General features: G+C 39.6%; 46 protein-coding genes and 2 pseudogenes (1 of these 48 running past the window's edge). 24 read left to right on the plus strand and 24 right to left on the minus strand.

The window, feature by feature from the left end; all coding sequences use genetic code 11:
- Both PSI06_RS09285 and PSI06_RS09290 read left to right on the plus strand, forming a co-directional pair.
- Positions 1 to 324: hypothetical protein (locus PSI06_RS09285; RefSeq protein ID WP_273603610.1), on the plus strand; the 324-nt coding region annotated here is incomplete at its 5' end.
- Positions 325 to 400: 76 nt separating this feature from the next.
- Positions 401 to 535 (plus strand): annotated as a pseudogene (locus PSI06_RS09290) (response regulator transcription factor); the annotation flags it as partial.
- A 601-nt stretch (positions 536 to 1,136) separates the two neighbouring features.
- Here PSI06_RS09290 and fucP read toward each other — a convergent pair.
- Complete coding sequence (fucP, locus tag PSI06_RS09295; RefSeq protein ID WP_039972546.1) at positions 1,137 to 2,444, minus strand: L-fucose:H+ symporter permease; 1,308 nt, start codon at positions 2,442 to 2,444, stop codon at positions 1,137 to 1,139.
- Positions 2,445 to 2,732: 288 nt separating this feature from the next.
- Between fucP and PSI06_RS09300 the strand changes: the two genes are divergently transcribed.
- From PSI06_RS09300 to PSI06_RS09310, 3 genes are all read left to right on the plus strand, one after another.
- Positions 2,733 to 3,890, plus strand: a complete 1,158-nt coding sequence (locus PSI06_RS09300; protein WP_273603648.1) for an ROK family transcriptional regulator — start codon at positions 2,733 to 2,735, stop codon at positions 3,888 to 3,890.
- A 237-nt stretch (positions 3,891 to 4,127) separates the two neighbouring features.
- The gene (locus PSI06_RS09305; protein WP_273603611.1) at positions 4,128 to 6,725 is read left to right on the plus strand and encodes a TonB-dependent receptor; all 2,598 of its coding nucleotides are present in this window, start codon (positions 4,128 to 4,130) and stop codon (positions 6,723 to 6,725) included.
- 32 nt (positions 6,726 to 6,757) lie between these two features.
- Positions 6,758 to 7,777, plus strand: coding sequence for a carbohydrate kinase family protein (locus PSI06_RS09310; RefSeq protein WP_273603612.1), 1,020 nt, complete (start codon positions 6,758 to 6,760; stop codon positions 7,775 to 7,777).
- A 657-nt stretch (positions 7,778 to 8,434) separates the two neighbouring features.
- Here PSI06_RS09310 and PSI06_RS09315 read toward each other — a convergent pair.
- The 3 genes from PSI06_RS09315 to PSI06_RS09325 all read right to left on the minus strand — a co-directional run bounded on the left by PSI06_RS09315 (position 8,435) and on the right by PSI06_RS09325 (position 11,064).
- Positions 8,435 to 8,953: a DUF6436 domain-containing protein gene (locus tag PSI06_RS09315; protein ID WP_121638395.1), complete on the minus strand. Its 519-nt coding sequence runs from the start codon at positions 8,951 to 8,953 to the stop codon at positions 8,435 to 8,437.
- Positions 8,937 to 10,403, minus strand: coding sequence for a methyl-accepting chemotaxis protein (locus PSI06_RS09320; protein WP_273603613.1), 1,467 nt, complete (start codon positions 10,401 to 10,403; stop codon positions 8,937 to 8,939). Before PSI06_RS09320 ends, PSI06_RS09315 begins: the two co-directional genes overlap by 17 nt.
- 106 nt (positions 10,404 to 10,509) lie before the next feature.
- Positions 10,510 to 11,064, minus strand: a complete 555-nt coding sequence (locus PSI06_RS09325; RefSeq protein WP_273603614.1) for a hydrolase — start codon at positions 11,062 to 11,064, stop codon at positions 10,510 to 10,512.
- Positions 11,065 to 11,229: 165 nt separating this feature from the next.
- On the opposite strand from PSI06_RS09325, the gene PSI06_RS09330 reads away from it, so the two are divergent.
- Complete coding sequence (locus tag PSI06_RS09330) at positions 11,230 to 15,732, plus strand: EAL domain-containing protein (protein WP_407073074.1); 4,503 nt, start codon at positions 11,230 to 11,232, stop codon at positions 15,730 to 15,732.
- Here PSI06_RS09330 and PSI06_RS09335 read toward each other — a convergent pair.
- Positions 15,729 to 16,625: a cation diffusion facilitator family transporter gene (locus PSI06_RS09335; protein WP_273603616.1), complete on the minus strand. Its 897-nt coding sequence runs from the start codon at positions 16,623 to 16,625 to the stop codon at positions 15,729 to 15,731. The genes PSI06_RS09330 and PSI06_RS09335 overlap by 4 nt on opposite strands.
- 198 nt (positions 16,626 to 16,823) lie before the next feature.
- Between PSI06_RS09335 and PSI06_RS21470 the strand changes: the two genes are divergently transcribed.
- The gene (locus PSI06_RS21470; RefSeq protein WP_337944059.1) at positions 16,824 to 17,369 is read left to right on the plus strand and encodes a hypothetical protein; all 546 of its coding nucleotides are present in this window, start codon (positions 16,824 to 16,826) and stop codon (positions 17,367 to 17,369) included.
- A gap of 78 nt (positions 17,370 to 17,447) precedes the next feature.
- Complete coding sequence (locus PSI06_RS21475) at positions 17,448 to 18,266, plus strand: diguanylate cyclase domain-containing protein (RefSeq protein WP_337944060.1); 819 nt, start codon at positions 17,448 to 17,450, stop codon at positions 18,264 to 18,266.
- 9 nt (positions 18,267 to 18,275) lie between these two features.
- On the opposite strand, the gene PSI06_RS09345 is transcribed toward PSI06_RS21475, so the two are convergent.
- The gene (locus PSI06_RS09345) at positions 18,276 to 19,148 is read right to left on the minus strand and encodes an SMP-30/gluconolactonase/LRE family protein (RefSeq protein ID WP_273603617.1); all 873 of its coding nucleotides are present in this window, start codon (positions 19,146 to 19,148) and stop codon (positions 18,276 to 18,278) included.
- Positions 19,149 to 19,502: 354 nt separating this feature from the next.
- On the opposite strand from PSI06_RS09345, the gene PSI06_RS09350 reads away from it, so the two are divergent.
- Entirely contained in the window at positions 19,503 to 20,339 is an 837-nt protein-coding gene (locus PSI06_RS09350; RefSeq protein WP_273603618.1) for a patatin-like phospholipase family protein, read from the plus strand.
- On the opposite strand, the gene PSI06_RS09355 is transcribed toward PSI06_RS09350, so the two are convergent.
- From PSI06_RS09355 to PSI06_RS09365, 3 genes are read right to left on the minus strand one after another with little or no spacing between them, the layout of a single operon-like run.
- The gene (locus PSI06_RS09355; RefSeq protein ID WP_273603619.1) at positions 20,336 to 20,572 is read right to left on the minus strand and encodes a hypothetical protein; all 237 of its coding nucleotides are present in this window, start codon (positions 20,570 to 20,572) and stop codon (positions 20,336 to 20,338) included. The two genes, PSI06_RS09350 and PSI06_RS09355, sit on opposite strands and share 4 nt — an antisense overlap.
- Positions 20,569 to 22,164, minus strand: coding sequence for a PepSY-associated TM helix domain-containing protein (locus PSI06_RS09360; protein ID WP_273603620.1), 1,596 nt, complete (start codon positions 22,162 to 22,164; stop codon positions 20,569 to 20,571). Before PSI06_RS09360 ends, PSI06_RS09355 begins: the two co-directional genes overlap by 4 nt.
- Positions 22,161 to 22,448, minus strand: coding sequence for a hypothetical protein (locus PSI06_RS09365; protein WP_031289698.1), 288 nt, complete (start codon positions 22,446 to 22,448; stop codon positions 22,161 to 22,163). Before PSI06_RS09365 ends, PSI06_RS09360 begins: the two co-directional genes overlap by 4 nt.
- Before the next feature lie 448 nt (positions 22,449 to 22,896).
- On the opposite strand from PSI06_RS09365, the gene PSI06_RS09370 reads away from it, so the two are divergent.
- Together PSI06_RS09370 and PSI06_RS09375 are read left to right on the plus strand one after the other, a co-directional pair.
- On the plus strand, positions 22,897 to 23,118 hold the full coding sequence (locus PSI06_RS09370; RefSeq protein WP_273603621.1) for a penicillin-binding protein: 222 nt from the start codon (positions 22,897 to 22,899) through the stop codon (positions 23,116 to 23,118).
- A gap of 180 nt (positions 23,119 to 23,298) precedes the next feature.
- The gene (locus PSI06_RS09375) at positions 23,299 to 25,320 is read left to right on the plus strand and encodes a hybrid sensor histidine kinase/response regulator (RefSeq protein WP_273603622.1); all 2,022 of its coding nucleotides are present in this window, start codon (positions 23,299 to 23,301) and stop codon (positions 25,318 to 25,320) included.
- Between the two features lie 209 nt (positions 25,321 to 25,529).
- On the opposite strand, the gene ahpF is transcribed toward PSI06_RS09375, so the two are convergent.
- Both ahpF and ahpC read right to left on the minus strand, forming a co-directional pair.
- Positions 25,530 to 27,113, minus strand: coding sequence for an alkyl hydroperoxide reductase subunit F (ahpF, locus tag PSI06_RS09380; protein WP_054981773.1), 1,584 nt, complete (start codon positions 27,111 to 27,113; stop codon positions 25,530 to 25,532).
- Between the two features lie 156 nt (positions 27,114 to 27,269).
- Positions 27,270 to 27,839 carry an alkyl hydroperoxide reductase subunit C gene (gene ahpC / locus PSI06_RS09385; RefSeq protein ID WP_004587118.1) on the minus strand — a complete coding sequence of 190 codons (570 nt, stop codon included), beginning with the start codon at positions 27,837 to 27,839 and terminating at the stop codon, positions 27,270 to 27,272.
- Positions 27,840 to 28,092: 253 nt separating this feature from the next.
- Between ahpC and PSI06_RS09390 the strand changes: the two genes are divergently transcribed.
- From PSI06_RS09390 to PSI06_RS09400, 3 genes are all read left to right on the plus strand, one after another.
- Entirely contained in the window at positions 28,093 to 28,512 is a 420-nt protein-coding gene (locus PSI06_RS09390; RefSeq protein ID WP_054981772.1) for a DUF3429 domain-containing protein, read from the plus strand.
- A gap of 67 nt (positions 28,513 to 28,579) precedes the next feature.
- Positions 28,580 to 28,978 carry a hypothetical protein gene (locus PSI06_RS09395; RefSeq protein WP_029774450.1) on the plus strand — a complete coding sequence of 133 codons (399 nt, stop codon included), beginning with the start codon at positions 28,580 to 28,582 and terminating at the stop codon, positions 28,976 to 28,978.
- Between the two features lie 3 nt (positions 28,979 to 28,981).
- Positions 28,982 to 29,806, plus strand: coding sequence for a class I SAM-dependent methyltransferase (locus PSI06_RS09400; protein WP_273603623.1), 825 nt, complete (start codon positions 28,982 to 28,984; stop codon positions 29,804 to 29,806).
- Here PSI06_RS09400 and PSI06_RS09405 read toward each other — a convergent pair.
- Entirely contained in the window at positions 29,801 to 31,411 is a 1,611-nt protein-coding gene (locus PSI06_RS09405; RefSeq protein ID WP_273603624.1) for a GMC family oxidoreductase, read from the minus strand. The genes PSI06_RS09400 and PSI06_RS09405 overlap by 6 nt on opposite strands.
- Before the next feature lie 176 nt (positions 31,412 to 31,587).
- Here PSI06_RS09405 and PSI06_RS09410 point away from each other — a divergent pair, with 176 nt between their 5' ends.
- From PSI06_RS09410 to PSI06_RS09425, 4 genes are all read left to right on the plus strand, one after another.
- Positions 31,588 to 32,595, plus strand: a complete 1,008-nt coding sequence (locus PSI06_RS09410; protein ID WP_273603625.1) for an AraC family transcriptional regulator — start codon at positions 31,588 to 31,590, stop codon at positions 32,593 to 32,595.
- A gap of 31 nt (positions 32,596 to 32,626) precedes the next feature.
- The gene (locus PSI06_RS09415) at positions 32,627 to 33,628 is read left to right on the plus strand and encodes a Gfo/Idh/MocA family protein (RefSeq protein ID WP_273603626.1); all 1,002 of its coding nucleotides are present in this window, start codon (positions 32,627 to 32,629) and stop codon (positions 33,626 to 33,628) included.
- Between the two features lie 501 nt (positions 33,629 to 34,129).
- Complete coding sequence (locus tag PSI06_RS09420; RefSeq protein ID WP_273603627.1) at positions 34,130 to 34,879, plus strand: FadR/GntR family transcriptional regulator; 750 nt, start codon at positions 34,130 to 34,132, stop codon at positions 34,877 to 34,879.
- Between the two features lie 219 nt (positions 34,880 to 35,098).
- Entirely contained in the window at positions 35,099 to 35,956 is an 858-nt protein-coding gene (locus PSI06_RS09425; protein ID WP_273603628.1) for an EamA family transporter, read from the plus strand.
- 75 nt (positions 35,957 to 36,031) lie between these two features.
- Here the strand turns inward: PSI06_RS09425 and PSI06_RS09430 are convergent, their stop codons facing one another.
- Together PSI06_RS09430 and PSI06_RS09435 are read right to left on the minus strand one after the other, a co-directional pair.
- Positions 36,032 to 37,210, minus strand: a complete 1,179-nt coding sequence (locus PSI06_RS09430; protein WP_024032731.1) for an MFS transporter — start codon at positions 37,208 to 37,210, stop codon at positions 36,032 to 36,034.
- Between the two features lie 79 nt (positions 37,211 to 37,289).
- Entirely contained in the window at positions 37,290 to 38,384 is a 1,095-nt protein-coding gene (locus PSI06_RS09435; RefSeq protein ID WP_273603629.1) for an NADH:flavin oxidoreductase/NADH oxidase, read from the minus strand.
- 406 nt (positions 38,385 to 38,790) lie between these two features.
- Here PSI06_RS09435 and PSI06_RS09440 point away from each other — a divergent pair, with 406 nt between their 5' ends.
- Both PSI06_RS09440 and PSI06_RS09445 read left to right on the plus strand, forming a co-directional pair.
- Complete coding sequence (locus PSI06_RS09440; RefSeq protein ID WP_273603630.1) at positions 38,791 to 41,208, plus strand: TonB-dependent receptor; 2,418 nt, start codon at positions 38,791 to 38,793, stop codon at positions 41,206 to 41,208.
- Between the two features lie 85 nt (positions 41,209 to 41,293).
- Positions 41,294 to 42,874 (plus strand): tetratricopeptide repeat-containing sulfotransferase family protein, encoded by a 1,581-nt coding sequence (locus PSI06_RS09445; RefSeq protein WP_273603631.1) that lies wholly within the window; start codon positions 41,294 to 41,296, stop codon positions 42,872 to 42,874.
- A gap of 351 nt (positions 42,875 to 43,225) precedes the next feature.
- Here the strand turns inward: PSI06_RS09445 and PSI06_RS21675 are convergent.
- The 8 genes and pseudogenes from PSI06_RS21675 to PSI06_RS09480 form a co-directional block, all read right to left on the minus strand.
- Positions 43,226 to 43,441: pseudogene (locus PSI06_RS21675) on the minus strand (IS30 family transposase); the annotation flags it as partial.
- A 213-nt stretch (positions 43,442 to 43,654) separates the two neighbouring features.
- Complete coding sequence (locus tag PSI06_RS09450; RefSeq protein WP_273603632.1) at positions 43,655 to 44,161, minus strand: YqhA family protein; 507 nt, start codon at positions 44,159 to 44,161, stop codon at positions 43,655 to 43,657.
- Between the two features lie 15 nt (positions 44,162 to 44,176).
- Positions 44,177 to 45,163 (minus strand): DHH family phosphoesterase, encoded by a 987-nt coding sequence (locus tag PSI06_RS09455; RefSeq protein ID WP_273603633.1) that lies wholly within the window; start codon positions 45,161 to 45,163, stop codon positions 44,177 to 44,179.
- A 31-nt stretch (positions 45,164 to 45,194) separates the two neighbouring features.
- A complete protein-coding gene (locus PSI06_RS09460; protein WP_273603634.1) occupies positions 45,195 to 46,208 on the minus strand; it encodes a hypothetical protein in 1,014 nt (337 codons plus the stop codon).
- A 17-nt stretch (positions 46,209 to 46,225) separates the two neighbouring features.
- Complete coding sequence (locus PSI06_RS09465; RefSeq protein WP_273603635.1) at positions 46,226 to 47,143, minus strand: LPP20 family lipoprotein; 918 nt, start codon at positions 47,141 to 47,143, stop codon at positions 46,226 to 46,228.
- A 9-nt stretch (positions 47,144 to 47,152) separates the two neighbouring features.
- Positions 47,153 to 48,490: a transglycosylase SLT domain-containing protein gene (locus tag PSI06_RS09470; protein WP_273603636.1), complete on the minus strand. Its 1,338-nt coding sequence runs from the start codon at positions 48,488 to 48,490 to the stop codon at positions 47,153 to 47,155.
- A gap of 14 nt (positions 48,491 to 48,504) precedes the next feature.
- On the minus strand, positions 48,505 to 49,278 hold the full coding sequence (locus PSI06_RS09475; RefSeq protein WP_273603637.1) for an ETEC_3214 domain-containing protein: 774 nt from the start codon (positions 49,276 to 49,278) through the stop codon (positions 48,505 to 48,507).
- 17 nt (positions 49,279 to 49,295) lie between these two features.
- A complete protein-coding gene (locus tag PSI06_RS09480; RefSeq protein WP_273603638.1) occupies positions 49,296 to 49,847 on the minus strand; it encodes a hypothetical protein in 552 nt (183 codons plus the stop codon).
- 808 nt (positions 49,848 to 50,655) lie between these two features.
- On the opposite strand from PSI06_RS09480, the gene PSI06_RS09485 reads away from it, so the two are divergent.
- The 3 genes from PSI06_RS09485 to PSI06_RS09495 are packed head-to-tail and all read left to right on the plus strand — an operon-like array spanning position 50,656 to position 54,362.
- Complete coding sequence (locus tag PSI06_RS09485) at positions 50,656 to 52,509, plus strand: CIA30 family protein (protein ID WP_273605012.1); 1,854 nt, start codon at positions 50,656 to 50,658, stop codon at positions 52,507 to 52,509.
- Between the two features lie 27 nt (positions 52,510 to 52,536).
- Positions 52,537 to 53,577 (plus strand): sensor histidine kinase, encoded by a 1,041-nt coding sequence (locus PSI06_RS09490; RefSeq protein WP_337944061.1) that lies wholly within the window; start codon positions 52,537 to 52,539, stop codon positions 53,575 to 53,577.
- The gene (locus PSI06_RS09495; RefSeq protein WP_138684743.1) at positions 53,574 to 54,362 is read left to right on the plus strand and encodes a LytR/AlgR family response regulator transcription factor; all 789 of its coding nucleotides are present in this window, start codon (positions 53,574 to 53,576) and stop codon (positions 54,360 to 54,362) included. The genes PSI06_RS09490 and PSI06_RS09495 overlap by 4 nt, the downstream gene beginning before the upstream one ends.
- Before the next feature lie 16 nt (positions 54,363 to 54,378).
- Here the strand turns inward: PSI06_RS09495 and PSI06_RS09500 are convergent, their stop codons facing one another.
- Positions 54,379 to 54,789, minus strand: coding sequence for a hypothetical protein (locus tag PSI06_RS09500; protein ID WP_054981758.1), 411 nt, complete (start codon positions 54,787 to 54,789; stop codon positions 54,379 to 54,381).
- Positions 54,790 to 54,980: 191 nt separating this feature from the next.
- On the opposite strand from PSI06_RS09500, the gene uvrA reads away from it, so the two are divergent.
- Positions 54,981 to 57,548 carry an excinuclease ABC subunit UvrA gene (uvrA, locus tag PSI06_RS09505; protein WP_273605013.1) on the plus strand — a complete coding sequence of 856 codons (2,568 nt, stop codon included), beginning with the start codon at positions 54,981 to 54,983 and terminating at the stop codon, positions 57,546 to 57,548.
- Positions 57,549 to 57,581: 33 nt separating this feature from the next.
- Here uvrA and PSI06_RS09510 read toward each other — a convergent pair whose 3' ends face one another.
- Positions 57,582 to 57,671, minus strand: partial view of a DUF2798 domain-containing protein gene (locus tag PSI06_RS09510; RefSeq protein ID WP_273603642.1) — the final stretch only. The gene runs 402 nt beyond the window's last position; 90 of the gene's 492 nt are visible here — the last part of the coding sequence; its start codon lies off the right edge, out of view; the stop codon is at positions 57,582 to 57,584.

A 57,671-nucleotide genomic window follows, 5' to 3' on the forward strand; every position in this document is an offset into this window, starting at 1 on the left:
GAGCGTGCAATTACATGCAGCATCAATATCAGCACTCCAATAGTTGCTAAGTATCCAACGCTACTTAAGTCTATTTTGATAGCACCTGAAATGACTGGCCAAATATCACCATCATTTAATCTTGAATGTTGCCATATCAATAGCCCAATTCGGGAAGTTATAAAGATTGATAACAATATAAGTGTAAAACGTAACAAGGGTTTTAAAACGGAAGTATTTGCTGACATAGTTGTACTCGTCTTTAAAAATTGCAGCAATACTAAAAATCGAAACTTAAGAAATCCTGATGATAAACTTAATAATGGCTATACTATAAAAACTTAAGGAAGCCTTAAGTAAAACTTAAGTTATATAGCGTAACCTAGTGATTAAGATGTATTTTCAGGTGAACAAATAGAACATGAAGCTATTAATAATTGAAGATTCAGGGTCACTGCGACGTAGTTTACGGGTTGGCTTAACAAATTTGGGCTTTGCGGTGGATGAAACCGGTGATGGCTCACAAGGGTTGAGTATGGCAATGACAGGTGAATATGTAGTGGCATAGTTAATTTGGCCACCCATTAAGAAAGAAATGTTATGCTAATAAGCATACAAATTTGGGTAAAAATCACAAAATTAAAACGCGAAACTTATTCCGCAGTAATCAAATAAGAAACTACTCAATTAGCTTAATTTAGGTTTAACGACAATTGACTCTAAGATTAAATATAAAGAACCTTAAATTGTGGCCAATATAATTGGCCACTACATTTCGAGAATCCCTCCACAAATATACATCTCAATTGTTGGATGTACTGCCACTACAATGGTGAGTACTTTGCTGAGGTTCTGACAAAAGCATTATTCATATTAAGCTTAATAGGAGCGTTATAAGGTTGCTCGATTTAAACTAAAAATGTCTTTCGTTTTAGTAAACTCACCTCCACCCAGTTTAACCTCGCTCTTTAATGCAATGGGCGCGGACTAATACCACCCACTAAATACGAGTAAATATTGCGTTGCTTGTATTGAGCTAATACTAAAAAACATAAGGCTTAATAAACTTTTAATTATCAATGCCTCAACTTACCAGTATTTAGCTAGCAGAGAAAATATAATAAAAAAAAGCCGAGCTCTTAACTCGGCTCAAGTTATTAACAAGGAGAGGTTTTGTTAAACGTTCTTACTTTGGCCTTTAAATCAAATGCAGCATAAGCGGCTACAACAATAAAGCAACCTGCAGGCACCATATATGAAAATGCAACGCTGTAAGTATCAATAAATACAGCTTGAATTACAGGTACTATTGCCCCACCAAGAATCGCCATAACTAAACCTGCTGCGCCTAGCTTAGCATCGTCACCTAACCCGTGTAGCGCAATTGCATATATAGTAGGAAACATTAATGACAAACAAGCAGAAATACATACTAGTGCCCAAACACCACTTATATTAGGCATTTGCACCATGTAAATACATAACATCATTGCTATAAGAGATGTAGCCATCAGTAACTTTGCAGGACGGATAAATCCCATAAGCCACGTCATTACAAAACGAGACACTAAAAATGTAATCATACTGTACTGTAAAATTGTACCGCCACTGACCTCATTTGTATTCAACGCTTCCATTACATATTGAATCGTAAAGGTCCATACACATGTCTGTGCAGCAACATTAAAAAATTGGGCTATTACACCAAAACGATAATGGGTATTTTTAAATAAGCGTTTAAAGGCTGGCTTAAAATCAACATGTTTTGAGACCTGCTTCTTTTTACAAAAATCCGGCGTTTTAGTGAACGCGATGGCAAGCCAAATAAAAACAAGCACACATGCCATACCCACATATGGCACCATTACGGCATCCAATTCGGCGCTTATTATATTTTTGAGCTGCGAAGTAGTCATGCTCGAACGCTCATCGGAAGTAGCGGTATTCAAGCTTGGTAAAATAAGAGTAGCAGCCAAAAACACCCCTATGTTTGTCCCTACCGGATTAAATGATTGCGCTAAATTCAACCTTCGAGTTGCACTTTGCTCATTCCCCATCCCCATAACATAAGGGTTTGCAGATGTTTCTAAAATAGATAGGCCACCTGCAAGTATAAATAAAGCCGCTAAAAAAAAGCCATAGGTCATTGCTTGACTAGCAGGGTAAAACATAAATGCGCCCATTGCAGCCATGCCTAGCCCAGTTAATACGCCAACTTTATAAGAAAACCGTTTGTTAATATAGGCAGCAGGAATAGCTAAGCAAAAATATGCGCCATAATAACTAAACTGCACCAATGCGGATTGCACTGAAGACATAGTAAAAATTTTACTAAAAACTTTTACTAACGGATCGGTCATATTTGCAGCTGCACCCCAAGCTGCAAAACATAATACGAGTAAAATAAAAGGCACGACCATCTCTTTTGAGACCAGAGGTGCTTTCGTGTGTGTGTGTGTGGTCATTTCAGTGTCTCAGTTGTTAACTTTAAGTAAAGCATTTAAACAGGTATATATCTGCACGTCAATAAATCAACTATAGTTATTTATTGTGCTTTTAGCATTATAATCTCAATATATTATTCAACAAAGTAGCAAAGCAGCTCCCATTTATACAGGTTGCTGTATCGCCAAACGGGATCTTGCGGTGTACAATAAATTAAGTTATTCAAGACAATAACCAACTAGGTAGGAATAATTATTAAAGCTAAAAACCCTCGACTTACATCACAAGAAGGCAGAAGCCAATCAGGCCTGCGTGCTTATAATGAACGTCGAATTATGACGCTGATCCGTCAGCAAGGTAGCGCTCCAAAAGCTGAAATTGCGCTGAAAACAGGGCTTTCTGCGCAAGCGGTTACAGTTATTATTAATAGCTTAGAAGCCGACTCCCTGTTAATAAGAAAAGAGCCACAACGAGGCCGTGTGGGGCAACCCACAATCCCCTTTGCACTAAACCCTGATGGCGCATTTGGTATAGGTCTAAAAGTAGGTCGCCGTAGTTTTGATTTAACACTTATTGATTTGATGGGAAATATTCGTGCTACGCTTCATGAAAATTGCGCTTACCCAACAGTAAATAGCCTACTAACCTTTTTAAAAAAAGGTATAAGCGTACTAAAAATGAGCCTTAATAAAGACCTAGCAGATAGGATTTTAGGCATAGGCGTTGCTACTCCTTACGAGATTTGGAATTGGACAGAAGAAGCCGGTGCCCCTACTGAAATAATGGAACAGTGGAAATCTTTTGATTTTAAGTTAAGAATAAATCAAATAATTGACCTACCTGTTTATGTTTGTAATGACGACACAGCTGCTTGTTCAGCTGAGTTAAGCTTTGGAAACCCTACCCGATTTACAGATTTTTTATATGTTTTTATAGGCACCTTTATTGGGGGTGGCGTAGTCATAAATGAATCATTATTTACAGGTAAAAAAGGCAATGCAGGCGCTATTGGCTCACTTCCCAAGCCTATGCTTAATAGCAAAGGTCAACTTAGTTCTCAGCAGCTTATTATGCAATCATCTTTATATATTTTAGAAAAAATGCTTAAAAATGATGGCTACAACACCGATATACTATGGAGTTCTAATGAATATTGGGGCGACTTAGGACCTGTTTTAGAAAAATGGATAGATCAAGTTGCTGACGGCCTCGCCTATGCAGCATTATGCTCCCTTGCGATTTTTGATTTTGAAGCTGTCGTTATTGACGGCGCTATTCCCATAAACGTTCGAGAAAAAATAGTACTCGCTACCCAGATAAAATTAAGCGAAGCAGATCACCGTGGTATTAATCGCTGTGAAGTAAAAAGTGGTTCTATTGGCGCTAAAGCACAATCAATAGGCTGCGCTAACTTACCGTTACTCATAAACTTTTCACAAGACAACACTATCCTTTCACACCATTAAAGCAATTCTGAATTCACTATTAGCAGCTTGCGCTTAGCTTGAGCTGCTATATACAAAGTACCTTTTCATAAATCCCATAGACTAATAAGTCACCATTATGTTTGTAAAAATCAATAAATAATAATAGTTGATTTATTAAATCAAGTTCTCTACATTCTATTCACAATTTTGAAAACACTGACTCGTTTGATTAATAAATCACAAAATTGTAAACACACACAATAAAGAGAGAACAACATGAAAAATATGTCTGCTAAAATGACCTTAATAGCTACGGCAGTTGCTATTTGCATTTCACCCAAAGCTAAGTCGCAAGCCCAAGATTCATTAGAAACAAAGAGTGATTTAGGTTTTGAAAGAATAATCGTAACAGGTACATCTCGACCCAAAGAAAAAATTGAGTCAACGAATGCAATGACAACGTTTAACGAAGCAAAGTTAGAGCAGTTAGCGCCCCACAGTGTAGCAGAGCTCGTTAGAAGTATTCCTGGTTTTCACGCCGAAGACACCGGCGGCGAAACGGGTAATAACGTGGCCCCCAGAGGTTTCCCACTTTCAACCCAAACTGAATTTACAGCACTACTACGTGACGGTATGACTGTATTTTATAATCAAGATATTTTATTCACTCAAAATGACAGGTTTACTCGACTTTCAAATTATGTAGGTAATGTGGAAGCAATAAGAGGCGGTGCATCCTCTATATTTGTTGGTAGTGCACCTGCAGGGTTTATTAACTTTATCTCCCGTGAAGGGGGCGATGATACTCAAGGCGATGTATTTTTTGAAACCAACAGTAATAATCGTTTAGGAGTGCAAGGTTGGGTAAGCGGCTCTATTAATGATCAAACAACCTATGCGATAGGCGCTTGGTACCGTGAGGATGACTCAGCACGCGATCCTGGGTATACAGCAAACCAAGGTGGTGAAATAAACGCTAATATTAAATATTTTTTTGATGATGGTAATGGATTTACGCGCTTTGAAATAAACAAACAAGATGACAGTTCATTCTTTTTTATCCCACAACCACTAACAGGAAGCACTACCGATGCGCAAACAATACCTGGTGGTATGGATATAAGAGACGGAACAACAGGTAATTCAGCAGGTGCTCGCCTTTTAACGCTAAACAACACCCCAAGCGGAGACATAGATTTAGACGTAGCAGATGGCAACTACGCTGACGTCACTTATTTTGGTAACACTACCGAAATAGAAATAAACGAGAATTTAATTTTTTCTAACCAAATGCGTTATACGGATATGTTAACTACATTTACCGGTATCATAAATGTAGGTAATGCCGAATTATTATCAGATAAAGCGCAAGCCATTTACGATGCAAATGCAGACCAATTAAGTAATGCACTCGTAAACGGCAGTTTAAATTTTGATATTCGTGATGCAGGTACAGGGTTTAGTGTTGCAAACTCAAGTGATGTAAACTCATATAACACAAATGGCTACGGTATTAATGCCGGCTTTTGGCACAGACGCTTCGAAGGCGATAACTTTCAAAATGAAACTAAATTAAACTACACATTCGATAACATGGGGGATGGCACTCTCTATGCAAACTTTGGGTTATTTTTCTCTAATATCAATGGTCACGTAACTGACTACCGTATTAATACATTACAATCAATTGAGCCTCTACCACAACGATTAGATATTGTTTTTACCGATGAACAAGGTAACGATATTGGCAGCGGCACATACAAAGGTATTCAGTCAGGGTCTCATGGTTATGCAGATATTGTTTACAGTGAAAAAACTCTCGCGCCGTTTGCCGATTTTGAGTACGAACTTGAAGATGTATCTTTCAATTTAGGCCTAAGATACGAAACATTAAAAGCAGATGGTGAGGCGCAAAATCAAGCAGAATATACAATAAATAGCTTTGCCAGTGATACAGATACTATTAACGGCAATATCTCCTTACCTTTTGGCGCAGGCACCTATCGAGACTTTGATGTCGAATACAATGAACTTGCTTGGACAGTGGCCGCAAACTATAAATTTAATGATGATTTGGCTGTATTTACACGATACGCAGATGGCTTTCGTATGCCTGATGTTGACAAGTACATGGCAATTACAGGCTTGACAAATCAACAAGAAATTGACGAGTTTAATAATTCCAATCGTCGAGAAACACAGCCGGCATCAACGGTAATGGCTGAGGTAGGTATAAAATATAATGAAGGCGACATAGCCGCATTTGTCACAGGTTACTTTGCAGCTGCTGATGATTTATTTTTTAATGTGCCAACGGTTGAAAACGGCCAAGTTGTTCAACGACAAGCGTTTAGAAATACGGAAACTCTTGGCGTTGAAGCTGAGTTAAACCTTCAAGTTACCGAAGGCTGGCGCGTTGGGGTTTCTGCTACTTATCAATCTCCAGAATTTGTGAACACCCCTGCCGCTCAATACCTTGATGCGAATGGTAATGCTGCGGCTATTGATATCAATGGCAACATGCCTGTACGTGTTCCAGAACACTTTGGGCAACTTACTAGTAGCTATGAATTTGATGATTTTTCTTGGGGTATGGCAAAACTACATGGTAGCTATTCATGGAGTGGTAAACGTTATGCTGATGATGCCAACACTGCGGAGCTTCCTATGTATGGCATGCTAAATATTGGTTTATCGCTTGAAAATGAAAAAGGCTACTACCTTCGCGCTGATGTAAAAAACCTAAATAATTCTGAAGGGTTATCAGAGGGCGATCCACGTGCAGGTGAAACAGTTGCGGGTCAAGCAACTACGTTCAATGCACGGGTTGTGCTACCACGCACATTTAGTATTAGCGTAGGTAAGCGCTTTTAATTTTATTTTTATCGCCTGCTTAGCAGGCGATAATGTTTACTATTATAGGAATATTTACGATGGAAGTACTTGCAATCGGCGAGGCGTTAATCGATTTACTTTCAAATGAATGTATAAACGAAAACACCTCAAATCAGTCGTTTAGTTTTAACCAATTTGCAGGCGGTGCACCAGCAAATGTAGCTGTAGCAGTGGCTAAGTTAGGTGGTAAAAGTGCACTTTTAGGAAAGGTAGGTGATGACAAGTTTGGCCACTTTTTAGTTAATGCCCTTAAATCCCATAACGTAAATACAGATCACCTTGGTTTATCTCTAAGGGGTAAAACTGCCATTGCTTTTGTGTCTTTAGATAAAAGCGGTGAACGTACGTTTGAGTTTTATGACAAATCCGCAGCCCATTACGACCTTCATATAACAGATCTAGATCCAACCTTATTTACGCAACCTAAAATTGTTTCATTTTGTTCAGGCTCGCTAGCCAAGCCACTCATTTACGATACCACTGTATATGCTCTGCAACAGTTTAATAAAATTGATTCTATATCCTGTATGGATATTAATTTTCGCCCGGCATTTTGGGATGCACCTCATACTGCAGCATCAGTAATATTTGAAGTTGCAAAAACAGTTAATATCATCAAAGCGAGTAAAGAAGAGCTAACTATGTTGTATGGGATAGAGCATATAGAAAGTACTATAAAAGCGTGGATTGATAGTGGTGTAACGTTAGTACTTATGAGCGATGGCGCCAAGCCAATTTCATTTACATCTCAATCTTTCAGTGGAACCTACCCTTGCCCTTATGCAAATGTTGTAGATACCACTGCTGCAGGGGACTCATTTATTGGCGGCTTTTTATATCAACTAGCTAAGCAAATTTGTAATCGTAGTGAATTTTCTACTTGGACTAATAATTTTGAAAACGTTTTAAAAGCTATTGACTTTGCGACTAAATGTGGAGCATTAACAGTCTCTAAATTTGGTGCCTTTGATGCACTGCCAACACAAAGTGAAATAGCTAACCTAAAACTTAAATCCGCAGCTGTGGCATAGCTTATAACAATAAAATCCGTAAACTAAATTTTGGTTACTAATTCCATACCAACTAGACTTTTTTGCCTTTAGTACGTATTTGTTAAAAGATAAAGCTTTCTTAAACAGAAAAAACTATCGGCAAAAAAGTATGCGTGAAAAAATAAATTTAAATCCCTTTCTACTTACATATGTCTTTAGTAGCGCTATATCGACCCCGCTTATTTATAACTTTGAGCCATTTAAGCTTAGGGATGCGCATTATTACGAATGGCACTAGCGCTTTGTTTATCAAAACTCCTGAAATAAAAAGCCAACTAAAGCGCTTCAACGCGACACTTAATATTCTTAGCCAAAACATGCTTGCTCTTGTGAATCCGCTTAACCAAACGTAAAAAATAATTAGGCTGCACTCTTTCATGAAAGCAAAAAATAAATGGCTAAAGTTAAATAAGCTTTATTATAGAAATAACTAAAATGGAGTACTTTTAAATTTCACTTGCTGTGATTGTACTAACAGTAGGCTTCATCAAAAATTTGTTGTTTATAACCGTAACCTAAAGCCGTAAATGTAGCGCTTACTCGTATTTGAGCCACAAACCTACAAGCCTAATATTCTTAAATATTACGCAAGTGGCGTTTTTAATACCTATAAAAGGCTAATCAGTAATAGCGCTATCAAGCAGTGCAGTAACAACCACTGGTTTTATTAAGTAACAGTTCGCTGTTAAATCCAGCTACAAGATTATTTATAACCGTTTCAACAAAACCACTGCCCTGCGCGCAGCCAAGTCCTTGAGAAAGTGGGCCGGCATAAACAAAGTCACCTTTATCGTTAATCACCACGGCAGCTGGTGTAGCAGGGAGCAGTATTTGTAAAGAGGCTGTTTGCTCAATATTGATAAGCGTAATATTTTGCGCTTTAGAAAACGCAGCCAACTGTTTTAAATGAGGCTGGGCTTGCTTGGTGCAGCCACAGTCAGGGTCAGTAACGATAATCAACGAATTATGCTTTGCTGCTGTAAACCCTATGTGTTGTTTAAATTTAGTAAACCATCCTGGCTGTTCAAGCACGCCATAGCTGTCAAAAACGCGCAACTGATTGTATTGATAATAAACTAAACCAGAAACCGTCACTACTAACCACAGAGCAATCACTGCACTCATTTTAATGGATGAATTACTTAAATTTAGCAATGCTTTGCTCTAATACCGCAATACTTACGTCGATCATTTGTACCTTAGCGGTTAGTTTTTCTACCACTTTGGTATCTTGATATTGGCTTTGCTGCATTTGTTCTGTGCTTGAGGCTATTTGTTTTGCGTTTACAGCTTGTTCAGCAACAACTTGCGCTACAGAGTGAGTACTCTGGCTGACAGCTTTTATTTGCTCACTCATGGCGCTTATGTTTTCTTTCATGGTGGTGCTGATATGCGTTAAATCAACAACAAAATCGACACACTGGCTCATAGATTGGGTTGACGTTTTACTGTTTGTAACTAAATCTTTTAATGTTAAAGCAATTTTATCTGTCGTGGCTTTACTGCTTGTAGCAAGCGTTCTGACTTCATCGGCTACAACAGCAAACCCGCGGCCATGCTCACCCGCTCTTGCGGCTTCAATGGCTGCGTTAAGCGCAAGTAAGTTAGTTTGCTCTGCAATGCCTGATATTTCATTTAACAACCCTGATATTACATCACCAGCGGCCACTAAATGATTTATTTGCTCTTCTGTATGATTAAGTAAATTAAGTAGCTCCGTGCTTTTAGTGTCTGTTTGCATAACGTCATTTAAGGCGCTATTTGCAGCTTGAGTAATGTTATCTACTTGCTGCTTTAACACTTCGCTTTCATGCTCAACTAAGCTAAAGCCCTTTGCAACTTGAGCACCAGAGTCAGCTATATCATTAGTTTGTTGCTTTCTTTGCTCTGCCCCGCTTGCTAGCTCATCGTGTACGTTTATTAATTGCTGCGAATTTTGCTGCAGTGAAAGAGACTGCGTTTGCACTTGCCTAATTACATCTGATAAATAACCCAATAAAGTATTAAAGCCCGCTACTGCATTGCTATTTTTATCATCGGCCCTAAGCGAAAGCTGTATATGCTCGGGGTCTTGCATAATGGCTTCGGTCGCTTTGGTTAAAGACACGCCAGCTCGGCGCTCTTGTTGTAGAGTTTTAGCAATATAGCCTGCTACAAACACTTCTACTATTGCATAGCCGGCATGTATAAGCACCGTAGTAAACGCCAGTCTATCTGGGTCAAATACATAAAAGCCGGTGTTTTGTGTTTGTAAAAAGTAAAAGCTTAAATGATGAACGGCCACAAAAATAATGGCCGTAATAAACACCTGCCATTGCACAAACATGATCAACATGGCCATTAAGATGAATATTTCGAAGTGTATTTCTATTAACCCGAAGGCTTGTTGTATATGCAAAAAAGAAAACATCATAATTGCCGCAGCCACAACATGGCCTGTGATTGGCTTATTTTGCTGAGTTTTAAGTAACCATATAGGCATTAAACTTAAAGGTAGGCCGACTATAAATGCTTGTGTAAGTGTCCCAAAGTACAAGCCTAGGGCGATAGACTCTACAAACAAAAAAATAAATATTATGGTGAATAAACGACTTACACTATTCATAAATGCCTTTAATTATTAAAATTTTTTTGAACAAAATCAGGGGTTGTACGTATTAGCTAATAATTACGACCACATTTAATTATCAATATAGCCTAGCCTGCCAACTTTACTTAATAATTGATAAAACCGCTTTAAATTCAGGTAAGGCTGCGTTTTTTGTCCACTGAAAAATGATACTTTCTACGCTTGTAATTATTGCTCCAGCCTGTTGTAACTGCTCTAGAGCTAGCGATTTATGCATCGTATTTCGTGAACCCACAGCATCTGCCGCTACATGCACCTCAAATCCTTGGGCTATTAAATCTAAGCAGGTTTGTAAAACACATACATGCGCCTCTGTGCCTATTACTATAATTTGTGAACGCGTAAGCTTTGTAAACACAGCATTAAATGCAGGCTCATTACACGCACTAAAATGCGTTTTTTCAACAGTCTGTGCGTTTATAAGGGTGTTTTTTAAAAGGCTGTTTGTACCACCAAGCCCTTGAGGATATTGCTCAGTCACTATGCTAGGAATTTTAAAAAGGGCGCTTACTTTGGCAATTTTTATTGCCCGCTCTAGTAAATCAGAAAAACCACTAATAGCGGGAGAAAGCTTATCTTGAATATCTATCACTAATAACACGCTGTTATCTGCAGACAAATTTTTGTGACTAACCATAACACCCCGTTTTTAAGTAATTATAATTAGTAAGCGTAGCTTAAATGATTATAAATAACTAAATTAGTGCTTTAATTTAGTTGTTATAAGTTGTAATCCACATTTTAAAAAATGTGCTATATTTAACTTTTATATGTATATCCCTGCCCTAGAGCGAGTTTATTAGTGCGATTGAGTATTTTGTTTTTTCTCTTCACCACTGTATGTTTTCTTTGTATTACTAGCGTATCGGCCTCCACAAATTATGCTCAACAACTACAACGAATATCTACCGATGAAGGTTTATCCCAAAATTACGTAACTAAAATTTTGCAAGACGATTTAGGTTATATTTGGATAGCTACAGCGCAAGGGCTTAATCGATTTGACGGCTACACGGTAACCCCTTTTGATGGCGGATTTACCCTTAACGAAAACTTCATCACTACACTATTTAAAACGCATGCAGGCAATATAATTGTTTCTACTGAGCTTGCCGGTGCCTATTTAGTTAACCCAAAAACGTTAACTACTCGTAATATATTTTCGGGCAATCTTGCAGGTAATACAGCTAGTTTCGCTTCTATTGAAGCGATAGCCCAACACCAAGATACCTTTTACCTTGCCATTTTAAACAACGTGTATTCACTTAACTCTAAAACAAATTCACTTACTTTAGAGTTTACTATAGGCAATGAAAACAGCGTGGTGCGCGCGTTAAAATATTACAAAAATACGCTATTTATAGGCACACAAACGGGTTTATTTAGTTACGACCTAAAAACAGAGTCATTAACCCCTCTTAATTTACATACTCCCGATAAACAAACAGTCGATAACAGTAATGTTAAGTTTTTATCTGTAGACCCCACGCTAGGATTATTAGTAGGCACCGTTGAGGGCATGTACGCATTAAGTTTAAATAGCTCAGCAGGAGCAGCTGCAGATCAAAGCACTAAAAGCGTGATTGCTGATTACAATATTTGGGATTACAGCAATACACCCTATGGCGAATTTATTGCCACAGAGCATGGCTTGTTCGAATTTAACCGAGAAAAGGGCACCACTGAGTTAATTCTTAGCTTTGATCAAAGTAAATTTAATATTACCGAAAATACTATTAACGATTTAATGGTCGACTCAAGTGGCGTGTTTTGGCTGGCGTCGCGCACTCAAGGCGTGCTTACTTGGTCAATAAATACACGGCGCTTTAACAAAATCACCCTACCCGAAAACAACTATATAAACAGTATTTACCAAGACGATGATTTATCTATGTGGTACGGCACCGACAATGGCCTTGCTCATGTAAATGCTAAAAACAAAACAACCTACTACCTAACCTCGCAAGACCCTAAAGCGGTTTATGGTGAATACGCTATTTTTGCAATTAACAAAGCGCATTTAGATTCCACTTCGCGGTATTTATGGCTAACGGGGTACTACAGTTTAATTTTATTTGACAAAGAAACAGGCACAGCCGTTGCTAAAAAAGATTTAAATAACGCACTGTCTGAAGGTGCGGTTATTTATGGTTTGTCTGAGGTAGCCCCCGACACATTCGCTTTTTATAATGATCACAGTTTTTATGTTTATAATGGTAAAACAGGCTTAACGCGCGAAATTAACGGGTTAAAACAACATGTAAACCCTTTAGAGGCCTATACTTTTCATCGACCTTTTGATGATTACCCAAATGAATTTGTATTAAGTACAACTACCCACTTTTACCGGTTTAACGAGCAAACAAACACCCTTACCACTATTTATAAAACCAGTAAAAAAGACAGCCAAAATTACCACACAGTCGAAAACTGGTTAACCGATAAAAATAACATTTTATGGTTAGCAACAACCAGCGAAGGCCTAGTGGGTATTGATGCGCAGAGCTTTGAAAAAAAGCACCACTTTAACGTAAGTAACGCCTTAAAAACCCAGTCTATTTATTCACTTATTAGCGATGAGTATGGTTATTTATGGTTTAGCAGTAAAAATGGGTTGTACCGCTTAAATACCGATACGTTAAGGCTGCGAGTTTTTACAGTAAAAGATGGTTTATCGGTTAATTTATTTAGCACTTTAGGGGCAATTACGCTTAAAAATAACACTGTAATGTTTGGCAGCAGTTATGGTGCGATTTCGTTTAACCCCGCTGAGTTTTTACAGCAAAGCACGCAAACAACAACCTCAATAACCGATATAACTTTAATGTCGCGCGATTTAGACTATCAGCCAAATCAGTTTGCCACCTCTGCATTGCAATTAACACATGAAGATATGGGTTTGGAGGTTAGCTTTTCTAATTTTGATTTTCAAAATAGCGCGGAAACACGTTACAAAATTACGCTTCAAGGACCTACTTCGCTAGAGTATGATGATTTAAAAGCGAACAAAATATTTTTTACAAAGCTCCCACCAGGTAATTATCAATTAAAGGCCAGCGCGTATAATTTTAACAGTGCGACCGAGTCAAAGCCGGCGCTGTTAAATTTTAATGTGGCATACGCGCCTTGGAAGTCTCCTTATGCGTATGCTGCTTATATTTTAATTATTATAACTGTGCTGTGTTTACTGTTTTGGCAATACAGAAGCAGACAACTAGCCATAGCTAATGCGCAAAAAGCGACAATACACTCGCAAAAACAAACCGAGCTTGCGCTCAGTAACAATAAAAGTGGCATTTGGGATTACCATTACAGCGACGATTCGGTAAATACAAACCGAGGGAGTGAGCTTGGGTATACCAATTTGCCAAACCGTATTCCATTAAAACATTATTTAGCTTTAATTCACCCTGAAGACAAACCTCGGGTTATTTCGCACTGGTTAAATTTTACCAAACAAAAAAAGCATGAGCACTGGCAAGCAACTTACCGGTTAAAGCATAAGCTTGGCCATTGGTTGTGGTATCAAGATTTAGGGCAAATTATTTATGACGAACAAACAAATAAACCGGTATCTGTATCTGGCATATATACCAACATAACTGAGCAACGTGCCAATGAGCAGCAAGCCAACATTTTAGGTGAGGCGTTTGGGCAAATAAACGACTGGCTGCTTATTTTAGATAATAACTTGGTGCCAGTTTCTGCAAATAACAGTTTTATAAAAACCTTTTCGCAAACTCATAAACATCCGCTTAGCTTAAAAGTGTTTGTTAATGCGATAGGTAAAGCGCAATGTAAAAGCTATGCCAACACATTAAAAAGCTTAACAGCAAAACAAAATTGGCGAACTGATGCCGTTATTAAAACTGCAACTAACCCGCACCACCCCATACATATAAGTGCCACTGCAATCGCTAAAGATACACAAAGCATAAGTTACTATGTGATTGTTATTTCGGATTTAACCGAACAAAAAAAGGCAGAAGACGAGCTACGTTATTTAGCCAATTTCGATCCCCTAACACAATTGCCTAACCGCAGTTTAATGCATCAAAAAATTGGTAAATCGATTAAAAAAGCTCACCAGCAGCTCACTCAAAGCGCTTTACTATTTATAGATTTAGACAAATTTAAACCGGTAAACGATACATTTGGCCACGCAGTGGGAGATCAACTGCTGTGTAATATTACCCAAAGAGTAAGCGCTATGTTACCAAGTAATGCCACGCTTGGCCGCCAAAGCGGTGACGAATTTTTAGTGCTTATTGATAACGTAGAAGACATAGCCGCACTTAATAACATAGTCAAAAGTATTAGCTCAGAACTTGCCAATAAGGTCATTATCGAAGATTTTTCTATTAATATATCAGCCAGTATTGGCGTGGCTTTATACCCATTTGATGCCAGCTCGACGGATTTACTGATCAGAAACGCCGATGTAGCCATGATGCATGCAAAGCAAGCTGGCCGAAACGGGTTTAAGTTTTTTAACGACTCGATGAACGAGCAAATAAAACAAAAGCTCATCCTCGAAAACGATTTAAAAGATGCCGCGAAAGATAATCTATTATTTAATCATTACCAACCCATAATAGACACGCACGCACTAACAATAAATGGGGTTGAGTTACTTATGCGCTGGGAAAATAACGGCCAATTTGTCTCGCCGGCTTTATTTATCCCTATTGCTGAAGAAACAGGCCTGATAGAAGCATTAACTGAGCAAGCTTTAGAGCGCGCGCTAACTGAGCTAGCCCCTACATTGGCCAGCAACCCATTGTTTTATATTTCACTTAACTTGTCGCCAAAGCACATCTTAAGGACGAATATAGCAACCAAGCTGACCAATATATTAAAACAGCATCAAATGAGCCCAGTGCAACTGCGCCTAGAAATAACAGAAAACATACTGCTAGAAGACAAGCAAAAAGCCGCAAAGCAACTACAAAAGTTAAAGTCGGCTGGTTTTAAGCTGTTACTCGATGATTTTGGCACCGGCTACTCATCACTTACTTATTTGAGCCAGTTCCCTATTGATGTCATTAAAATAGATCAAAGCTTTGTTAACAGCATTGGGATTGATAAAAGTGATGAGTCGATCATCAAAACCATTTACACTTTAGCTCAAAACTTAGAGCTTTATTGCATAGCCGAAGGCGTTGAAACTAAGCAACAAAAAGCCTTTTTAGAAGGGTTGGGTTGTCATGTTTTACAAGGTTATTATTTTGCAAAACCAATGCGGGCAGAGCAATTACAAAACCCCGAAACACATGAGCATATTCACACTTTAATAAAAAGTTAGCTATGAATATGCTGGCATTCGTGGCTTTCTATTTGTAGTACGCTGCTTTTAACATTAAAACGCGCAGCGAGAAGTTTTTCTATTTTTAAGCGGCAGGCTTCATCGTGCTTTTCAATTGTACAATGCTCTTTTAACACCACGTGAGCGCCGACAATAATATCGCTGTCTTTGCGCAAGACCGTCACATTATGTACGTTATGCACATGCTCTAAATCGGTAATTGACTGCTCAATATCCTTCACTTTAGGCAACTTAGCGTTATTAAAGAACAGCCCCTTAATACAGCTCGTGATCACTTTACCGCCGGTAAATAACACAAACGAGGCAATTAGCATGCTCGATAAAATATCAATAATACTCCAGCCCGTAAAATAAATAAGTACGCCAGCTATAAATGTAGAAATGGTCGATATAATGTCAAAAAACGAATGCAAAAATACAGCGTACACATTAATGCTTGCTTTGCGCCCTTTATAAAGTACCCACGCTGCAGCACCATGAAATAAAAACCCCACAGAGGCAATACTCGACATTAAAAAGCTGTTTATTGCTAAATCATGACCATCGTTATGATGGGAAATTCTCTCTACACCTTCATATAAAATAACGGAGCTTATCGCCAAATACAGTAAACCATTAATTAAACCACCAATGAGCTCAGCGCGTTGATAGCCATCGTTATAGGTTTTAGCAAAATGAATTGCTAAGCTTGAGGCAATAAGGGCAATAAATAGCGAGCTATTATGCACAAATAAGTGCCCTGCATCGGCAAGTACAGCAAGCGAATTAGCGTAATAAGCGCCAATTACCTGAATTACCATAAATGAACATGTTATCGCTAAAGCGATAAGTAACCGACGACGAGACGCCTGGTGTGTAGTGATTTCTGTCATGAAATGCTTGAAAAACCTATACTTAAAATGCAAATAAGCCGTCAGGTGGCTTAGAGTAGAAAAGGGTAATGATATACAGTAGCAATTGTAATACGAAGCCCTCTTAAACGCACTAAAAACTTAGCAAAATAGCTAAAGTTGTACTAAATAACATAGTAGGAACAATTAAATTGTATGTAAAATCAACTGGAGCAATGAGTGGGCTTAAAACCAATCGAAGATATGTGGAGTACTATAAAGCTTATTCCGTTTGCCGTTGTACTTTATGATGCTAAAACACAAGCCTATAAAGCAAACACTCAAGCGCAGAGTATATTTGATTTACCCTCACAGCCAACTTTAAAAGATGCAGACTTTAAGCACCTCACGTTAAGTAGTCCAGAAAGTAAAAAACAATTTACTGTTACGCAATTGTTTGAAAAATACTTAGTTATAATTACTAACTGCCACGTATTTTTACAAAAACAAACGCAAGGCCTATTACTAAACGCCAAACTTGCTTCGCTAAATAGTCACTTACACATTGCTACGTTTGAAATAATTGAACACAACGAAGATGCGCAATATAACTTTGATAAAATTATTTCAAAAATTTCTACCGACTTAATAGATATTCAAATTGACGATATTGATACTCATATAGAGTTTGCGCTTAAAGCCATTGGCACTGTATGCCATGCCGATAGGAGCTACTTATTTAAATTTTCTGAAGATGGTAAGTCAATGCGTAACACCCATGAGTGAGTTAACCAAGGGATTCAGCCATTTAAAGATCAACTACAGCACATACCAAAAAACTCACTCCCCTACTTTGCTAATTTAATGGGCACCACACACTTATTCAAAGTAAATGATGTTGCCAGCCTCCCAGAAAAAGCGACTAAAGAAAAACAAGAACTTGAGCGTGAAGGTATTCAATCGGTACTGTGTATTGGCCTTCGCTACGATAAGGAGCTAGTAGGCTTTATTGGTTGTGATTGTGTAAAGCAAAAACGTGAGTGGACAGACTTAGACTTAATTAGGATAAAACTAGTAGGTGAAATAATCGCTAATGCGTTTAAAAACTTAAACTACAAGCAAGAGCTTCAGCATATTCAACAACAGCTAATTACCGCAAATCAAAAACTTAACCACCTTGTTAATACCGACAGCCTCACCACAATTGCAAACAGGCGTTGTTTTGATAAAGCACTAGAGAGCGAAATTAAACGCTGCGCACGTGCAAAGCAACCCGTTAGCTTAATTATGTGCGATATTGATTTTTTTAAAAATTACAACGACAGCTACGGCCATCAACAAGGCGATGAAGCCTTAGTTAAGGTGGCAGCTGCGCTTAAGTCGCGATGCCGGCGCGAAAGCGATTTAGCCGCGCGCTATGGCGGTGAAGAATTTGCCGTCATTTTACCGGCAACTAATGAGCAAGACTGCCAACAATTTACCCGCTTAATTCAACAAGCAATTAAAGCGGCAGACATAAAACATAATAATTCTACCGTAAGTGAGTACTTAACATTAAGTATCGGTTTTTATTCAGCCACGCCTGATAAAAATAGCACGCCACAGTGCTTTATAAGCAAAGCCGATCAAGCACTCTATACCGCAAAAGAAACAGGCCGTAATAAGGTATGCCAATTTACATAACTAAATCTATTATAAAGTAACTGGCGGCTCTAGCTGCCCGTTTTTTATGCCTGTTATTTTAAATACATTACCTTGTAATGACTGGTTAGTTTTTACATTACTGTCATCTGCAGAAGTTACAAATAGCCACTGTGCGTTGTTGCCACCAAACGCAACGCTTGTAGGTTTTGTTGCAGCAAGTGGCAGTGTGTTTAAAACCTCCCCATCTGGCGATAAACACATAACGCAGCCCATATCCCATACCGCAAGCCATAAGTTGCCAAGGGCATCAATCACACAGCCATCAGGGTCTACTTGGGTATTTTTAAATTGATAAAAAACTTGGCCGGGTAATATAGGCTCGCCGCTGTCTGGGTTTACATTTAAAGTAAAAATACAGCTGGCTTTAGAGTCGCAGTAATAAGCACGTGAGCGCGCTTTATCAAAACATAACCCGTTGGGAATGGTTAAACCTTGCACCACGCAATTAAGCGAATTTTGATAAAAACGGTAAATCTTACCTTCGCCTGAGCGGGCGTTTGTATCCATAGTGCTTAGCCAAAAACCACCCCAGGGGTCAGCTCGACCATCGTTAGAGCGCCGTGTGGACTGGGTATTTTCTAAAAATGTGAGCGTTTGGCGCACCCCAGAAGCTATATGGTATTTATATATACCCGTACTGGTGCCAATAATAAGATGTGCTTTATCAAGCCACGCTAAAGCCGAAACCGTATCTTGCATTTCAACTTGTGTTAGTGAGTCAGGCTTTGTTAAACACTTACTTAGCAGCAGGTTTTTTTCTATATCTACCCAAAATAGCGTTTCAAGCAAAGGGTGCCAAAGCGGGCTTTCACCTAACTTATTTTGCACGTTACTAAATACGGTCACACTTGAGTCAGTCATAAATAACGATTCTTTAATATTAACAAAGCCTTGTATTAATAAATACTTTATCAGAAATCCCCAACACTTACGATTAAACAAAACACATTAGCAGCTAAATGCTTTTGCTAAGCCAAACAGTGCACTAATACCAAATAGCTTAATTAAGTGATTTAGTTTTAAATACTAAACCATGCTGATTACAGGATAAAAGCTTCTTTATAGCTCTGTTTATATCAAAATTTTTAGCGCCGTTAGCGCCAGTTCTAACCCCTTAAGTGAATTAAGTAATGTGGCAAATGGGTATAATTATTTCAGCATTTTATCGCGCTTTACCTGGTTAGTTGGTAATATCATCAACAGGGAGGTAATAGTATGATTAATAATAACAATAAACATTCTTTAGTGGTTGAGGGAGGTGCAATGCGCGGTATTTTTGCCGCCGGCGTGCTGGATGAGTTTTTAGCGCAGCGCTATCAACCTTTTACTAATTACTTTGGGGTTTCTGCTGGCGCTACCAATATAGCCGCTTATTTATGCCAACAACCTAAACGTAACTACCATGTTATTACCGATTTTTCGTGTCGGCCTGAATTTATTAACTTAGCGCGCTTTATCAAAGGCGGCCACTTATTTGATTTAGATTGGCTGTGGCAAGCAACCATTAAAGAGATCCCCCTCAATACAGAAGCCTTTGCAAAGGCGGCTCACGAATTTTATATCGTCTCTACAGCTATCACCACAGGGCAGCCCCATTACCTCAAAGCAAGTAGTGATGCGATGGTAGAGCAACTTAAGGCATCGTGCGCGATTCCAATTGCGTATCGTAACTACCCTATAATTAATGATATTGCGATGACCGATGGCGGCGTAGCAGACTCTATTCCCGTAATAAAAGCATACGAAATGGGCGCTCAAGAAATAACCGTGGTGCTTTCTCAGCCACTAGGCTATAGAAAAAAACCGAGTAAATCTCAGTGGTTAACTAAAAAACTTTATAAAAACTACCCTGCTTTAATAAAAAGCACGATTAACAGAGCGCATGTTTATAACAGCAGCATAGATTTTATTAATAACCCGCCTGAAGATTGCAAAATTAATATTATTGCTCCACCGCCTCAATTTAGAGTGGGCCGTACAACAAAAAATGTTAAACGCCTTAACGATGGGTACAAAATGGGAATTGATAAAGCCAAAGCCTTTTTAAGCTAAGTGTGTTGTTTCCCTTTAGATAGCGCAACCAGTATGCCCATTACAGTAAACGCTGCAATGGTGCATACAATGCCCGCTAGCACAGCGTAAACATGTATAAAGCACGCTAAGACAATAGCTATTAAAGCACTACAATACAGCCATTTATAGGCTACTTTGTAGTGCTTACTTCTCATTAATAATAAAGCGGCTAGTAAACACGCTAGTGCAATAACTATCATAACAGTGTTCATGCTGCTTTTACCTCTGCAAGTGCTATGGCATCAGGTTTTGTTTTTAAGTATCCCCATAAAAACGCCAGTCCAACAATTAAAAAGCTAATATCTGTAAATGCCACTAGGGTACTGTTTGCGTTAATAATATTATTAACGCCCAATACACTATTAAGTGGTAAAACACTCATTAAGAATAAGGCGCAAAGCAACAAGGTTGATCTAAAGTAGTTTTTATAGTTTTGCCAAAATGCTGCAATTACTAGCCATACTAACCACGCGTAAAAAAATACCGGCCCAAAGTAAGCATTGTGCTCAGCGCCAGCCACGGCATAGTTTAAAAGTACTTGCACAGGGAATAACACACAACAAGCAAGCACTAAACCACCGCAACTGCCTATAATAAAGCGGTTCCACCTTGCATACGCGTCAGCGCTAAGCGTTGGTGTGCTGCCTCTGGTACGCTTTGCTAACCACATCATCATGCCAGAAAGTGGCATTAAGGCACATGCTAAGCCAAGCATTACCCAAAGTAACTTGACAAATAAGCCTGCAAAATTACCAAAATGGAGTGGGAAGAGTATTTCAATAATTTTAATTGATACCCCGGCTATATCGCCAAAACTACTCATTGAAGTAATGTACTCCCCTTGCCCATTGTAATGCAATAACTGAGAAGCCACGGCTTCGCCTCCTAAAAGGCGTAAATACACTTGTGCGTTTGTATCGTTATGCGCCATTACCGTGGCATCTAAAATAACAGCGTGTGGGTAGCGTTGCTGCGCATCACTTAAAATAGCGGTTATGTTAGTCGGCTGATTTACATGACTAATTATTGGCTCAGGAATAGCTGTAAAAGTTTCTATCAACTTATCTTGGTCGCCTCCAAAGCTAACAAAAGCTGCTGCAGGTAGTAAAATTACGGTTGCGAGTCCTAAAAATGCGCCGCTAAAGCCAATTACAATATTAAAAATACTGCCCCAAATGCCCATTACTTTGTGGCCGTCACTTATGGTTACATCAAAGCCTTTAAGCCACCTAAAGGTGAATAGCTCTTTAATTAATTTACGATGTATAAATAAGCCAGTTACCGTACTTACTAATAATGTTAAACCTAAAAACCCAGTTAAAATAAGCCCTATAGGTCGCCCTAAATGTAAATCAGCGTGAAACTCACCAATATAGCTGGCTGCATCTGTTTTTTTATTGGCATAATATTGCTTACTGGGGCCATAGTAGGTATTTACCAACGCTAAGCTTGCTGGGTCAAATTCAAATGCCCGAAGTACTTCTTGCTGGTAATTTTCATCACCATGGTGCGATTCAAATACTAAAGCCAGTAAGTGAAAATTATGCCCTGTTGGCATAAACACATGAATGTTTTCACCAAACTCTTTGGGCACTTGAGCGTGGTATGTGTTAACTAATGTGCTTATTTCGCTATTAGGAATATGTTGAGTTTGCTGCAGTGATTGGTTAGCCCAAATTTTTAGCTCAGGCCTTGCAAGTACTGCTAACGCGCCGGTAAATGCCACAACAAACAATAAAACGGCGGTTACTACGCCCACCCAACTATGTAATAAAAATAGCTTTTTTAAAGTAATTGATTTCATCCTTGCCCCTGCATTAATGCAAAATAACTTAAAATTCCATGCACTAAACACAAAGTGATCATGAGTAAAAGTGGCTGCCATGCTTTTTCGCTAATGTAGGCATATATAAAAAGCCCAACCCAAATAATTGGAAACAGTAAAATAGGCAGTAAAATTTGTTCACTCATTTGTAAGGGCAAGTAGGTAGTCATCCCGGTGATCATCACCGTAGCGGTTACCAATGCCAATACGCACGCCATTAAATGGCGACGCTTTGTAGCGCTAAAGGTTTTTTTATTATTCATTTTTAGCTCATTTAATAAATAGCAGGCGCGCACATCTGCACATGCAAATAACAACTATTTGCATTATATTGCGCATTTGTAAATTTATGCAACATATTATCGTTACTTAATAAGCTAACAAGCTCCTTTTTATTCGCACAATCAATGCCTGTTTATTTATAAAATTACATTTTTTGAGCATACTTGGTATTTAGGTAGGCAAATATGATGAGCTAAAAATGTTTTTAAATAATCCCAAAAATAACTGCGTTATCATACTGATCAGTGCTTAACTGCTTAGCCCATTAAAATAACGACTAAACAGGCAAATTTTTAACTTTAACAGTCAACAAACTCTATAATTATTGTTATTTTGTTAAGGCATATGCAAAAAGCTAATTGTCCCTAGGCAGGCTCTTTTTGCAGCTGTTAAACAAATCACTATACATTGATAAAATGAGAGAAATTTATGAGCGATAAAATCAATCCAGACGCGTTACACGCACTAAAAATTGCATTTACTTACATGCCGCAAGCAATTGAAGTAACAAAGTACGAATATGGCGAGCGCTATCAAACAGTGCTTGATGATATTGAAGCCGTGCGCGAAGTGTTGCTTATAAACGATGTAGACCCAGAAGAAGTAGGCGGCGACATAAACCCAGAATACACGCCTAATTCTACCTATTAATCGGAAAAGTTTGCTAATTGAGCAAAACAATTAAGTTCGCGTGTTGATAGCCTAACACCCATTACTCAATATATTGCTCAACGGTTTACGCCTGTTGGTATAAACTGTTAAAAACATATAAATAAATATGCCTATCTGCCGATACGCATAACGATATAAAATACAATTAAGGTAATTGCGGTGAACTTTTTAAGGCGTTTTCACGATATAGTCTCAGACCAAACTCTGGATTTTAATTCTAAAATTAAAAACCTACTCGCGTTTGGCCTAGAAGTGTTCAGCCTTGATGTAGCAATAATTAGTAAAATTGATGCTAATACGTACACAGTATTACATGCTATAACACCCGATAACGCCTTATTACCCGGTACACAATTTGAGCTAGATGGCACCTATTGCGTCCATACGTTATCTGCGGGCTCGGCGCTTTCGTTTCATAAAGCTTCACAAAGTACGATTGCAACTCACCCTTGTTACATAAATTTTCAACTTGAGTCCTACATTGGCGCACCTATAAAAGTAGCCGATAAAACCTTTGGCACTGTTAACTTTTCATCACCTAACGAGTCAACTGCATTTAGCGACGAAGCCTACGATTACATTGAGCTATTTGCTCAGTGGTTAGGATCTGAATTTGCAAAAATAGACACTAAAGAGCAACTTTTAAAAAATAGCTACACCCTGTCAAAGCTCGAAAACATCGCGAATATCGGCACTTGGGAGGTCGATTTAATCGAGAACAAAGTTTATTGGAGTAAGCAAACTAAACGCATTCATCAGGTAGCCGATGACTATCAGCCAATAGTTGATAACGCAATTGAGTTTTACAAAGAGGGCCCCAGCAGAGAAACCATAAATAAAGCGGTAGAAAACGCCATAAACAAAGGTGAAAAATGGGATTTAGAACTTGAGGTTATCACTGCACAAAACCAAGAAATTTGGATTTCGACTTTTGGCGAAGCCGAGTTTCACGAAGGTAATTGCATAAGGCTATTTGGTACATTTCAAGACATTACCGAATCAATCTTACTTAGAGAAGCGCTAAAAAAGAAAAAAGCCGAAGCAGAGCATATGTTAGAAGATAGAAGTATGCTATTTGCTAAAATTAGCCACGAGTTACGCACCCCGCTAAATGGCATAACTGGCATGCTCACCACCTTAATAGATGAAAAAGACACTGAAAAACGAGACGAAAAAATAAAAATAGCGCTACGCAGCGCTGATATTTTACTTAACATTATCAACGAAGTACTCGATTTTTCTAAAATTAATCATGGTGAATTAAAACTAGAGCCAACCGATGTACTGCTTAAAACCATATTTAGTGATTTAGCTTCTTTATATACCCCGTTATTTAAAGAAACCCATGTTGAATTAATCATAGATAATACAATTGATGATAGCTGCTGGGCCTTTTGCGACAGCACACGCCTGAGCCAAATTACCTCTAACTTATTAAGTAATGCGTTAAAATTTACCGAGCAAGGCCATGTAAAACTTAAAACACAGCTCATAAATAATAACGATGCGTTATCTCTTGGTATCACAGTTTCTGACACTGGTCGCGGAATGACCCCTGCCTTTTTAGAGTCTTTATTTTCGCCGTTTACACAAGAGGTTGACGCTAAAAATAATAAAGGGGGCACAGGGCTTGGCCTAGCAATTATAAAAGAGCTTGTAGAATACATGGGCGGCACAATAAAGGTGACGAGTGAGCTACAAAAAGGCTCCACGTTTAGTATTAATATTCCGCTAGAGCTTGGTAAAGAGCAAATAATAGACGACATTCAATCAAAAATTGAGTTAAACAGCCACTCGCTCAGTGTACTTATTGTTGATGACAACGATATAAACCGCCGTGTGCTTGATGCCTCTCTTGATAAGTTAAACGTAAAAGCCGACTGCGCCATTGATGGCCAAGACGCTATTTTTAAGTGTAAGCAAAAGCATTACGACCTTATTTTCATGGATTGCATTATGCCAATCCTGGATGGTTTTGAAGCCACTAAAACGCTGAGAGCGCAACGTATTTGCCCTAGCGAAAGCACCTACATTGTAGCGCTAACTGCTAATACATCGTCGCAAGATAAACTAGCTTGCCAGCAAGCAGGCATGGATATGTTTGTCTCTAAGCCATTTAAGCTGCCGCACATAGAAAAAGCGCTTTCTAACGCGCTCGAACATACCGAAAAGCTTGCATAGCACGCTAAATAACAAGAAGTTCGGTGCATTCTCACTCAGAGCGCAGTAACTCTGATTCAGTGTGGTTGAGGAGAATAATACCAATGCCAATCCATAATTAAGCGCATTGCTATAGGCATTAAAAAAGCCGCCTTTGGAGAGGGCGGCTTGGGTTAACAAACAGCTTTTGGGTGTACCTATTGCTGTTACATCAAGAGAAGGTTTGCCTATTAAGCTGCATTTTGGTCTTGGTTGCTTTGCTCGCTATGGCGAATTAAGTAATCAAACGCCCCTAAGCTTGCTGTTGCACCACTACCCATTGCAATAATGATTTGCTTAAACGGCGTATTTGTCGCGTCACCCGCACCGTAAACACCCGGTAATGAGGTTGCGCCTTTAGCGTCAATTTCTATCTCGCCAAACTTGCTTAGTGTAAGGTCGCTCTCTTTTAACCATTCGGTATTAGGGATCAAACCTATTTGTACAAAAATACCTGCAAGTGCTAATGATTTTTCCTCGCCTGTTACACGGTCAGTGTAATTAAGTCCGGTTACTTTTTTACCATCGCCTACTACTTCAGTGGTTTGCGCATTTTTAATAATAGTGATGTTGCTTAAGCTATTCGCTTTGCGAATAAGTACTTCGTCGGCGCGCAGCGTGTCAGCAAACTCAAGCACAGTTACATGCTCTACAATGTTAGCTAAGTCGATAGCCGCCTCTATACCCGAGTTACCACCACCAATAACGGCAACAGGCTTACCCTTAAATAGCGGACCATCACAGTGTGGGCAGTAAGCTACGCCATGGCCGCGATATTCTTGCTCACCAGGTACGTTCATTTCACGCCAGCGTGCACCGGTTGCTAAAACAAGCGATTTAGCTTTTAAAGTAGCCCCGTTTTCAAGGGTAATTTCATAACCATTACTACCGCGACCAAGCCCTGCTGCGCGTTGGTTATGCATTACATCTACATCGTATTCTTTAACATGCTCTTCAAGCTGAGCAACAAGCTTTGGACCTTCAGTGGCTTTAATCGAAATAAAGTTTTCGATAGCCAACGTATCGGCAACTTGGCCACCAAATCTATCGGCAACTATACCGGTGTTTAACCCTTTACGAGCAGAGTAAATAGCGGCTGAGGCACCCGCAGGTCCGCCACCGACTACTAACACATCAAACTCGTCTTTTTCGCTTAATGCTGCAGCTTGCTTAGCAGCGCCTTTAGTGTCTACTTTATTTAAAATGTCGGTCAGGCTTAATGCACCTTGGCTAAACGGTTCGCCATTTAAGTACACAGCTGGTACTGCTAAAATATTGCGCTCTTCTACTTCGTCTTGAAACAGTGCGCCGTCAATCATTGTTGCTTTAATTTTGCTATTTGTTGCTGCCATTGTATTTAGCGCCTGCACTACTTGTGGGCATGTTTGGCAACTTAAGCTTATGTATACTTCAAAATTAAGTTCTTGATTGAGTGATTCTATTTGTTCAATGTCTTCGCTTTTTGCTTTGCTTGCGTGTCCGCCAGTGTGTAAAAGCGCTAACACTAAACTTGTAAATTCGTGACCCATAGGTACGCCAGCAAACGTAATGTGGGTGTTTTTTTCAGGTGAATGCACAACCATAGATGGGCGACGTGCGCTCGAATCAGGGTTGCTCACTACCGTAAACTTGTCGCTTAATGATGCTAAGTCGTTTGCTAAGCTTTCTACTTCTGCTGATTTTTTGCTGTCATCCAAGGCAATAAGCAGCTCAACAGGTTGAGTAAGCGATTCAAAATGGCTTTTTAATTGATTTTTAATGTTGTTATCTAACATGGCTTAACCCTTTTTAGGAAAATTTAAACAGCAAGCCTCCCATGCCAACTAATGCATGTGCTAATGAGTCCGAGTTGAGATAGGAGGCACCAACAAACGAAATGATGTTGGTTTAAGGGCAGTTACCTGCCCTCATAAAAGTGGGTAAACCTGTATTTAGATTTTACCAACTAGGTCTAGTGAAGGAGCAAGTGTGTCTTCACCTGGCTGCCAAGATGCTGGGCAAACTTCACCGTCGTGAGTTGCAATGTATTGAGCAGCTTGTACTTTACGTACTAACTCTTTAGCGCTACGGCCAATACCTAGGTCATGCGTTTCGATTACTTTAATTTCGCCTTCTGGGTTCATTACAAAAGTACCGCGAAGTGCAAGGCCGTCATCTTCAATCATAACGCCAAAGCTGCGAGTAATACGGCCAGTTGGGTCGCCAATCATTGGAAATTTAATTTTACCAATAGTGTCTGACGTGTCATGCCATGCTTTATGCGTGAAGTGAGTATCAGTTGATACTGAGTAAACTTCTACACCCATTTCTTGTAGCTGCTCGTAGTAATCAGCAACATCGCCAAGCTCAGTAGGACATACAAACGTGAAATCTGCAGGGTAAAAGAAGAAGATTGACCACTTACCTAGTACGTCTTTTTCAGACACTTCTACAAAGTCACCATTGTGGTATGCAGTTGCGTTAAAAGGTTGAATTTTTGTGTTGATCAATGAAGTGCTCATAGTATTCCTCATTTATATTTAAAGTGTTTTAAAGTTACTCAACGCAGCCAAAATGTGTGGCCTTTCGCGTTGGCTTGATTAATACAATAAGCCCATTGGTAAACTAAATAAAATTGATTGTTTAGATTAAAACAATCGATTTTTAAGATTGAACTATCTAGCTCTTCTATTCATAAACGATTTATTACCTGTAAGTGCTAAGAATACTGCTACAATAGCCGCGCTAAAAACACACAACATAAGGCATGCTGTAATGGAAAAATTTGTTAATCATATTCAACTTGGCTATTTGGGGTTACTCCCCTTTTTGGGCTGTGTAGCGTGGCCGCTTATGTTTGGCAGTAATAGCGTTAACTTGGAGTTTTTTACTTTTTATAGCATTGCTATACTGGCATTTATGGCGGGCAATTTATGGCGCGCTGGGATGCAAAGCTACAGCGATGCAATTAAAGCGGTTGTGCCTGTTATACCCGTACCATTTTTATCGTTTATTCCGCTGGAGTGGGCGCTTGCCTGGTTAGGGGCTAGTTTTTGGTTAGTTCTTATCTTTGAAAAAGCCACACCACAATGGCAAACCTACCATCGCGATTATCAAAAAATGCGCTTTATTCTTACCTCAGTGGTATTTGTGTGTCACATACTCACCATTGGTATGAGCCTTTACCCAAAATAACCTTGCGCTGCTTAACCTACTAGGCGTAATAGTGTAACATCCGCGCACTGCTATTTAAGGACGCACCATGATTGATACATTACGCCAGCAGCTTAACGAGCTTGGCGAAAACTACGTAGAAAAAAACGCCGCTTTTAAAATTAAAGTTATTCCGTTTTTTTGCGCTATTAGTATTAAAAAAGATCACAAAAATGAAGGCCGGCTCAGCTTTTACTCAAACCAATTAATAGAAATACTGTTAGTGGTGTTATTTATGTTGTTTGGGCTTACGCTTTATAACCCAGAGGCGGGTTTTACACATGGCCCTATTCATATTGTGTTTGCTATTTTAATTACCTTTAATTTAATTTTAAAACAAATAGCCATTGAAGGGCTTAAAACACGCCTTGCATTTCATCGTTTGCATGGTGCTAATACAGCGCAAAATACTCAAAGTGCAGATCAAAATACTCACAAATCTAATTAAGTTATGTATTTAAATCCTAATTGGCGAATTCTCACCGTAGGCGATGGCGATCTATCGTTCTCTAATGCGGTGGTTAATCATATAAAACCGGCAAAGTTAGTCGCATCTACTTATGATAGCGCAGAAACCATAGAGCAAAAATACCAGCACAATGCGCTAAGTAGTTTAAAAAAGTGTCATGTTGAGGTTATTAATTGCTTTGATGTAACGGACCCTTTATGTTGGCAAAAATTAGCTGCCCACCAGCACAGCTTTGATGTGGTTATTTTTCAGTTTCCGCTTATTCCTGCCTTTGTCGGGCGCGAAGCATTTGAAAGCAACACCCAAAAAACCAGCATGAACGTGCTTAATCGCGCGTTACTACATCAATTTATTAAATACGCTAACAAATACGCACTCGACAAAAGCGGCCCTATGCTTTGCTACATAACCTCAAAAGATGTAAAACCCTATCGCGAGTGGAATATTGAAGGCAGCTTAAGTAATGCCCTTGAGACTAAATACGCGGGTCAAATGCCTTTTGATATTAACCAGTTTGATGGTTACAAAATAAGAAACGTAGACCGTGACAAACACGTAAAAGACACCAGTGGCATCACTTATGTGTTTACGCCTAAAGCAATCTTGGCGCAATCTGACGAACTAAGCACTCACCTTACAAAGCCTGCGTATTTAGATGAAAATCATTGCTCGCTTTGTCGGGTAGGCCCTTTTATTGCCACCGAAGATGAAAACAAACACCTTAACGCTAAAAAGCACCAACAAATGCTTAAACTAGAAGATGACTGGCAGGCGTGGCTTACTGACTTTTACAACCGCAACTTATAACCCTGTTTTATAGCTCAATTTAATTAAATCAGCGGCCTTTTCAGCAATGGCAATAACAGGTGCGTTTGTGTTACCTGTTACTATGGTAGGCATAATTGAGGCATCAATAACCCTTAAGCTGCGTATCCCGTGTACTTGTAGTTTGCTATTAACCACCGCCATATTGTCGGTGCCCATTTTACAGGTGCCAACAGGGTGATATTCGGTATCGGCAGTTTGGCGAATAAACTCAATAAGCTGGGAATCGTTATTTACATCAAGCGGGTAAACAAAGTTACCACGAATTTTATCAAAGGCGGGGCTTTGCATAATACGCAGCGCTTTTTTAAGCCCTGCAAGCATAAGCGATAAATCATCAGGGTGGCTTAAATAATTAGGGTCGATAAGCGGCGCACTGCGTGGATCGCTATTGGCAAGCCTTATTGTCCCTCGGCTTTTGGGGCGCATAATACTACTGTGAATACTATAGCCATGGCCAAGGTGAACTTTGCGACTATGATCGTCCACCAACCCAATTACAGACTCAAGTTGAATATCCGGCGCAGGCGAATTATCCAACACATTAATAAACGCATGTGACTCAGCAAAATTACTGGTTAATATTCCGCTGCGTTTACTAAACCACTGCGCACACCCTTTAATAATACTTGCAGCGCCTTTTACACTTACCCCAAAGGTGCCTTTTGCTGTATTTGCTTTACACAAAGGCACCACGGTTAAGTGATCTTGTAAATTACCCCCTACTCCTTCCAGTGCATGTTCCAGTGATATGTTATGCGCTGCTAAATGCGCTTTAGGGCCAATTCCTGAAAGCATTAACACCTGCGGAGAGTTAATTGCACCGGCGCTTAAAAGCACCTCCTTTTTGGCCATTAATGTAATAATTTTACCGCCGCGCTCAAGCTCTACGCCGTGGGCGACCTTATTTTTTATTATAATCTTATTAACGTGGCTGTGGGTAAACACACTAAGGTTAGGCCTATTTAAGTGCGGTGTTAAATACGCTTTTGCAGCACTACAGCGCTCACCATTATGTTGCGTAACCTGCGAAAGCCGTGCTCCATGTTGCTCAGCGCCATTTATATCGTCATTTAACTGTATTCCTTGCTCAACACACGCTTTTAAAAAGCAAGAGTTTACCGCACTTGGCTTAGTCAGCTCTTGCACATGCAATGGCCCTTTTGTGCCATGTAACGCGTTATTAAACGTTTTATTGTTTTCGGCTTTTATAAAATAGGGTAATAAACTGTTGTAGTCCCACCCAAGGTTGCCATTTTGTGCCCAGTTATCGTAATCGTATTTATTACCGCGTATATACACCATGGCATTAGTAGAGCTAGACCCACCTAGCACTTTACCCCGCGGCACAAAGCCACATCGATTATTAAGCGCCTTTTGCGGTACCGTGTTGTAATGCCAACTATTTATTCCGTATGGCACACTGGCCGCAATACCCGCAGGCATTTGTATTAAAGCGCTGTTATCGCTACCGCCCGACTCTATTAGGCACACACTTATATGCTGATCTTCTGATAAACGCGCTGCCAGCACACAACCTGCACTGCCTGCGCCAATAATAATATAATCAAACGTGTGGTTACTCATAGGTGCCTTTGCATCATCACTATTTAGTTCTTATTGGTAGCTGCTTCTGCTTTGTGCATCCATGCAGTTGTAAATAAGCAGTTTTATTGCAGCAAGCTATTCGCTCTATAGTGCATAGATTAAATCCTAAAAACTTGATATTTTTAGACACCTTCTTTAATTTACAGCGCCAGTGTATGAGCAGCCCAATACGTGCCACCTCTTTATATTCAATAGACTCGTTAATTAAAGAACTTGGCGCAGACCCAGCAAGCGTAATGAAAACCTGTAAGGTCACTGTCGATTTTAATGACCTTGAAAACCAATATTTACCCTATTTGAGCTATGCAAATTTATTAGAGTACTGCAGCCACACGCTTAACTGCCCAAGCTTTGGGCTTAAATTAGCAAATAAACAAAACTTTGATATTTTAGGCCACATAGCCATAGCCGCTAAAAGTGGGACTAATTTAGAAGAAGCGCTTAGCTGGGTGGTTAAATATTTACACTTACACAGCCCCGCATTGTGCTTAACAACGCACTCATTAGATAATGACGAGAGCTTATTTTTATCGTTTGAATTTAACCTAAAGCCCCTACCACAAATAAACCAAGCCATAGAGCTCACGCTTGGCTTAGCCATGAGCATAATTAAAAAATTAAGTAATAATCAGTGCAAGCCTCGCACTGTGTTTTTACCGCAAAAGCTGGCAACTAATACTCTCGCATACAAAACCTATTTTGGCTGTAAAGTAATAGAGCACCGCAACAGTGCGGGCATTGTAATAAACAAAGCCGACTTATCGATAAAGCTTAACCACAATAACCTTAATAAAACCGACGCGGCCTTTAATTTTTTAGCTAAACGCAACGAACACAGTCACTCATTACCTGCCCAAGTAAGCGCACTCATAAGGCCAATGCTGCCCATTTATCAGTGTTCAAACCAAACTATTGCCGAGGCACTTAATATGCACCCGCGTACCATGCACCGTGAATTGGCTAAACATAACACCAGCTTTGTAAAACTGAAAGACACCACTCGTCGGGCGCTGGCAGCGCATTACTTGCTTCAAAAACAATACTCTATCAGCACTATTTCAATGCTTTTAGGCTATCACGAACAGGCAACCTTATGCGCAAGTGTTAAACGCTGGTTTGGGTATTCTCCACGCGCATACAGGGCAAAAAAAATGTTAAAGTAACGGCTCTTATTATTTAAGCTAAGGAGCAGGCATGAACTTTGTCATTGTCGGTACAAATTTTATTAGTGATACCCTATTAAGCGCAGCAAATACGTTACCTGCATTTAATTTATACGGTGTGTGCTCACGCAAACAATCAAGCGGCGAAGCCTTTTTATCTAATCACCCCAATACCGATGTAAAAATTTTCACCTCAATTGAGCAGATATGCAAAGACCCCAATGTTGATGCGGTGTATATTGCAGCGCCAAATAGCCTACACAAGCAATATGCAGTAATGTGCCTTGAAGCAGGCAAACATGTACTAGGCGAAAAACCTTCAGCCGCTAATAGCCAAGAGCTAAATGCTATTTTAACTGCAGCTAATGCCAATAAACGCCTATACATGGAAGCAATGATGACCACGCATTTGCCAAACTTTGCGCGACTTAAAAATGCGCTGAGTAAAATTGGTAAACCCCGTAAGTTTATTGGCCAATACAGTCAGTACTCATCACGTTACGATAAATACAAAAACGGCGAACGCCCAAATACCTTTTTACCCGAATTTGCCAATGGCGCTTTGCTCGATTTAGGTGTGTATCCGCTTTACCTACTTATAGCGCTTTGGGGCGCTCCACAGCGCGTGAGTGCCAGCGGTGTACTATTAGATACAGGCGTAGATGGCGCAGGCGACGTATTATTAAATTACGATGATAAACAAGCCGTTATTAGCTACTCTAAAATTTCTCAAGGCGATAACATCACTGAAATACAAGGTGAGCGCGGACGCTTACGAATACATGCCGTGTCGCAGTTAAAACACATAGAGTTTGTTGCCAATAACGGGGAGGTTGAGGTTATTTCTGATAAATTTGATGAGTACTTTATGAAATACGAAGTTGCGCACTTTATGCAAACCATAAACGCGCAAAAACGAGAGTCAGATGTTAATACACATCAGCTTGCCCGCGACGTAATGAACGTACTTGATACCGCAAGAAAACAGCTTGGGGTAGTGTACCCTAATGATAAAAACGCAGCAGCGGACTAAAGTTGACCCCCATCCGTGGGCAATCAAGGCAAGAGCCTAGTTGTAATTATGTGCTTACTTATTTTTTATTTGGTACAGCTAAATTACACAGGCTCTTTATCAAAGCGTGTAGATTTTTAATGGTTTAATTATTCACCATTCAACCAAGGCAGCGCCAGTTATTAGGCGCACTAGGTTACTCACCTCGCACCACCATTAACCCACGCCTAGATTGCACACATTTTAATCCATTAAAGTTAGCTTACTCTAAGCACGCTTATATAAATGAGCAAAGTTAACTTAGCACACAAAAACATGACCAATCAAGCTAGCCAATTATTAAAATTTATACTAAATTGGTAACATAAATAGGTTAACACTCATTTATAATATTATATGACCGTTACATCACTTTAGAATTTTGACATAATAGTGAATCTTGGGGTAACCTCTGCTAATAACATTAGGTTTAGGCTATTTGAGCCTATTAGCCGCTATTCCTTAAGGTAATAAAGGTAGAATATGGAAAACCGTCGCTTATTTTGGCGCATTGTTGATAAAGTTGAAGCTTTGATAAACCAAGGAGAGTTTTCTGCTGGGAGTCGTTTACCACCAGAGCGAGAACTTGCCGACATGTTTGACGTAAGCCGCCCAACAATTCGTGAAGCTATTATTGCATTAGAAGTACGAGGCCGCGTAGAGGTTAAAACCGGCTCAGGCGTTTATGTAATAGAACAACAAGAAACATCTGTAAAAACAAAAGAGATCAGCGCTTTTGAGCTAACACAAGCTCGCGCACTCATTGAAGGTGAAATAGCCGCACTTGCCGCTCAATCAATCACCGATGAAGAACTAGCTCAATTAAAGCAAACGCTAATAGCCATGGAAAAAGGCTTATATGTAGAACAAGCAGACCGCGAGTTTCATGAAATTATAGCGCGTGCTACACGTAACAAAGCCCTTGAGTATGCAGTGGCAAATTTATGGGATTTACGTTTAAACAATTCACAAATTGTGGCTGATTACGGCAGTGTGTGTAAAAACAATAACGATTGCGTAATGGATGAGCACACCGCTATTTATAATGCGCTGCAAACACACGATGCAAGCGCCGCACGTACCGCAATGCATAAACACTTTAACCGTTTAATTAATGCATTATTTGACGCTGTAGAAGCGCGTGCGCTTGAAGAAATCAAACGTAAAAATGATGAAAAACGTGGCCTTTATTCTTTAGATGGCCTAGTTAAAAGTGCTAGCAAAACACACTAAAACGACCTAAACGTTTATAAGCCAGCGATCTATTCGCTGGCTTTTTTATTTTAAGGCACTCAGCTTTTGCCTTTAGCTATGCATAAGCAGTTACGCTAATTCATCGTATATATTAGTTACTCCCTCCCAAATTTAATGTATATGCCTTACAAGCTATTACTTAGCCAATAAAAAACAGATACACTGCGCAAAACTAGACGATTGTTACCAAGGAAAATAATGCAATCATCCACTAAAGACTTTTTGCTCGCGCTTGTGTGCGTTATTTTAGCAATGATCACAATTCAATCTGGCGCCTCATTTGCTAAGCAGTTATTTCCTGTTATTGGCCCCGAAGGCACTACTGCACTTAGGCTTGGCTTTTCTGCACTTATTTTGTGTTTAATATTTAAACCGTGGAAACACCTACCAGCTAAGGGGAATCGGTTATCAATTGTGGTATACGGTTTAAGCCTAGGCGGAATGAACATTTTATTTTATTACGCCATTGAACGCATCCCTTTAGGAATTGGTGTGGCGCTTGAATTTACCGGCCCATTAGCGGTGGCGTTATTTAGCTCACGCGCTAAGCGCGACTTATTTTGGGTGGCGTGTGCAATTACGGGTATTTTACTGTTACTGCCCGATATGAGCAGCCAAGAAAGCCTAGACCCAATTGGCGTAATACTCGCTCTAGGTGCCGGTGCTTGCTGGGCAGCCTATATTTTATTTGGCAAAAAAACAGGCACACAAAGCTCAGGCGGCGCAACGGTCGCACTCGGCATGACCGTAGCAGCCATTGTACTTGTACCTTATGGCGGCATATTACAAAGCAGCGCATTTACATGGAGTGTTATACCGCTGGGCATTGGCATTGCTATTTTATCAAGCGCACTGCCCTATACACTTGAAATGGTTGCACTGCGTAATATGCCCGCTCAAGGGTTTAGTATTATGCTAAGTTTAGAGCCTGCGTTTGCCGCCCTTGCTGGGTTTATTATACTTGGCGAGTTATTAACTTTGTGGCAATGGTTGGCTATTTTATTAGTGATTATAGCCTCGGTGGGTAGCTCATTTTCGAGTGTTAAAAAACAATAATCGCCTCTATAAAAAGGCCAGCACATAACTGCGCTGGCCTTTTAAAAAACAAAATTTTATATAACTTGTATCGCGCTACTTTTTACTTGTCATTAAATAGCCGACTAGTGATATAACTGGCATACCAGCTGCCACTAACGCCACGCTTTCCCAGCCACCAGCTTCGTATAGCGGGCTTGCCATTAACGAGCCAAGCGCTCCGCCAACAAAAATACTGGTCATGTATATGGCGTTTAAGCGAGCTCGGCTTTGCGGCTCTAATGAATATACCACCCGCTGACCCAGCACCATATTTGCCTGCACAGCAAAATCAATAAACATGCCCGTTAGCGCTAAAATAATAATACCGTGCGGAAGCTCAAATATACTGGGTAAAAAGCACGCAGCAGCAATCACTTTTGCAAGTAACGATAACTGATGCGTGTAACCTTTGTCGGCTAAACGCCCAACAATAGGGGCTGCAATAGCACCAGCTGCGCCTACTAAAGCAAATAAGGCGATTTGCGATTGCGATAAACCATATTCTCTGGCTAATACAACCGGTACGCTGGTCCAAAATAAGCTAAAAGAGGCAAACATAAGCGCTTGATACAATGCCCGCTGACGCAGCACGGGCTGCTGTATTATTAGCTGCTTAAGCGATTTTAATAACTTAAAGTACGTTGTATTGTGTGCCGGTTGCCTGCTCGGTATAGCAAAATATATAACACTGGCTATAAATGCCATACAGCCTGCGGCAAAGTAAAATACGGCTCGCCAACCAAAATGATCGGCTATTAAGCTTGCAACTGGCCTGGCTAATAAAATACCCAGTAACAACCCCGCCATTATATTACCCAGTACTTGCCCGCGTTTTTCATCTGACGATAAATGCGCAGCAAGCGGTATTAATACTTGCACCGATACAGAGCTCGCCCCCACCAATAAGCATAATAGCAACATTACACTTGGGCTTTGCGCCAAGCCTGCGCCTATTAAACTTAAAAATGTTATGGCTAAGGTAATGAGCATTAAGCGTTTGTTTTCGACTAAATCAGCCAGTGGCACTAAAAAAAACAGTCCCATTGCATAGCCAATTTGTGTAAGCGACACAATAAAACTGGCGCTGTGCGCACTTAAACCCACATCGGGCGCTAATAACTCAATAATAGGTTGGGCATAATAAATATTTGCCACAATAAGGCCACAGCACAGAGCAATAATGCTCACTAAGGTATTACTTATTTGCACTGGCTGTGCACGTGATTGGTTCATAAATAACTCTAATTTATAAATAATAAAACCCACTGCATATAAATGCAGTGGGTAGCCATGGTAAATGTAAAAATGTAAGTTACTTAATAGGTGAAGGCTGCCCATGCGGGCTAGATCGCAAGTACTGCTTAGGCGCATTAACGGTTGCGCCAAGCTGCGCTGCAGCATGCCAAGGCCAATGCGGGTTATACAAAATACCTCGCGCTAGTGCTACGCCATCGGCTTGCTGCTCGCTAATAATATCTTCGGCTTGTTGTGGCTCAGTGATTAAACCTACAGCTATTACCGGCATACTTACGACCTCTTTAATAGCGGTTGCAAATGGTACCTGAAAGTTAGGTTTAACCGGTATTTGTTGCTCTGGGCTTAGCCCTGCGGTACTTACGTGAATAAAATCGCAGCCAAGCTTGTCTAATGCTTTAGCAAGCTCAATAGATTGTGCTAAATCCCAGCCACCTTCTACCCAATCAGTAGCAGAGATACGAATACCTACCGGTTTATGGCTTGCAAATTCAGCTCTTAATGCTTTAAATACCTCAAGCACAAGACGCATACGGTTTTGCAAACTGCCCCCGTATTCATCATCACGCTTGTTTGAAAGAGGCGATAAAAACTGATGTAACAAATAACCATGCGCACCATGTAGCTCAATTAAATCAATCCCTAGCTCATCAGCGCGTTTTGCTGCACTGACGAAATCGTTTATTAGCTGGGTTATATCCGATTTTGTCATAGCCTTTGGTTGATAGGCGCTGTCATCGTAGGCTATGGCAGAAGGCGCTAGTGTTTGCCAGCCGTTTTCATCGCTAGGTGCAATTGCACCACCGCCATCCCATGGTTTTTCAGTAGATGCTTTTCGCCCTGCATGCGCAAGCTGAATGCCAATAGGCATAGGACTGTATTGCCTAAGCGCTTTTAAGCTTTTGCCCAGTGCTTGCTGGGTTTCGTTATTCCAAAGCCCTAAATCGGCGTAACTAATGCGCCCCTCTGGGCTTACCGCGGTGGCCTCTAAAATTAATAGCCCTGCACCACTTAAGCTCAATTGCCCTAAATGAATAGTGTGCCAATCACTGGCAGACCCCTGGTTTGCTGAGTACTGGCACATAGGCGCAATAATAATGCGGTTGTCTAAAGTGAGTTCACCGAGCTTTAAAGGTGAGAATAATTGGCTCATAAATATTCCTTAAATACGCGTACTTTAGTACGAAATGCTATAGCTTACGGTATGAAGGGTTAATGGGGATCAAACTTCACTTTTATAGTGTCAAAACGAGAATAAATACCGTTGAGCAAAACATTCAACAGGGTCTTATAGGTTTTTTAACCGTATTAATACATTCACTAAAATGAATGGCTATTTACATTTGCTCAACGAGTAAAATATGCTTCCTTGTACCTTAATTAGCCAATTACTTGGATGTTATACATATTTATATAATTTTTTGTTGTGCAACCAGCTATATTTATTCCAAAAAAGTGAATTAAAATTCAATTTTAATATTCCCACTACTTTAACTCCCTGATAAACTGATTAACTTATATTAACTGGTGTTAAATTTTGAATCTGGGGATCACTTTTTATGTTTAAACCAAGCTTGCTAACCTTGGCTATTTCGAGCGCTGTATCTGGCGCATTTTTATTTTCTAACTCGGCTGTGGCACAACAAGAAACCACCGCTAAAAACAAATCACTCGAAGTAATCGAAGTTACAGCAACAAGACGCAGCGGATCTGTACAAAATGCACCGCTAAACATTACCGCACTTGATGCCGATGTAATGAAAGATCAAAACATTGGCGAATTAGCCGATGTAGCGCGTTGGGTACCTGGTTTAACAATTACCGATCAAGGTGGTCGCTCAGGCTCACCAATTATAGTACGTGGTTTAAACACTAACTCGTCGGGTCCATCATCAGATGGCGGCACCGTAGCCACATACGTTAATGAGATTCCAGTGTCAGTTGATATGCGTTTAGTCGACATAGAGCGTGTAGAAGTACTTATCGGGCCACAAGGTACCCTTTATGGTGCTGGTACTTTAGGCGGCGCAATTCGTTACATGCTTAAAGAGCCAGAGCTTGATTTTACAACGGTAGAAATATTTGGCGATATGTTTCAAACCCAAGAAAGTGACTCGTTAGGCGGCGAAGGCGGCTTTATAGTAAACCTGCCACTTATTGAAGATGAACTGGCAGTACGTGCAAGCTTAAACGTATACGAAGACCCAGGCTTTATTGATTATGCTTACACAGTGCGTGAGCCAGGTGTATCGCTACCGGATCCTGATTGGAGCAACGCCGAAGAAGTAAACAACAATATTAAAAATGTTGAAGATGCTAACGGCGAAACAACTACCACAGGGCGTATTTCTGTACGTTGGAAACCAAGCGAAACATTTGAAGGGACACTTAATTACTTTTACCAAAACCAAGACAGCGAAGGCCGTTCAATTGTTCATTACAACAGCCTAAACGACGATAACGGTTTAAGCGATATTGTAGGTAAATACGAGTCGGCTTATCGTTATGAAGAGCCGCGCGAAAAAGAAGATCAACTATTAAGCCTTGAGCTAAAAGCCGACCTAGGTTTTGCAGAGCTTGTATCGGCAACCGGTATTTCAAGCTTTGATGCCGACGGCCAACGTGACCAAACCGATTTACTTATCCGCCTAGATTACGGTTATGAAGAGTTCCCTGCGTTTTCATCATACACACGTGAAATTGACGAAGAAGATACCTTCACGCAAGAGCTTCGTTTAGTATCGCAAAGCGACAGCGACTTTAACTGGATTGTGGGTGGCTTTTACAACAAAACAGAAACCGAAGCATCAAGTAGAGAGTTTACGCCTGGGTTTGACCAATTTGCTATCGATAACTTTGGTGGCGCTCAGCTAAGACCTGACTCATTAGAATACTTAGAGCTTACAAAAAGTAAAGTCACTGAGTCTGCGCTATTCGGCGAAGTTGGCTACCAAGTTACCGAAAAATTAGATATTACCATTGGTGCACGTTTTTACGAATACGATGTAGAGGCGCAAGCAGCATTTGACTTCCCGCTTGCAAATACACTTTATGGCGATGCAGACCCTGATGCAATCACCGTTGCTTACGAAAAAGACGAAGCAGGCGATAACGGTAACTTATTCAAATTTAATGCTAAATACCAGTTTACTAATTCAGTAATGGGTTATGTAACAGTAAGTGAAGGCTTTAGAATTGGCGGTTCCAACCTTCTAGCTGTTTGCCCTGATCCTATCCCTGAAAACCAGCAAACAGGATGTGGTAACGCTGACGAAAGGCTTTTTGATGCAGATACTACTACAAACTACGAGTTAGGCTTTAAAAGTACCTGGTTTAGAAGCCAACTACACTTTAATGCCGCGTTATTCAACATAGATTGGGATGATGCACAAATTACAGGCGCTACAGATGTAGGCCAATTAACGTACCTTTCAAACGCAGGCAGCGCAAATGCAAAAGGGATTGAAATTTCTTCCCGTGCGATTTTATCTGACTCATTCTCGGTTTATGCAACTTACGCATACACCAAAGCAGAGCTAACATCAGACGCACCATTTTTGTTTAATGCTGATGGCACCGATGGCGCAGAAGACGGCGACCGTTTACCGGGCTCGCCAGAGCATCAGTTCTCAATGGGTGTAAACTATCAAACAGATGTGTTTAACGACAAAACCCTTGATATTAACTACGGTTTAACCGCACAAAGTGATGTAATTTCAAAAGTAGGTTTGCATGACAATGGCGAAACCCTGCCAGGTTACAGCTTAAGTAATATTTCTGCTAAGTTAACAGCCGATGAGTGGTCAACAACTCTTTATGTTGATAACCTATTCAACAAATATGCATTTACATCAGTACGTCGCTCAGATGCAGACATAACATCAGCAAATGGCGCCGACATACAACGTAACTACGGCCACTATATTAATCGCCCGCTTACGGTAGGCGTTAAATTTAACTACAAATTTGAAATATAATTTATAGTCACTTTTAAACAATGTTATAAGGCTCAAATTTATTTGAGCCTTTTTTCTTTATTAACACATAAATAAAACAACCATCATGCAGCCAAACTTAAAGCACCTCCATCAAAGCGCCATTGAGTATTTAAACCAAGGTAATATACAACGTGCCCATAAAGCCCTCGTTGAATTAGTGACTCAAAAAAGCGACTTTGCCGATGGCTACTTTTTACTGGCCATGGTTAATTTACGCGTAGGGCAAATTCACAAAGCTATAAAGCTAATAGAAAAAGCCCTTAGCCTTGGTAAAAGCATTGAATACACCGCGCAGCTTGCAAAGTGTTACGCATTAACAGGTGAGCTTACCAAAGCCAAAAACACCGCTTTAGCGATACCCGTTGAGCAAATAAAAAAGAGTCTTGATGCCGACACCCTAGGTGTAGCGCTTACACAAGCAGGCCTGCACAAAGAGGCACTAAACTATTTTAACTGCGCTATTAAACTGGCTAACCATGCAAATAAACCGCAACCTCAGTTTTATTATAATTTAGGGGTAAGCGCTAAATTTTTAGGCCAATTTGAACAAGCCAAAAATGTCTTTGAAAGCGCCATTGCGCTAAATTCACTGCACCACGCAAGCCATTTCGCATTAAGCGATTTAACCAAAGCGACGCTGCAAACTAACCATATTGAACGCTTAAAAAACGTCTTTGAGCAAGTAACACACCCCGATGCAAAATTACACATTGGCCACGCACTTGCAAAAGAGTACCAAGACATGGGCAAGTTTGGTGATGCGTTTAACAGCCTAGAGCAAGGAAAAGCCACTAAACGCGCTATGCAGCCTTTTGATCATAAAAGCTCAACTGAGTTATTTGAACACATTAAACATTTAAGTGAGCAGCATAAACACGCGCTAACACACGGCAGCCCAACGCAAGAGCCTATTTTTGTATTAGGTATGCCCCGCTCTGGCACCACATTGGTTGAGCGTATTTTATCGAGCCACAGCGACGTACAATCAGCCGGTGAATTACAAGACTTTGGCCTAAGCGTTAAAAAATTAAGCCAAACTCAAACACCGCATGTACTCGATACTCAAACACTCACTAAGGCATATGAGCTTGATTTTAATCAACTTGGGACAACGTATTTAAATGCCACTCGCGTAACCACCGGTAGCCATAAACATTTTATAGATAAACTCCCGTTTAACTTTTTTTATATCGACTTAATTACCAAAGCCCTGCCAAACGCTAAAATTATTTGTATGTTGCGCGACCCTATGGACACCTGCATTGGTAACTACCGCCAGCTATTTACAATAAATAACCCCTACTACGCGTACTCGCTCGATTTACTCGACACTGCCAAATTTTACAACCGCTTTTACAAACTCATGCAGCACTTTAGCGCCCTGCACAGCAATATAAAATTAGTAAAATACGAAGAATTGGTCGCAAAGCCCGAGCAGCAAATAAAAGAGTTAGTCAGCTTTTGTAATTTAGAATGGCAAGCACAATGTATAGACTTTCACTTAAACACCGCACCGGTCTCTACGGCTAGTAAAGTACAAGTACGCCAACCACTTAACAACAAAGCCATTGGCCGTTGGAAGGCATTTAAACCCCACACTAATACAGCTGTGGAGTACCTTTTAAGCCAAGGTATTCGTGTTTAATAAGCGTTTTATTTTGAGCAGGGCAGAATCCAAATAAGCGACTTGTGTAAGTGTAGGTCGGATAAGCGAAGCGCCATCCGACACAGTAAAACACCTTGCTAATTATTATCTACATTATATGTTGTCGAATGGCTAGAAAGTGCCAGAAGCTGACTTTGCCTATTGTATTTTCTTATGTGCTTAAAGCTTGAGCTCCGAACCATAGCCAATAAATTACACAACTCTTTTAATTTTGTATCCTTTTTATTGGCATTACATCCTTACTCCAGGAATCTTATGTAGCTCAATTGTTTTATAACACTGCAGATATTTCGCTATTTCTCGAAGTGACTTACTTGCTGCCATCACTCATGAAATGCTTTCTCGTTGTGCAAGAGTTCATGTTGCTTGTGAGCGTTTCAGCGCAAACGGCCATACGCCGCCTGTTTTATGGATAATACCTAATATAGATTAATGGTATCGTCCAAATAATCTTCCTATATCATCCGCACTATCACCATGCTAATGTCGATCCCAAATTAACCTTCTTTGTTCTGCATTATTATAAATACGCTTTCTCTGTTTCATGCAAACGTTCCTTTAACTAATAATAAGGATAGCATTGCATTCTTCGGTTGAACTCTCAGCCTCAAACAGACGTAATGTAACTTGATTGTTCAAAAGTCGAACACTAACGAAAAGTTAAGGCCAAAAATTCAAAAGGTTGTGTTATGTTTCAAATCATAAGATAAAATTTACACCTTAAAGTGCAAAACATTTATAGTAAACGTTTACTACAACTTAATTAGATCGCTTAATATCGGCATGACCAAGCCATAAACTTATCGCTACTAATAAAACTATAATGGCTAAGTATAGTAGTTCAGCCATAGATTGAGGTTTAATTTCCACAAGGTAAGCAAATACCTTAATCACCAATAACATGATAACAACTTTACCAAGCTTAGCTTTTAGCTGATCTATTGTTTTAATCTCATAAGCTTTTGACGTGTGCTGCCGTGAATTTTCTATTGGACTAATAAACAGTTCGTATAAACCAAAAGCAAAGATAAATAATATAGCTGACAGCAGAAACGTATCTAAAATTTCAACTACAAAAAGAATAATATTGTCGCGGGTTACATTGCTTGAGTGAGTAATTAAATAATCAAATAAAGCTGAAATTAGATGAATAACTTCATATAAGCCCAAGCAAATCAAAGAAACACCAGTCACCATACATGAGATAACACCAAAAACGAGTACAATTCGGCTATTCCAAAGCATTGATTCAAAAAGTTTTTCCATACTTCCCTCTTATAATTAAGCGCGCCATTCACTAATTTTTTTTATGAATGGTTTAAAATGGTTATTTTTTTCAGTGAACATGCTTATATATTCAGGTAAAACAATGCCGCCTGCCATATGTCTATGTCCGCCACCAAAACCTCTATTGGTATTATTTAAGGTTTCTCTTGCTAACCTCCCAACATCAACATTCTGGCACTCAGAACGAAACGATAGTTGTAAACCATTATTTTGTTTAACCGCAACAATAACAACATCAAACTCGTTAACGGATAAAAGAAAATCTCCTAGCATACCTAGCATATTCTTAGGACATGGTTCAGGTAGTATCACAGAGGCAACACCATCATTAACAGACAAATTTCTAAACGCGAGCTCAAAATTTCTCAATTCTCCTTGCATTAAGGTATTTCTCAATACACGATTAACAAAGGCTAAATCTGAGCGAGCATTTAAGTAAACAAAAGCCTTAATATCAGCTTTACAGAAGCCTCTTGTCATATTCGCGGTATCAACATTTAATCCTACTAATAACGCACTCGCCACCTGTATCGACATTTTAATACCAAGTAACTGATAATATTCCCAGATAATAGTCGCGGTGGCTCCATAATCACTACGAATATCTTCAAACCAAAATGATTTGCTGGGTTTAACAGTGTGATGGTCTATTACTGCAATCTCATCTCCCGGCACGTCTGTTACATTTTTCTCGCCGATGCAACCATCAACATTAATGATTTTATCTGACGGGTTTAGCCTTACTTGTGAGCAATGATAAATAGGAATTTCCAACCATTGAATCAGGTTAGAAAGTGAAATTCGGTCAATTTCTCCGTTATAAACAATCAGAGTGCTGATCTCATAGTGAGACAGCAACACTGATAATGCATATGCAGAAGAAATAGCATCATGATCAGGAAAATCATGAGCCTGAATGATTACCCGCTGAAGCGGGGATAACCGTTTAATAAAAGCTAAAATCTCTTCTTTGCTTTTCATAACAATAGGATATCTACTACAATCATAACTGTTATTTTTGTAAAGATTTTATAGTGGAGTTTATTGTGTTGTCTATTGAACAAAACATGTTTGTACACTCACCTGAAAGCATAACGATCATTCCGCGCTTAATACGTGATTGGTACTCTTCTTCAATTGCTATAAATGACTTTCGATTAAAGATATTGTCTTTATCCACAAATTCGCCATCAGCAATTTTAACTAACTCCCCGTCCATCTCTATATAAATAGCAACAGCTTGTTCTGCTTTAGCACCGTGTATACGACCTAAGTTAGTTTCAAAATATATTTTACCTTCAGCTTGCTTAGCACCAGTAACTATTCCTTGTGAACCTACATATTTGCTTAAAGTTACGTAATCGTCATCACCTTTTTCAAGTAACTCACTAATAGCCCCTTTAATTACGCCATTTACCATGCCGTTGTCATTGCATTTCCGACTAGACGGGTTCTCCTGTGAACTAGTCTTAAGAGCTGATAAGTTAACAGATAAAATTTGCTGCATTGAAGGTAATGAACGAATTTGGATGTTACCTTTTGCTCGGCCTGTGTAATCACATTCATCAGGATGTCTTGTGCTCTCGCCTTTTTTATTTTTAGTCGTATAAGACTTTTCATATTCACTACCCCAAGAGTAACTTGTAATCGTTGGGATAACTAAGAACTTAGCTTCTACCGGCCCTTCGTAAGCATCATAGTCTTCAGCTAAGTTTTCTTTTAGTTGAATTTCATCAATAAAACGCTGTGCCAATTGGCGATCAATAACTTCTGAGCCACTATCAATAACGAATTCTCGAATGTTATCAGCAAATAAAGTTTGCACATATTCTGGCACATCTGCTTTTGTGCCTTGAGCAACGAGTAATTTACTGCTTCGAATACTACTTATATCATCAGGCGTACCCGGTAAAGAGCCAATATTAACATCTGGAAATGTTGGTAATGCAGCTGGTGGCTGAGTAGAAACACAAGCTGTAATGGTTAAAGAGACTACCATGCTAACTAAAAGACTTTTCTTGTTCATTTGTTAATTCCCTTTTATCAATTATTTAATTTTATTTTCTTTAATAAGCTTTTTTCAGCTCTTGCTAAAGACTGAGATTTTGACTCAAACGAAGAACCTTTAACTTTGAATGATTTTTGATATTTCAAAGTGTCAGTTTCATCGAAAACTAAGATTTCAGTATTTAAAATTGTGAGATGGCTTTTATAGGCTAGTGTCTGTTTTTTCTTAATATTGAATTGCACAACACCAGTATTTTCACCACTGCTAACAACATAAAAGCCATTGTTTTTTAAAAACTTTATTGTTGATCTTTTAAATTCAGAACTAACCAATTCTGAAAAAATTAAAGTGTATCGATTACGTTTTTTACACTTTTTAAACGTACGGTCGAAGGTATTAAGGGTCTGATAAAACTCATCTTCTGAACCATCGCTAATACCAGAGCCAACATAAGCAGGAATGAGCTCATTCAACTTTTCTTTGTTACTCGCTTCATCAGAAAGCGCATAGAAACATGATGGCGTATATTTACCTTTAAATTCTTTTAAAGCGAAAAGTAGATCATCATTTAAATTTACCAGTTGATGCTTGATAGAGCGTTGCACTAGCTTACGTTCAGCACGCACTAGAACATACCAATTCCCTAGTTTTTCTTCACTCGCCACTACTTCAACATTCGGCAGCTCAATACCACGACTAACCGCCTCAGTTTTTTGAGTAGCACGTGTTTGCGTTTGGTTGTTTTCTTTCGTTTGGGTAATTTGAGATTTAGCTGTTATCCGGGTTGATAGTTTCATGACAATATCAGCCATCGCTGATTTTTGGGCCTGCCCGTAGGTTACATCAGTACCTAATCCATAAATGAATTGCTTGTTATCCACAGGCACATCTAATGCAAAGCTGTTCCAAGTGATTAAGCCAATAAAAGCAGTAATTATATAACGTAAAAACATAGCCTTTCCCTATATATGCTCTGCAAAATAGTTTGTACTATTTACAACCTTGATCAGGTAACGCTGAGTTTCGGTATGGGTTTTAGTTTTAATTACTTCGAACACTTGCTCTGGTGTCATTTTATTAATTTTATTTATTGCTTTCATGCGACCTCTTTCACCATTATTGAAAGCTCTCGCTAAATTGCCAATACCTGTGTTGTAAGCTGCAATTGCGCAATACATACGGCTTGTTGGGTTTTCAACTTCTTTCAAGTAGCGGGTCAGTAAAATGTTGAAATAAGCACTGCCATATTCAATATTTTTTGTACCATTAAATAAAAGCTCTGGCGTCGGGTTTTTGTTGATGGAAAATATTTTCTTATTTACATCAGCGCCGGCAGTAGATGGTACTATTTGCATTAAACCGTAAGCAGGAATGTGTGATTTAGCCATAGGGTTAAAATGGCTTTCGGTTTCCATAATCGCAAGTAAAACCTCTTGATCAACCTTCCACTGATTAGCTTGCATAGCCACTTGAGATAAATACTTTTCAGCTTTATTAAAGCGATCGCGTTTTAGCTGAATTTTATAAGACTTTATATTTTTCTTCGTTAGAATATCTTGCCTTTGATTTAATTCATTCAGCTGACTGTTTAACTCCGCAACTTTACGCTGAGCTCGTTTTTTTTGTTTCAGGGGAAGCTCTTCACGTTCAACAAACTGTTCAACTTGAGTAATTTGTTGCGAAAGCCTTTTTTCTGTTCTGGCAACAACTATCGCTTGTTGTTTTTCTGCCGGAACTTCTTCAACCATAGTTAAGGCGGCCTTTAGCTCTTTTCCGTCATTAATTCCAAGATGCTTTAACAAGGTATCTTGTTTTGAAGATACCTTTTTCGCTAGTTTTTTAGGTTTAAGGGTTAAAGCAGTTTGAGGATTTTTCACTGGCGTAAAAGCAAATTCAACATTTTGTTTAGCAGCCGCTTTAGGGGCTACATTGAGCGCTTCCATAATAGCATCGCGTACCATTACCTCTTCTTCTTCTGGCGTGATTTGACCTTGTTGATCATCACGTTGAATATTGACTTCGATAGTGTCGTTTTCAAAATTAGCAATGATTTTAACACTTTTATCATTAGAATAAGTAACATATTCTGTGTCTGAGCTTAGCTCTGCGACACCCCACTTTTCAATTAGCTCTTTTTTATAAACTTCATAACGTTGGGTGTAGTCATCTGTATATTCTTTGTGCTTGCTCTGGTATTTCTTTTTAAAATCGGCAAAATCATTTTGCACCGCATAAGCAGTTGAACTTGCTGATGTCGCACAGATAATAAGTGCTAATGACAAGATTCGCTTTAAAGCCATGATAAAAAATATCCTTATTTTTTGTAATACAACGAATACTCAAAGTCTGTTAATACTGAATCTGCCACTATCGACAAACTCACTTCACCAACACCATAAAAGTTGTTTCTCACCTGCTTAGTAAGTCGCTTAACGTCTGCCAATAAACTTGGGGCTTCATCATTCATATTAAGCTTTTCATATAAGCCTTTGAACTCGGCTTTTGAAGCATTAATATTTTGCTCATAACCAACAGCACCAAAATATTGATTGACAAACAGTTTTTCTTTACCCAGTTCTTCTTTCACGAGTAAGAACTCAACATTGTTAAAATCTAATGTAAAGTCTTGAAATTCAGTATAATTATCAGCAATCGATAAGGTATTCTCTTTTTCTCGCTTATCAAGTAACCCATAAGGAACAAAGTCGTCAACTAAACCAGTAATGGTATAAGCGTTTACTCTGTCACCTTCTAAAATTAAAGTTAGAATAAACTTTTTTTCAAGGTAATACGCAAAGTTTAAATTTTCATGATATTTACTTTTTTTAATTAACTTTGGCTGACCGAAATGTGTTGAGATATATTTTAAGTTGCTGCCGACATTTACATGGTTTAGCGATTCATATTCATACTTATGGGTGAATTTTGACAGCGTTAACTGCCAAGCTTCAATCGCAATATCTTTAGTATCACCCCATTGCCCTATTGCCATTAAACCTAAGGCAATAGCGACAAAATATTCATAGAGAGATTTATTTTTTACGCCTTGTTGCTGTTCAGCATCACTGTTTTCCATTTCTGTTGTCATTATATTTGTCCTAACAACTATTGTGCGTTTTCAGCTTTAGTGAAATTTAAATACAGTAAAGTTTCATTTTCTGGGCTTAACTTAACCGGTGCCTTTTTCATTACTTGTTTAAATAGTGATTGTGCACCTTCTTCAGTTACTGTCACTAAAGCGCATAAGTTTTTCTGATCAGCCATTTGTGCATAATCAACTTTAATAACTTTTGATGAACGTAATGCTTGCTCGGTAAACTGAGTCGTCGTGCTTAAGAATTTTGATTTTGATACGGTTTCATCTGGATTAGTAATTTTCTCAGAATACTGCTCTTGTAATGAAGCAATACGAGTATCAAGTTGATTTGCAAGTTCAGCACGTGCTTGCGTCGTTGCTTCTGTTTTGTCCATCGCAAAACTATTTGATGCGACAACGCACGATGAAGCAACTAAGCCACTCTCAATTGTAGGGTTCAACACCCACGAAGGTATTTTCATCCCCATCTCTGAAGCGTTGTTTTTGGGTGTAGAGTTACAACCTGAAATTAGTACTGAACATACGGTAATTGATAAAATAGACGCTTTAACTTTAAACATTTTTAATCCCTTAATTTGCGAGTTTTCCAATAAAACAACGTACAGAAACAAAAAGTTAACAAATGTATCTCTACATAATAAAGGCATTAAACTACAGTAACTACGCTAAGGTCAATACATTGTGTTGCAAAAATTATTAGAACTACATGTATTTAAGAGCCTCTACGAAGCAACAAAGTGCTATCAACGGTGAAAACCTCTTAGTTGAGTCAGTTGACCGTTTATCACGCTTACCTCAATCAGATTTTGAAAAGCTGAATCTCATGATTAAAAAAGGACTTCGTTTAACCAAGTACATTTAAGGCGTGAGCGCCATTTGAGTGACCGTCATTCATTTAAGCAATTAGAACCATCGTGTCACTTACCGAAAATTGTTTAATTGTTAAATATAAGAGTTGAATTGATTAATACATTTGATTACTGAAATCAGGTTTTGAGTTTTTAGTTCAGTACGAATTTTTCTAATTGAAACTCGGAGAGCTTTCAATATAATTAACAAATCTTGAATTCCGTCATTATAACTCTTAAGCGTCTGTAAATGGCTCATAGTTGCCCCTAAAAACCAATCAAACCTGATCAAATTTAAAGCTTTGTCTTAAAATAGGTTTAACCGTCGATGAAACCTATCGTTAATTAAAAAACTAAATTTAGTTAACCTGAATTCTCCACCACAACGCTTATTTACTTTTGTGTCGGTTCAACTGCAAATAATGTCGATTCAGATAAACATTAATGAAGCAGGTTAAAAAGCTCGCTAAATTTCTTATCAACAAAACGCCAAATACCTATTTTGATAAGGAATATAGTCATGAACATTATTACAAAAACAGTTATAGCACTGAGTTTGACAAGCCACTTTAGTGCGTATGCCATTGACCTGCGGGTCGACAACATTCGCTTATACCAAAGTAGCTCGCAAAGTTTTTCTGCGCCGAGTTCGCTGTATATTGACGAGGGTAAAATAGTAAGTATTACTAAAGCGACTGATCCACTACAAAACGCAGATAAAACTATTGATGCTAACAACCAATATGCAATACCTGGTTTAATTGATTTACATGTACATTTGGGTTCATCGGGCAGTAACTTTACTGAGTTTCAGTATTTGCCGGTTCAATCGCACTTTAATTCTAATTTGTATTTAGGCGTAACTAATATTGTTGATTTGTTTTCGTTTGAGCAAACCCTAAACGAAGCCGCTCAATTAAAAGCAGCCCAACTAACCCCTAACCTTTTTTATGCGGGTACTTTGTTTACCAACCCTGGTGGGCATGGCACGCAGTTTGGCGGCCACGCATACGAAATTGCAAAAGATGAAGACATAGCAGCACTATGGCAAAAACATATAAGCACTAATCCACATGTAACTAAAGCAGTTATAGAAACCTTTGGCGGTGTGGGTAAATCGTTAACTGATAGCCAATTAAGCGAGCTAGGTAAACGCTCTAAAGCGGCTAATTTACCGTATTTTGTGCATGTTTCTACACTGAATGATGGTAAACGCGCTATTAAAGCCGGTGCAACGGCTCTAGCGCACGGTATTAATAGCGAAGCGATTGACGATGAATCTATTACGCTAATGAAACAGCATAATGTAACCTATATTCCTACCCTTGCGGTGTATCATAACCATAGCGATGAAAAGCATAACCATACTATAAGCTCACAAAGCGAGTTACTAAAAACCATTCCCGAAAAGCTTCAAGGGTGTTTGTTTGACAACGTGCCTGCACCTTCAAAATGGAAAGAGCACGCGTGGGAGGAGCGAAAAACCGCTTATGCAAATATACAAAAGCTACATAAAGCTAATATTACTATAGGCACAGGATCTGATGCCGGAAACCCTTACACGCTGCACGGTACTGGGTTACACAACGAGTTAGATGCCCTTAAAAAAGCAGGCTTAACAAATGGTGAAATAATTAATGCAGCCACAGTTAACGGCGCAAAAGCGATTAATAAAGCCAAGAGCATTGGCAAGCTGGCTAATGGCTTTGAGGCAAGCTTTGTACTGCTTAAGCAAAACCCGCTTGATGATATAAACCACATTCACACCATATCAGAGGTTTACAAATCAGGTATACAAGTAGACCGCCCAGCCTTAATTGCGCAAAACAAGGCTATAAAGCCCCAAGGCCCCGCTTGTAATGAAGCAATAAAAAGCAGCCAAGCGCAACATGTTATTGATGATTTTACCGGTGATACACCATGGCAAACCTTGAGCGACTCGGTAATGGGTGGTCAGTCTGTGGCAACACTTACCACAAATAAAAACAGCTTAACTATTGATGCAACCATTACAAAGCCAACCAGCTTTGGCGCATGGGCAGGCGCTGAAATAAAATTTACATCGCCGGCTGATGCCTCATCATTTAAAGGTATTCGACTAACTTATAAAGGTTCAAGCACGCCTTTTGCCTTGTCTGTTTATCATAGTGATGTAAAAGATTGGGATCATTTTAGTGTACTTTTAAAACCGCGCGATGAGTGGACAACGCTTGATATTCCTTTCACTACATTTAAACAATTTGGCTTTGGTAGCCCCGTTACGTGGTCGGCCACTGAATTAACTGGGGTTAACTTAATGTGGCGAAAAATGCCAGGCGCAAGTAATGAGCCATTAAAAAACACACTACAAATCAAAGAGCTAACTTACTTTTAAAAGAGTAGCAGTCAAAACACAAACTCTTTGGGTTTTGACTGTTTTTTGTTATGGTTTAATCACTTACAAAAAGAAGCATCTATTATGCTCAAACATCCTTTTTATAAATACAGCTTTTTTATTTTACTTGTTGTAGATATTGCTTATGCCCTTGGGCTCATAATTGCTGACTCTGCGCCCTTTACTGCGGGTAGTGCACTCGCTGCTACCGTGTGGTTTGTTACTTTTTACTGGGTTCCTGTTTGGAGTGCGGCAGCGGTTATTTTTTACCTGCGCAATAAACACATTAACAAAATAGCGTTTGAATGGTTAATTGCAGTTGTATTTATGGCACTTGGTAATGTGCTTACCGATACAGTACTCACACAGCTTTTTGATGGGCACAAATCGATGGGGGTGTTTGTTGTTTTTAACGGCTTACTTTGGGGCTCGTGTATTTACTTTACCAGTATTTTTATTGAAAACAAAAAACGCGCAACAGCCGAAAAACACGCGCTTAAACAAGCGCAACTTGCTACATTGCGCTACCAACTAAACCCACATTTTATGTTTAATAGCTTAAATACAATTTCGGCTTATATTCATACAAACCCTGATTTAGCCGATGAAGTACTGCATGAACTGGCTGATATTTTAAGGTATTCCCTCGACACCGCAGAGCAACAACAAATACCTTTACAGCAAGAGCTTACAATAATAGAAAAGTACCTAAATATTGAAAAAGCCCGCTTTGGCGATAAACTCAAAGTTAATTACCACATTCCCAATACGCTTAAAAACATATCGCTGCCCCCGCTACTTATTCAACCAATTATTGAAAACGCCATTAAACATAACGCCAAACAAACGTCGTTAATACTTAATATAACGCTTAGTGAGCTACCTAACGGCGTTAAAATACAAATTAGCGATAACGGTAAGGGTTTTTCGAGCGAGGTAATAAAACACGGCCATGGCAGTGGTGTAGGAATGAAAAACATACTCAAGCGCGTTAAACAACTTGGTAAAAGTAAGGTACTACTGAGCAATAATAATGGTGCAGTGGTTACGTTGGAGCTAACACTATGAGCAGCAAAAACCAGCCAAATACAGTAACTAAAATGCGCGTATTATTTGCCGATGACGAGCTTCCCGCTCGCGAAAAATTAAGCCATCAATTGAGTTTAATGGAGCATGTTGAAGTAGTGGGTATGGCCACAAATGGCAAAGAGGCCATAACATTAATTAATGAGCTAACTCCGGATGTGGTATTACTTGATATACAAATGCCTGAAATCAATGGCTTAGAGCTTATTGATTTACTTAACTACCAGCCCATTATTATTTATACAACCGCGTATGACCAATTTGCAATTGAAGCTTTTGAGCAGGCCTCAACTGACTACTTACTCAAACCTTTTCCTATTGCTAGGCTAAAAAAAGCTCTCGCTAAAGCGCAGCAGCAACTAGAGCAACAACGTGCCCATACGCTAGTCAATCATGAACCCAACGAGCAAACCTTTACATTAACCAAAAACACCATAAATAAGCTCATTAGTAAAAACGGTGAGCGGATATTTTTACTCTCCCCAAGTGACATTAAATTTATTAAATCGGAGCAAGGCAATAGTTTGGCGTGGAATGGCGATACATTTCATCATTTAAGCGATACGCTCGATCAGCTTGAACTTGCTTTAGCAGAACATAATTTTGTACGAATTCATCGAAGTTATTTGGTTAACGTTGACCACATTAAAGAAATACAGCGTTGGTTTAACGGCAAGCTAATGGTGATTGTAAATGATAATATTAAATCTGAGCTAAGCACCAGCAGAGCCGGTGCCGATAAACTAAAGCAATTGCTACATATTTAACTTATCTAAAAACATGTTACTGATCATTACTGGTATACACACTTAAAATAGGAAACGTATGCTCAGTAAACGATACCGTTACCGACTGTGTTTGATTGCCTTTAAAGCCTAATTTAAATTCACTTGGTGTTAGCCTGCTGCCATCTGCAAACAGCGCTAATACGTGTTCTTGATTAAGCTCTCGCTTACCAGAGGCTAAATTAGTAAGGGTAATAACCGCCCAACGCTCTCCTATTTCGTTGCTCATAAGTACATAGTTTGCAATAGAAAAGTCAGACTTTTTAGGCGTTATATTATTATCGTTTGGAAACGACAAGTGCATGCTATTTGGTATGGCTCGGTCAACGTTTAGTACATTATTTTGCGCTGCACACACATTGGCGCAAAGTACTAATAAAAATAAAAAGCTAACGACAATTTTTGCCACAATTAAACGTCCTTTTAAATTTCGACTTTGCTTGATTGATTGAAATTTATACTCGCAGTTTTTACCTATTATGTAAACACTCTATTAAACGCTCAGTAAACTAACTAAGCGCTCATTCAGTGACACCCCATTAGTATTAATACTTTGCGGCACGTTAATAAACACATGGTTATTAAACAGGAGTAAATTACATGGCAACCACACCTAAAAATTCACATGAGGTTAGTAATGCGCAATCGGCTTTATTAAACCCAGAGCACAGCATTCAAGTACGAGGCGCGCGTGTTCATAACTTAAAAAATGTGGATGTAAACTTGCCCCGTAATTCACTTGTTGTTTTTACTGGTATATCGGGCTCGGGTAAATCATCGCTCGCCTTTGGAACATTATTTGCCGAATCACAGCATCGTTATCTTGATTCGGTATCGCCTTATGCGCGCAGATTAATAGACCAAGTAGATGAGCCTGATGTAGATTCGATTGAAGGGCTGCCACCCGCGGTAGCATTACAACAACAGCGTGGCGCACCCTCGGTACGTTCATCGGTCGGTAGCGTAACCACTATTTCTAACGCGCTGCGAATGCTTTACTCACGCGCGGGCGAATACCCCAAAGGGCAAGGTATACTGTATGCCGATGCGTTTTCGCCAAATACACCACAAGGCGCCTGCCCAGAGTGCCATGGTATTGGCCGTGTATTTAACGTAACCGAAGAGCTGTTAGTGCCCGACCCTACTAAATCAATTAAAGAGCGCGCCATTGCAGCATGGCCGCCAGCTTGGCAAGGTAAAAACCTAAGCCGTATTCTTACCTCGTTAGGTTACGATATTAATAAACCGTGGAATACCCTGCCCAAAAAAGCCCGTGATTGGATTTTGTTTACCGACGACACGCCCACAGTACCCGTGTTTCCCGAGTACACGCTTGAGCAAACCCAAGCGGCTATTAAAAATGAAGAAAGCCCCAGCTACATGGGTACATTTATAAGTGCTAAACGCTTTGTTTTACAATCGTTTGCGAGCACTCAAAGTCCGCGCACAAAAAAGCGCGTGTCGCAGTATATGCAAATATCACAATGCCCACAGTGCGAAGGAAAAAAACTTAAAAAAGAGTCGTTATCGGTTAAAGTAGCAGGCCTTGATATAGGCGAAATTTCGCAGTTAACACTTGGCGAGCTGGCAGAAAAACTCAGCATTGCTGCCAATAACCCCGCTAAAAGTAACGCAGCCAACCCCGAAAAAACCATTGTGGCAAAGCGCATCACAAGCGACATTATCAAACGCGTAGAAGCACTCACTAAGCTTGGTTTAGGGTATTTATCGCTTGAGCGTACTACGCCATCGTTATCAGCTGGGGAATTACAACGCTTGCGGCTTGCAACGCAAATTCGCTCAAAATTATTTGGTGTTGTGTATGTGCTAGATGAACCTTCGGCAGGTTTACATCCAGCCGATACGCAAGCACTTTTAAGCGCCCTAGATGAACTAATAGCGGCTGGTAACTCAGTATTTGTGGTGGAGCACGATACAAGTGTAATTCGCCACGCCAATTGGGTGGTTGATGTAGGGCCAAATGCGGGTTCGCATGGCGGTAATATTGTTTACAGCGGCCCAGTTGAAGGCTTAGAGCAAGTGATCAACTCACATACAAGTCAGCATCTTTTTAAGCATAACAATAACGCAAAGCCAAATCATCAAACACAACGTACGCCCGCAGCCTGGCTTAAGCTAAGTGGTATTGAGCGCAACAATTTACACAACATCAGTGCCGAATTTCCGCTTGGGGTTATTACAAGTGTTACGGGGGGTTCTGGCTCAGGTAAATCAAGCTTAGTAAGCCAAGCCTTAGTCGAGCTTATTCAAGATGCTTTAGGACAAAAAACGCCGCCGCCAATGCCTACCGATGAAGCCGACTTGCTTGATCAAGAACTCCAAACACCAACCCATGGCAAAATTACCGAGGGCCTTGAGCATATAAAGCGCCTAATAACGGTTGATCAAAAAGCCATTGGCCGCACGCCTCGCTCAAACCTTGCTACTTACACTGGTTTGTTCGATCACGTACGTAAATTGTTTGCCAATACCAAAGAGGCAAAAGCGCGTAAATACGATGCAGGTCGTTTTTCGTTTAATGTGAAAAAAGGCCGTTGCGACAACTGCGAAGGCGTAGGTTTTGTAAGCATTGAGCTGTTATTTTTACCGAGCGTGTATTCGCCGTGCCCTGTGTGTAACGCTAAGCGCTATAACCAAAAAACACTCGACATTACCTATAAAGATAAAACCATTGCCGATGTGCTTAATTTAACGGTGGAGTCAGCGCATACATTTTTTGCCGATGAGCCTGCTATTTTACGTGCGCTAAATGCGCTCTTACAAGTAGGCCTTGGCTATTTACGTTTAGGCCAACCTGCTACTGAGCTTTCGGGCGGAGAGGCCCAGCGCATTAAACTTGCCACAGAGCTGCAACGTGCGCAGCGCGGCGATACGCTGTATATTTTAGATGAACCAACCACCGGCCTACACCCAAAAGATGTAGCCATGTTGATGACGCAGTTAAATGGCTTAGCTGATGCCGGCAACACCGTTATTATGGTTGAGCACGATATGCAAGTAGCCAGTAACAGCGATTGGGTTATTGATATTGGCCCAGGAGCCGGGGACGAAGGCGGCTTAATTGTTGCTCAAGGTAAACCAGAAGATGTGGCTCAATCTGAGCATAGCCGCACGGCAACGTTTTTAAAAGCGCAATTTAGTGTTTAGCTAACTAACAAAAAGAGCTACAGGCTCTTTTTGTTAACTTTTTAAAAAACGCTCTAATTTGGGCTTTACAGTAACCGACATGATTAGCATTATAGTAAGGCCTATGGGCAGTGCAGCAAGAAG

The sequence above is a fragment of the Pseudoalteromonas sp. GABNS16E genome (assembly GCF_028598715.1).
In the GTDB taxonomy this organism is placed as follows: domain Bacteria; phylum Pseudomonadota; class Gammaproteobacteria; order Enterobacterales; family Alteromonadaceae; genus Pseudoalteromonas; species Pseudoalteromonas atlantica.

Bases quoted from the DNA above. Each gene is read 5' to 3' on its own strand.
- PSI06_RS09370 (WP_273603621.1), top strand. From the start codon at position 22,897: ATGAGCGATAAAATCAATCCAGACGCGTTACACGCACTAAAAATTGCA.
- PSI06_RS09460 (WP_273603634.1), bottom strand. From the start codon at position 46,208: ATGAACAAGAAAAGTCTTTTAGTTAGCATGGTAGTCTCTTTAACCATT.
- PSI06_RS09325 (WP_273603614.1), bottom strand. From the start codon at position 11,064: ATGGTTAGTCACAAAAATTTGTCTGCAGATAACAGCGTGTTATTAGTG.
- PSI06_RS09395 (WP_029774450.1), top strand. From the start codon at position 28,580: ATGATTGATACATTACGCCAGCAGCTTAACGAGCTTGGCGAAAACTAC.
- PSI06_RS09470 (WP_273603636.1), bottom strand. From the start codon at position 48,490: ATGGCTTTAAAGCGAATCTTGTCATTAGCACTTATTATCTGTGCGACA.
- PSI06_RS21475 (WP_337944060.1), top strand. From the start codon at position 17,448: ATGGGCACCACACACTTATTCAAAGTAAATGATGTTGCCAGCCTCCCA.
- PSI06_RS09485 (WP_273605012.1), top strand. From the start codon at position 50,656: ATGAACATTATTACAAAAACAGTTATAGCACTGAGTTTGACAAGCCAC.
- PSI06_RS09445 (WP_273603631.1), top strand. From the start codon at position 41,294: ATGCAGCCAAACTTAAAGCACCTCCATCAAAGCGCCATTGAGTATTTA.
- PSI06_RS09400 (WP_273603623.1), top strand. From the start codon at position 28,982: ATGTATTTAAATCCTAATTGGCGAATTCTCACCGTAGGCGATGGCGAT.
- PSI06_RS09355 (WP_273603619.1), bottom strand. From the start codon at position 20,572: ATGAACACTGTTATGATAGTTATTGCACTAGCGTGTTTACTAGCCGCT.
- PSI06_RS09405 (WP_273603624.1), bottom strand. From the start codon at position 31,411: ATGAGTAACCACACGTTTGATTATATTATTATTGGCGCAGGCAGTGCA.
- PSI06_RS09320 (WP_273603613.1), bottom strand. From the start codon at position 10,403: ATGAATAGTGTAAGTCGTTTATTCACCATAATATTTATTTTTTTGTTT.
- PSI06_RS09495 (WP_138684743.1), top strand. From the start codon at position 53,574: ATGAGCAGCAAAAACCAGCCAAATACAGTAACTAAAATGCGCGTATTA.
- PSI06_RS09360 (WP_273603620.1), bottom strand. From the start codon at position 22,164: ATGAAATCAATTACTTTAAAAAAGCTATTTTTATTACATAGTTGGGTG.
- PSI06_RS09390 (WP_054981772.1), top strand. From the start codon at position 28,093: ATGGAAAAATTTGTTAATCATATTCAACTTGGCTATTTGGGGTTACTC.
- PSI06_RS09475 (WP_273603637.1), bottom strand. From the start codon at position 49,278: ATGACAACAGAAATGGAAAACAGTGATGCTGAACAGCAACAAGGCGTA.
- PSI06_RS09345 (WP_273603617.1), bottom strand. From the start codon at position 19,148: ATGACTGACTCAAGTGTGACCGTATTTAGTAACGTGCAAAATAAGTTA.
- PSI06_RS09420 (WP_273603627.1), top strand. From the start codon at position 34,130: ATGGAAAACCGTCGCTTATTTTGGCGCATTGTTGATAAAGTTGAAGCT.
- PSI06_RS09410 (WP_273603625.1), top strand. From the start codon at position 31,588: ATGAGCAGCCCAATACGTGCCACCTCTTTATATTCAATAGACTCGTTA.
- uvrA (WP_273605013.1), top strand. From the start codon at position 54,981: ATGGCAACCACACCTAAAAATTCACATGAGGTTAGTAATGCGCAATCG.
- PSI06_RS09310 (WP_273603612.1), top strand. From the start codon at position 6,758: ATGTTTACTATTATAGGAATATTTACGATGGAAGTACTTGCAATCGGC.
- PSI06_RS09465 (WP_273603635.1), bottom strand. From the start codon at position 47,143: ATGTTTTTACGTTATATAATTACTGCTTTTATTGGCTTAATCACTTGG.
- PSI06_RS09480 (WP_273603638.1), bottom strand. From the start codon at position 49,847: ATGTTTAAAGTTAAAGCGTCTATTTTATCAATTACCGTATGTTCAGTA.
- PSI06_RS09440 (WP_273603630.1), top strand. From the start codon at position 38,791: ATGTTTAAACCAAGCTTGCTAACCTTGGCTATTTCGAGCGCTGTATCT.
- PSI06_RS09365 (WP_031289698.1), bottom strand. From the start codon at position 22,448: ATGAATAATAAAAAAACCTTTAGCGCTACAAAGCGTCGCCATTTAATG.
- PSI06_RS09350 (WP_273603618.1), top strand. From the start codon at position 19,503: ATGATTAATAATAACAATAAACATTCTTTAGTGGTTGAGGGAGGTGCA.
- PSI06_RS09415 (WP_273603626.1), top strand. From the start codon at position 32,627: ATGAACTTTGTCATTGTCGGTACAAATTTTATTAGTGATACCCTATTA.
- PSI06_RS09305 (WP_273603611.1), top strand. From the start codon at position 4,128: ATGAAAAATATGTCTGCTAAAATGACCTTAATAGCTACGGCAGTTGCT.
- PSI06_RS09425 (WP_273603628.1), top strand. From the start codon at position 35,099: ATGCAATCATCCACTAAAGACTTTTTGCTCGCGCTTGTGTGCGTTATT.
- PSI06_RS09435 (WP_273603629.1), bottom strand. From the start codon at position 38,384: ATGAGCCAATTATTCTCACCTTTAAAGCTCGGTGAACTCACTTTAGAC.
- PSI06_RS09430 (WP_024032731.1), bottom strand. From the start codon at position 37,210: ATGAACCAATCACGTGCACAGCCAGTGCAAATAAGTAATACCTTAGTG.
- PSI06_RS09335 (WP_273603616.1), bottom strand. From the start codon at position 16,625: ATGACAGAAATCACTACACACCAGGCGTCTCGTCGTCGGTTACTTATC.
- ahpF (WP_054981773.1), bottom strand. From the start codon at position 27,113: ATGTTAGATAACAACATTAAAAATCAATTAAAAAGCCATTTTGAATCG.
- fucP (WP_039972546.1), bottom strand. From the start codon at position 2,444: ATGACCACACACACACACACGAAAGCACCTCTGGTCTCAAAAGAGATG.
- PSI06_RS09450 (WP_273603632.1), bottom strand. From the start codon at position 44,161: ATGGAAAAACTTTTTGAATCAATGCTTTGGAATAGCCGAATTGTACTC.
- ahpC (WP_004587118.1), bottom strand. From the start codon at position 27,839: ATGAGCACTTCATTGATCAACACAAAAATTCAACCTTTTAACGCAACT.
- PSI06_RS09455 (WP_273603633.1), bottom strand. From the start codon at position 45,163: ATGAAAAGCAAAGAAGAGATTTTAGCTTTTATTAAACGGTTATCCCCG.